This window comes from Acidobacteriota bacterium (assembly GCA_012517875.1).
Taxonomy (GTDB): Bacteria; Acidobacteriota; JAAYUB01; order JAAYUB01; family JAAYUB01; genus JAAYUB01.
Genome location: JAAYUB010000092.1, coordinates 57,672 through 115,342, shown reverse-complemented (window position 1 = coordinate 115,342; position 57,671 = coordinate 57,672). Strand labels below are relative to the sequence as shown.

Here is a 57,671-nt window from a genome sequence, read left to right as displayed (position 1 = left end):
ACGGCGCTTTGCAGCAGAGTGCCCAGGGTCCGGTTGAACCGGGCGACTTCCACCAGACTGACCAGTCGGCCGAGGACCGGGGTCCGGAGCAGCCGCTCGTCCCAGACCCGCCGGCCCCGGGGAGTCTGACGCCAGCGGACAAAGCCGAAGACGGCGAGGACCAGGACGCCCACGATCGCCCACCACCAGCCGGTGAAGAAATCGCTGATCGTCATCAGCACCTGCATGGGCAGCGGGATCGGTGCCCGCGAGCTCTCGAAGATCTGCGCAAACTTGGGGATCACGAAGAGGAACATCACCAGCAGCGACACGATCATCATCGAGGAAACGATGACCGGGTAAATCAGCGAGGTCGCCAGGTAGGTCCTGAGCTCGACGCTCCGCTCGAGATAAGCACTGACTTCCTCCAGGACCTGCGGCACCACGCCGCCGGATTCGCCCGCACGGATCATGTTCACGTAGACCTTGGGAAACACGTCGGGATGATCGGCCATGGCGTCGGCCAGTGTTTTGCCGCCCTTGATCTTGCCGATGACGTCGTGAATGATCTCCTGGAACACACCCTTCTCCGTGAGCTGTTCGAGGATCATCAGGCTGCGGTCCAGCGGCAGTCCGGCACGAAGCAGAGTCTTGAGCTCCTGGGTGAACATCAGCAGGTCTTTGGCGCGGACCTTGCGTCGCCGCTGAGCCGAAAAATTGAACGCAAACACCGAGGCGCCGCTTTTTGATCCGGCGGTGATCCGCAGCGGCAGATAGCCCAGGTCCTGCAGTTTAATCAGGACCGCACGCTCGTTCTCGGCCTCGATCAGGCCATCGACGACCTTGCCGTCGCGGGTGGTGGCTTTGTAGGTGAATGCCGTCATGATCCCTCGTGCGGTTCGCCTACACGTCCTGCGTGACGCGCAGCACTTCGGCGAGGGTGGTCATACCCCGGCTGACTTTCAGAAAACCGTCCTCCTGCAGCGTGCGCATGCCCTGCTGAACGGCCATCTTGCGGATCTCGGAAGCTGGTGCGCGGCTGATGGTCAGATGTTTGACCTCCTCGGTCATGTTCATCAACTCGAAGATCCCGATGCGTCCATGGTAGCCGGTGCCGGCGCAGCTAGGACATCCCTTGCCCTCAAAGAACATGGTATCGTCCGGGAAATTGAACTGCTTAAGCAGCGCCGACTCGGGCCGGACCGGCTGTTTGCATTCGTCGCAGATGACCCGGACCAGGCGCTGGGCCAGGATGCCCAGGATCGAGGATGCCAGCAGGTAGTCTTCCGCGCCCATATCGATGAGGCGCGCAATGGCGCCCGGGGCGTCGTTCGTGTGGAGGGTGGAAAATACGAGATGGCCCGTGAGGGCCGCCCGGATGGCGATCTCCGCAGTCTCGAGGTCGCGGATTTCGCCCACCATGATCACATCCGGGTCCTGGCGTACGATGTGGCGCAATCCGCTGGCGAACGTGAGGCCGATCTGGGGATTCACGTGGATCTGGTTTACACCCTCGATCTGGTATTCTACCGGGTCCTCGATGGTAATGATCTTCTTGTCAGGCAGGTTGATCTTTTTGAGCGAGCCGTACAGGGTGGTGGATTTGCCGCTGCCGGTGGGGCCGGTCACCAGGAACATGCCGTAGGGGCGGCGGATGATTGTGTGGATCGTGTTCATGGTGTCGCTGAGAAAGCCGAGTTTAGCCAGGTCATAGTGGGCCGCCGAGCCTTTGTCCAGGATGCGGAGCACGACGCTCTCGCCGAACAGCGTGGGCAGGGTCGAGACGCGTAGGTCGATCTCTTTGCCCAGCACCCGGAGCTTGATGCGACCGTCCTGGGGGAGCCGCCGTTCGGCGATGTTCAGCTTGGCCATGAGCTTGATGCGGGAGATGATCGCCGCCTTGAGATGCTTCGGCGGCGACTCGATGTCGTGGAGGATGCCGTCGATGCGGAAGCGGACCTTGAACTCCTTCTCGAAGGGTTCCACGTGGATGTCGCTGGAGCGGCTCTCCACGGCTTTCTGGAGGAACAAGTTGACCAGGCGGATAACCGGCGCCTCCGAGGCCAGGTCTTTGAGGTGTTCGATATCTTCGACGTCCTCGAGACCGGCCATCTCGCCGTCGCCGATCCCCTCGATGATTCGTTCCATGTCGGATGCGGCGCCGCCGTACAGCCGGTCGATGAGGTCCATGATCTCCGACTCGACGGCCAGGTAGGTCTTGATTTCGTGCTGGGTGAGCTGGCGGATGGTGTTGACCAGAGCGTAGTCGTTGGGGTAAACGCAGGCGATGCTCAGCAGACCACCTTCAAAATGGACCGGGAGAAACCGGTTGAACTTCATAAAATTAATGCTGAAGGTGTTCTCGATGACCGGAACCGGCGGGATCATCTCGGGGGTCAGGACGGGGATTTCCAGCTGCAGGCTCAATTCCTGCAACAGGTCCTTCTCGGAGATGTAGCCGAGTTCGCAGAGGATCCGCCCGATTTTCTCCCGCGATTCCTTCTGCAGGTTGAGCGCGGTCTTGAGCTCGTCGGCGGTGACCAGCCCTTTTTCCACCAGGATATCGCCGATCTTTTTCTTCTGTTTGATTTCGGACAGCTTAATACTCAAGGTAGACGATCCTCTTTTTAAATTCATCGGCGGTGATCCGGGCCCGCAGGAGCTGGTCCAGATCGTTCCGGGTGGCCGTGACGACCAGGACGTGCCCGGACTGCACATTCGGATCCACCGAGCGGGATAAAACGTGGGCGATTATACTGATTTTATTCTGGGCGGGCAACTGCCGGAAGGCTGATCCATACTGGCTCAGCACCTCCGCGGCGCACCGCCGCAGGATCTGAACCGTCTTGCCGAGATCGGGCTCGTTGCCGGATTGGGCGGTGCCGGTTTGGGCGGATCTAGGGAACAGGATCAGCGATCGGTTCAAATTGATGGTGTATGTGAAGGTGATGCCGTAGCCTTCCAAATACGCACCGCGCACTTTCTCGGCGATGAACAGGGGATTCTGGATATTCTGGCGCAGGGAGGTGTTGAGGATGTTCTCAAACAGTTCGCACTCCCGCCGCAGCTGGTTCAAATCGACGGCCGGCGTGCCGGCGCCAAACAGGCTGGCGGTACCGGACAGCCCGACGATCAGGCAGAATACAACGGGCAGATAGCTTCTGCGCATCATGACGACCTCAACGGGGCTGAATTCGGGTGCGGTAGTCCGCCTGCTGGAGAGACAGCTCCAGCAGCTGGTTGTTGCGCTCGATCTGGTCCATGTAAATCTCCTTCACCAGATCGAAACCCTGCTGGATGGCCTGACGGTCGCGGTATCGCTCATCCTCGAGTCGGAAACTGACATTCTGCATGGCATCCATGAACCGGCCCATCTGTCGGGCTTCGCTCTCGGCGATCATCTGATCCACCGTGCGCAGCCATTCCGTGTCGGCGGCGGTGGGTGCTGTCGGCGTGTCGCCCAGACGGATCTCGACTGCGTTGTCGTGATAGCGAACCTGCACCGGGGTGATGGCCACCAGGACGCCGGCGGCGATCACGAGCAAGGCGGCGGCGGCCGTGAGCCAGGAGATGCGTGGAAAATGAAGCAACGGCCGGCCGACCATGGCCGCAGGGACGAGCGGGCGGTGGAGAACCGCGGGCGGGTCGTCATCCCAGGCGGCCAAGAATCGCCGGGTGATGCCCAGTTCGTCCATTTCGGCCCGGCAGCGGGGGCAGCCGCTCAGATGGGCGTCCAGGGCGTCGCGGTCGGCGCCCGGGGGCAACTCGTCGTACATCAGATCCAGTAAACGTTCTCTGGCTTGATCGCAATGCATGGCACACCTATGGTCGAATGATTTTGATGATTTCCCGCCGGAGGCTGTCCAGTCCCAGATACATCCGGGATTTGATTGTCGAGATCGGGGCGTCGAGCACCTCGGCGATCTCATGGAACCGCAATCCGGAATACTCCTTCAACACGATCACCTCGCGCTGCTTCGGCTCGATCCGGTCGAGTGCCTGGCGGACCACCCGGGCCATCTCCTGCTTGGACAGGCGCTCCTCCGGTGAGAGCGACGTGCTGAGCGTGAGCGATTGGTAGCTGTCCTTCGGCTCGTTGTTTTCAAAGGTCTGGGCATCCAGCGACTCCATCTGTCGGTTGCGCTGTCTGCGCATCCGCATCCGGCAGTGGTTCAAGGCGATCTTGTAGATCCACGAGGAGAACCGGGCGGGATCCTTCAAATCGCCGAGCCGCCGGGAGACAGTCTGAAACGTTTCCTGAGCCAGTTCGGCGGCGTCATCCTGGCTGCCGGTGCACCGGTACAGGAAGTTGACGATGGGGCGGTGCCAGCGATTCATGATCAACTGGAACGCGCCCTCGTCGCCTGCCAAAAACCGTCGGATCTCTTCTGCTTCGCCGCTGCTCATCCGAACAGCCCCGGGGCCAAGATGAAAGATGTCATTCTATCAAAAAAAGGCGAAAGGACTTCACTTTTCTGGCGATCCGGGCGAACCGCTCTGCCGACGGCAGGCCGCGGAGGAATTACGGCACCGAGACCGGGAAACAGCCGCACCGGAAATTCGGGGTTGAAATGCTCCGGCGATTCTGATACAAACTGGGTTTTCAAAATTCCACCCGAAAGGCGGACCCTCGTGAGCGAATATAAGGTCAAGATTTCCGGCATCAGCATGTACGTTCCGGAGCGCGTCCTGACGAACGCGGATCTGGAGAAAATGGTCGATACCACCAACGATTGGATCCTGGAGCGCACCGGCATCCACGAGCGGCACATCGTAGAGAAGGGCCAGGCCACCTCCGATCTGGCCGCCCAGGCCATCCTCCGCCTGTGCAGCTCCCGGGGCATCGAGCCCGCGGACATCGACCTGATCATCATCCCGTCGGTGACCCCCGATATGTTCTTTCCCTCCACCGCCTGCGTGGTCCAGGAGAAAATTGGCGCCAAGAACGCCTGGGGCTTCGACTTGTCGGGTGCATGCTCCGGATTCATCTTCGCCCTGGCCGTCGGCGAGAAGTTTGTCCGGACCGGCGTCCACCGGCGGGTGGTCGTCGTCGGCGCCGAAACAATGTCCTCGATCGTCGACTACACCGATCGAGCCACCTGCGTGTTGTTCGGCGACGGCGCCGGCGCCGCGCTCCTGGAGCCGGCGGACGAAAACGAGGTCGGATTGAAGGACTTCGTGCTCCGCACCGACGGGTCGGGCGGCAAGTTCCTCTACATGCCGGGCGGCGGCAGCCTCAACCCGCCCAGCCACGAGACTGTGGACAAGAAGATGCATGTCATCCACCAGGAGGGCCGCCAGGTTTACAAATTTGCCGTCACCGAGATGGCCAGCGCCTCTGAGGAAATCCTGCGGCGGAACAACCTGGCCCCGGAGCAGCTTAAACTGTTTGTGCCCCACCAGGCCAACCTGCGGATAATCTCAGCGTGCGCCGAACGCCTGGGTTTGCGCGACGACCAGGTGATCGTCAACATCGATCGCTACGGCAACACGACCTCCGCCACGATTCCCATCTGCCTGTACGAAGCCGCCCGGGACGGCCGCATCCGGAAAGGCGACTGGATCGTCCTGGCCAGTTTCGGCGCCGGGTTCACCTGGGGCAGTTCCCTGCTGCGCTGGGAAATCTGATCGTTTCTGATCCGGGCGACCGACGGACGCTGCCGTTGTCGCCGGCCCCGGGCTCCGCTATAATGCTCAAAAACAGCAGGCGGTGCCCCATGAGCGATCCCCGACTCCGGAACATTCTGTTCACCACCGATTTCTCCGAAGCGGCCGAGGCGGCCTTGCCCTACGCGTCGGCGCTGGCCGCGATGTCCGGCGCCATCCTCCACGTGTTCCATGCGGTGACACCCCACGCCTACGATCCGCAACGTATCGCCGACGAGTTCGCCTCACTGGCGCGGTTTTTTGAGGCCGAGGAGGATCAGGCCCGAAACAAGCTGGCCGGCTCCAGCGGCGCCGCCGCCGGCGGCCGCGTCCGGACCATCCAGGCAACGCGCCGGGGATTCAGCGTCCCGTCCATGATCATGGATTATGTTGCCGAACAGGCGATCGACCTGCTGGTGATGTCCACCCACGGCCGACGCAGCCTCGAGCAGGTGGTGTTCGGGAGTGTCGCCGAGGCGGTGCTGCGCCGCTGTCCCTGTCCGGCCTGGCTGGTGCGGCAAGGCATGCGGCCCTGCTTGACGTCCGACGGGCGGGACCTGCATCTGGACCATGTCCTCATCCCTACCGATTTCTCGTCCAATTCCGTCCGGCCCATGAGCTGGCTGCCACTCATCCGGGGGAACAGCGCCCCCCACATCCATCTCCTGCATGCGGTGGAGGCGCGGTTCCACCCCGCCTACTACGCCGGCGGCGTCGATTCCGTCTTTGAGCTGGATCCCGAGGCGAGGGGCCGAATGGAGGCGAAGATCCGCCGGTTGTTTGCGCTGCCGGATGCGGGCGCATCCGGAGTCACCATTGCATTGCGGGAAGGCGCGCCGCCGGCGACCATCGTGGATTACATCACGGAGGCGAGCATCGACCTGGTCGTCCTGTCCAACAACGGCTACGACGAAGTCGAGGATTACGTGGTGGGGAGCACTACGGAGCGGGTCATCCGGCGGTCGACCGTCCCGGTCCTCGTGGTCTGAGCTCCCGCTCCAGCGCGGCCTGCAGCGCCAGCATCTGGCCGGCGTCGGTCTCGTGGTCATATCCGAGCAGGTGCAGCAGACCGTGGAGATGGAGGACGGCCAGCTCGTCAGCCAGCTCAATCCCGCCTTGACACGCATACTCGGCCGCCACTTCCGGGGCGATGAAAATATCCCCCAAGTAGGTCCGTCCGTCTTCGCCGGCATCGGCGGAGGGGAACGATAGGACATCGGTCGGCTCGTCCAGGTCGCGGTACAGCCGGTTCAGCTCCCGGATCCGCGCCGAGCGGCAGAATACCACCGTCAGCAGGGATCCGGAGACGTCCAGCCGGCGCATGGCGCTCAGCAGCAGCCGGCGGAACGTCTTGGTGTCGATCCGGTGCTGACGCTGAAGATTCTTGAAATAGATTGTGTTCATCGTTTTGTTCTGCGGGATATTTGGTTGGGATCCGACCGTCCGCCCGGCTTCAGCGGGTAGGCAGAGCAGCTGGTGCACCGCCGGGCGGAAAGCTGAAAAAGCCCTCAAACAGCCAGTCGGGGGGCAGCGGACGGACGCGGCGGATGTCCAGCCGGGGGCAGCCGTCCAGTTCCAGCGCCCCCAGGTCGCCCGCCAGCGGGAGCGACCGCTCGCCCAGGATCATCGGTGCGAAATAGAAGCAGAACTCGTCAGCCAGCTCCGCTCGGATGAAGCCGGCCAGGGTGCGGCTGCCGCCCTCCACCAGCACCGAGGACACGCCGGCATCCGCCAGCTGACGAAGCGCCGCCGCCAAATCCAGTCCGCCGTCATTCGCCACCGTGACTGGGATCACCGTCACGCCGCGAGCGGCCAGGGCCTCGCGAGCCGCCGGCGGCGCCGCCGGTCCGCAGTACACCCAGACCGGCGCTTCGGCGGCGGTGGATGCCAGCCGCGACTCCGGGGACAGCCGCAGGGTCGGGTCGATCACGAGCCGCAACGGCGGCTGCTCCCGCGGCCGCTTGTGCCGGCAGGTCAGCAGCGGATCGTCGGCCAGCACGGTACCGATGCCGGTGAGGATGGCGTCGTGGCGGAAGCGCAGCCAGTGAGCATGGCGGCGGGACCGTTCGCCGCTGATCCAGCGGGAGCGTCCCGACAGGGGCGCGACGCGGCCGTCGAGGGTGGCGGCGGCCTTGAGCGTCACCCAGGGCCGGCCGCGGGTGACGCGGCTGATGAAGCCGCGGTTGAGGGACCGGAACGGCTCCGGGTCGCCGGCCACGATCACGTCGATTCCGGCACGCCTCAAGCACTCGATGCCGCCGCCCGCTACGAGGGGATTGGGATCCACCATGCCGCAGAACACCCGACGGATCCCGGCCGCCAGGATCGCGTCGGTGCACGGCGGCGTGCGGCCGTGGTGACAGCATGGTTCCAGCGTGACGTACAGGTCGGCATCGCGCGCCGCAGGGCCGGCCGCATCAAGGGCCACCCGCTCGGCATGCCAACGACGGGAATAGATGTGGAAGCCCGACCCGACGACCGCGCCGTCACGGACCACCACGGCCCCCACCATGGGATTGGGACCGGTGCGCCCGGTGCCTAGCCGGGCGAGGCGCAGGGCGCGCCGCATATGGTGGCTAGCGGTCGGCATCGAGCGTGTGGACACGGACGCGGTGGATTTTGCGGCTGTCGACTTCGAGCACCTGGATCTCCAGGCCGTCGACCCGCAGTATCTCGTCGGGCTTCGGCAGACGGCCGAGTTCCTTGATGATGAGGCCGGCGATGGTATTGTACCCCTCCTCCTCCAGGTCCACACCCAAGGTTTCCTGGACGTCCCACAGGTCGGTGTCGCCGTACATGGTATAGGCTCCGTCCCCGTCGGGATGGATGTCCACCTCCACCGGTTGGTCCTCGTCCCGGATCTCGCCGACGATCTCCTCCAGGATGTCCTCGAGGGTGACCAGCCCCGCCACGCCTCCGTATTCGTCCACCACGATGCACATCTGTTCGCCTTTGGCCTGCATCTCACGGAGCAGCTCGGCCACCCGCTTTGTTTCCGGCACGAAGAGGGCGGGGCGAATCAGGCCCTTGAACGAGGCGCCCGGTTCGCCGGCTGAGTAACTGGCCAGCAGGTGTCGGACATAGATCACGCCGACAATGGCGTCGATGGTGCCCTCATAGACCGGAATCCGGCTGTGACGCGACTTGACGATCAGCGCCCGCAGCTCCTCCTGCGTGGCGCCGACGGGGATGGCGACGATCTCGGTGCGTGGAACCATGATCTCGCGGGCGATCGTGTCGCCCAGTTCGACGACCTGCTGGATGATCCGGCTTTCCTCCTGCTCAAAGATGCCCTCCTCTTCGCCGACGTCCAGGAAGGCCTGGACCTCCTCGTCGGTGATCTCGTCCTCGCCCGCCTCGTTGTCGGCCGAGGCGGCGTGCCGCCGGGCCGCCAGGAGGATGATGGGATAGGTGAGCGGGATGCCGATGAAAAGCACCGGTCGCAGGAAGGGCAGCAGGATCAGCAGGGCACGCTCCGGCTCCGTGCCGGTGATAGCCCACGGCAGCCAGTGGGAGAGGAAGAACAGCACGATGACCGTCGCCAGCAGTGCCAGCGGCGCGGCGTACGGCACTCGGTGCAGGTTCAACAGGATCAGAATGAACAGTCCGGTGGCGACGCGGATGGACTGGACGAAAAGCTGCAGGGGAATCTGGACGCGGTACTTTCCCCGGTGCAGCTGGGTGACGAATCGATCCTCGCCCAGCCCCTTGCGTCGGTCCATGAGCAGCTTGATGTCCACGCGGGTGAGGCGCGACAGCACGTTCTCGATGACGGAATACAGCGCCAGCGCAGCCAGCGTGGCGGCCAGCAATGCCCAAGTAACCAGTGCAATTACGTCCGTGCTCATGCGTGAGAGGGTGGATCCCGCCGGATTGTCAGCCCCGTTATATCATGGATCCACGCCGGCTGACAAGGCGGATGCCCTCAGGAGTTGCCGTCGGACGGCGCGTCTGACCCGTTGGCCTCGCCCGGGAGCCGGTGCCGGCACTCGGGCTTGGGGCATTCCAGGAAGGAGCCGTCCTTCTTCGTCTGCTTCTGCACCATGTAGGCGTTGCCGCAGGCGGGACAACTCCGGGGGACCGGCCGCTGCCAGCTGGTGAAGGTGCAGGCGGGGTACTTGGAGCAGCCGTAGAAGATGCGTCCCCGCTTGTTCTTGAGCATGACGATCTCGCCGCTGCAACCGGGCTGGGGACACGGCATGTTGATGCCGGGCTTCTTCTTGAAGTGGCATTTCGGGTAGCCGCTGCAGGCAATGAACTTGCCGAACCGGCCGGATCGCTCCACCAGGTGTTTGCCGCAGTCGGGGCACTGCTCGTCCAGCACCCGGGCCGGCGCCTTGGCGGTCGGGGCGGTGGCCGCGTCGCCGTTGCCGTTGTCGTTGGTGACCGGTTTGCTGGTGCGGCATTCCGGGTAGCGTTCGCAAGCCATGAACTTGCCGAACCGACCCCAGCGGATCACCATGCCGGCGCCGCAGTTGGGACAGCGCTCGTCGGTGGGGATCTTCTCCCGCTTCAGATCGGACATCTCGGCCTCGGCCTTCTGCAGGGTGCCGTCGAAGGCGCGGTAGAACCGCTGCAGCTCCACGAGCCAGTTCTGCTTCCCCTCCTCGATGAGGTCAAGGCTCTGCTCCATGGTGGCCGTGTAGTTGTAGTCGAACAGGTCGGGGAAGCTGCGAGTCAGCAGGTCGATGACGATCTCGCCCGTCTCGGTGGACCGGAATCGTCCTTCCTCCTTGATCACGTATTGGCGGTTTTGAATCACCGTCACAATCTGGGCGTAGGTGCTGGGCCGTCCGATGCCCTTCTCCTCCAAAGCCTTGATGAGTGTGGCTTCGGAATAGCGGGGAGGCGGCTGGGTGAACTGCTGCTCGGTCTGGAGCTGCTGCAGGCGCAGCTCCTGGCCCGCTTCCACCGGCGGCAGGTTGGGGTTGGCCGGGTCGGACTCCGCGACGTCCTCGTCGGCCGACTCCTGGTAGACCTTCAGGAAACCGGCGAACTGCGGCACGTCGCCGGTGGCCTGGAAGAGGCAGCGGCCGGCGGCGATCTTGATGTCGGTGTGGCGGAAGAGAGCCGGTTCCATCTGCGAGGCCACGCAGCGCTGCCAGATCAGGGTGTAGATCTTGTATTCGTCCGCCTTTAGGTGGGCGCGCACGGAGGCCGGGGTGCGGGCAATGTCGGTGGGCCGGATCGCCTCGTGGGCATCCTGCGCCAGGTCGGCCTTGGAAAAGCTCCGGGGCTTCTCAGGAAGGTACTCGTTGCCGTAGGTGTCCTGGATGTAGGACCGGATCATTTCCAGCGCCGACGGAGCGACGCGGGTGGAATCCGTGCGCATGTAAGTGATGAGGCCCACGCTGCCGTCGCCGAGGTCGATCCCCTCGTAGAGCCGCTGAGCGATCTGCATGGTCTTGGCCGCCGGAAGCTTGAAACGGCGGTTGGCCTCCTGCTGCAGCTTGCTGGTGGTGAACGGCGGCTGCGGGTGTTGCTTGCGGGTGGTGGCACGGACCGACTCGACAACGAAGGTGCCCGCCTCCAGTTCGCCGCGGAGCGTGCGGGCCTCGTCGGCGGTGCGCACGACAAACTTCTGTCCGTCCAGCTTGATGGCCTTGGCGCGGAACGGCGGCGGCAGGGCGGCTTCCAGCTGGGCGGTGAACACCCAGTATTCTTCTTTCTGGAATGCGCCGATCTCGCGCTCGCGATCCACGATGAGGCGCAGGGCGACTGTCTGGACGCGGCCTGCCGACAGCCCCCGCCGCACCTTCCGCCACAGGAGCGGGCTGATCTTGTAGCCGACCAGCCGGTCGAGGATGCGCCGAGTGTTCTGCGACTTGACCAGGTTTTCGTCAATCCGGCCCGGCGACTGGAACGCCTGGCGGATGGCGTCGCGGGTGATTTCGTTGAACATGACCCGAAAGACCTTGTCGTTGGCCGCCTTGATCTCCTCGAAAATGTGCTGGCAGATCGCCTCCCCCTCGCGGTCAGGGTCCGCGGCAAGGTAGATCACGTCGGCTTTGTCCGCGGCCTTGCGAAGGTTTTTAACGATCATTTCCTTGCCCGGGATGATCTCATAGTCGGTTTTAAAACCGTGGGCGGGGTCGACGCCGAGCCGCTTCTTGGGCAGGTCCTTGATGTGGCCCACGGAGGCGAGGACGGTGTACTCGCCACCGAGGTACCGTTCGATGGTCCGGGCCTTGGCGGGGGATTCGACTATGACAAGGGACTTGGGTTTCAAGCGCTACCTCACATTCCGGAGATAATACTGCCCGGGAAGTTCCTGGATCAGGTTGTTGAACTGGAGTTGCAGCAGGGCGGCTCCCAGTTTCCCCATGGATAGACCCGTGCGGTGCAACAGGTCATCCAGGTGGACCTTCCGGTCAAAAAGCACGTGTTTATATACCGCCTCTTCGTCGTTTGTCAAACGGAGATTTTCCGTGCCGCCGCCAAGGGGGCGCTCCGCCGCCGTCGGGTCGCCGGCGGCCGGACGGATACGCTCCCGCACCGGCCGGGGCAATTCGTCGAGGACGTCCGGCCATAGCTGCACCAGCTTGGCTCCTTGTTTGATCAGGTAGTTGGGGCCCACGCTCAGGGGGCTATGCACGGGACCCGGTACGGCAAACAACTCCCGGCCGTGCTCCAGCGCCAGGCGGGCGGTGATGAGCGAACCGCTGCGCTGCGTTGCCTCGACAATCAGGGTGCCCAGAGCCAGGCCGCTGATGATGCGGTTGCGGATGGGGAAATTCTGCGGCGCGGGGTACAGCCCGGGCGGGAACTCGCTGACGAGGCACCCGTGCTCCAGGATCCGCCGGTGCAGTGCGGCGGACTGCTTGGGATAGATGATGTCAATCCCGCAGCCGAGCACGGCGACGGTGCCGCCCGCCGCCCGCAGTGCACCCAGGTGGGCGGCGGAATCGATGCCCAGGGCCAGGCCGCTGACGATCACCAGACAGGTGCCGGCAAGCCGGCAAGCAAATTCCTGCGCCACCGCCACGCCGTAGTCCGACGCGTGTCGGGCGCCCACCACGGCCAGACAGTCGCCATTCAGAAGCGCGGGGTCGCCCCGCACGAACAGCGCCAGCGGGGGATCGTAGATGTGGCGGAGCAATTCCGGGTAGCCCGCCGCGAACCAATGAAGCAGGTCGAACTCGCCGCGGGCGACGCGGTCCAGAATGCCATCCGTGCGGTGCTCCAGCGCGTGTTGCTCGGCGCGGGTGACGGCGATGCCCGATTCCCGCTGGACGAACAGCCAGAAGTTCTTATCCACCGGTTCCGCCAGCAGAAAGGGCGCCCGCTGGACCAGCTCGATCAGCTTGCGCGGCCCGGCACCGGGCAGGGCATGCAGGAGCAGGAGATTGCGCGGTGCCACCGCAGGGGCCGCAGGCGACGGGTTGGGGGGCATCGTGACTCCAGGTCGAATCGGCATTCATTAATTAATAACGGATGAGTCGGCCGGTGTTCGAAAATAGTTGGCGTTTGCCTTTGGGGTGGAGGCGGGGCTACAATGCGGACTGGATTCCGCGCGGACGGTCATCCGATGCCCAATTCCCCCCAGACCCGCCTGTCAGCCGTGTCGTTCCTCAATGCGGCGCCGCTCGTCTACGGATTGCGCCACGGGGCGCTTCCGCCCTGGCTGAGTGTCAGCTTCCAGGAGCCGGCTCGCTGCGCTGACGCCGTGCGGCGGGGCGAATCGGACGGCGGTCTGCTGCCGGTGGTGGAGTGCGTGCGTATCCCGGACCTCGTCGTCCTGCCGGGCATCGCCATCGCCTCGCCGGGACCGGTGCGCAGCGTCGTGCTGGCCAGCCGATCGCCGCTGCAGGAGATCGAGCGGATCTGGCTGAGCCCCCACTCCCGCACGTCGGTGGCGCTGCTGCAAGTCCTGCTGAAGCGGCAGCTGGCGACGATGCCCGTCATGGAGGTCCGTGAAATGCGCCCTGCGGCGCTCGGCCGGCGCGAGGCGGCGCTGATCATTGGCGACCAGGCCCTGACGGACGCTACGGCCGGAGTCGAAGTATACGACTTGGCCACCCTGTGGCGCGGCTTCACCGGTCGCTCCTTCGTTTTCGCCGTCTGGGCGGTGCGTCGGGAGATCTGCCACCCGGAGTTGGCCCGCTTCCTGACAACAAGCAAAACCGAGGGGTTGCGCCGGCTCGACGAGATCGCCGCCGAGTTCAGCACACGGCTCGACCGGCCGGTGGAAGAACTGCGCCGCTATCTGGGCGAAAACCTGTCCTATCACCTGGGTGAGCCCGAGCTGGATTCGGTCCGGCAGTTCCTGCAACTCTGCCGGGAGGACGGCCTGGTGGCGACCGATCCCGACCTGGAGATGGCCCATGCTGGCTGAAGTGTTCGCCGGCATCGAGCGCGGCGAGCGGCTTGGACGCGCCGCCGCCATTCGGCTGGCGGAAGGCGCATCCCTTCACGAGCTGGGTTACCTGGCCGACCAAACACGCCGGCGGCTGCAGGGCGACCGGCCCGTCACCTACGTGGTGGACCGGAACATCAACTACACCAACGTCTGCTCCTCGAAATGCCGGTTTTGCGCGTTTTACCGCGACCCCGACGCAGCCGATGCCTACGTCCTGGAGCCGGCGGCCGTCTACCGAAAAATCGAGGAGACGCTCGCCGTGGGCGGGACGGGCATCCTCATGCAAGGCGGTCTGCATCCCGGTCTCGACATCCGTTTCTTTGAACGGCTGCTGCGCGGCATCCGCGAGCGCTACGCCATCGACCTGCACTGCTTTTCCCCGCCGGAGATCGTCCACATCGCGGCCGTCTCGGGCATCACCCTGAAGGAGTGTCTGCGCCGGCTCATGGCCGCCGGTTTGGGCTCCCTGCCGGGAGGCGGCGCCGAAATTCTCGACGACACCATGCGCGGCCGCATCAGTCCGCGCAAGTGCACCGCCGCCGAGTGGCTGCTCGTCATGGAGACCGCCCACGGGCTGGGGCTCCGCACCACTGCCACCATGATGTTCGGCTGCGGAGAGAATCTGGCCAGTCGCATGAACCATCTGGAATCGTTGCGGCAGTTACAGGATCGGACCGGCGGGTTCGTCGCGTTCATTCCGTGGACATTCCAGAGCGCCCGGACGGATCTGGGGGACGAAGGCGGGCCGGAGGCGACTGCCGTCGAGTATCTGCGCTTTCTCGCCCTGAGCCGGATCTACCTGGACAACTTCCTGTCGGTGCAGTCGTCGTGGGTGACGCAGGGACTGAAGATCGCCCAGGTGGCGCTGGCGTTCGGAGCCAACGACATCGGTTCGGTGATGCTGGAGGAGAACGTCGTGGCCGCCACCGGCACCGTCAACCGCACCAACGAAGCGGAGCTCCGCCGCCTCGTCCGCGACGCGGGCTTCACCCCCGCCCGCCGGAACAACCGCCACGAGATCATCGAGCCGCCGGCCGGCTTCGCCGCAGAGCCGTGACGAGTGTGTCGCAACGGCAGCCGTGTCCGGCCGTGTTTTCGGTTGAAGCGCCCCGGGGGTTGTGCTATAAGGGGGAGCCCGAGAGCGATCTTTCGAGGAGAGGTGCTGGAGTGGCTGAACAGGGCTGCCTGCTAAGCAGTTGTACTCCGTCAAGGGGTACCGGGGGTTCGAATCCCCCCCTCTCCGCCAGATAAACGGCCTGCATCACGCAGGCCTTTTTTATCCGACCTGCCGGCCAAGGAGGTTGTGTGAAGCTGGCTGTCGCGGAAATCTTCTTCAGCATCCAGGGGGAATCCACATTCGCCGGGTGTCCCTGCTCCTTCGTCCGTCTCGCCGGCTGCAACCTGGACTGCCGCTACTGCGATACGCTCGCTGCGCGGGCGGGCGGCCGGGCGATGTCCGTGGATGACGTGGTCGCAGCGGTTGCCGCCTTCGGCTGCCCGCTGGTGGAGATCACTGGCGGCGAGCCGCTGCTTCAAGCCGGCGTGCCCGAGCTGTGCCGCCGACTGCTGGCCGATGGCCGCCGGGTATTGCTGGAGACCAACGGGTCGTTGCCGCTGGATGTCGTGGACGGCCGCGTTGTCCGGATCATGGACGTCAAGACGCCCGGGTCCGGCATGGCCCACAGGATGCGGGTGGAGAACCTGGACCAGCTGCGGCCGCCGGACCAACTGAAGTTTGTGCTGACCGACCGCGCGGATTACGAGTGGGCGCGGACATATCTCACAGCCCATCCGTTGCCGGCCGGTGTGGACGTGCTGTTTGCGCCCGTCACCCCCGGGCTTCCGCCGGCGGACCTGGCCCGCTGGATCCTGGACGACCGCCTGCCGGTTCGACTCCAGATCCAGCTCCACAAGCACCTGGGGCTGCCATAAAGGGGTCTGTCAGCGTGAACGGTGTACCGGGGAATTGCGGAACGGTGCCTGTGGGTAACGGAGATGTTGGAACGGCGGGTGCTCAACGGGTGGATTCAGGAGCAGGGGGCTTCTGGGGTGCGTCGGGTGACGGAGCCGAGCTGCCGCATATACCGCACCGCGCGCACCCGGGGAGGCTGGGGCAAGGGGGGGTAGGGTCGCCCGACCGGAACCGGCGCCATTCTTCGACGAGATGGTCTTCCGACAAACCCCATGTGGTCACCGCCCACGGCGGGCGGCGGCCCGGCGTGGCGACGTATGGGCGCGCCGCGACGGCGCTGTGTTCAGCGATCAGATCGGCGGGATCGGCCGTGCCTTCCGCCACCGCCAGCAGCTGTTGCCCCGTCACCCGGCTGCCGGTGGCGAGGCGCCACTGCAGATGCGCATCGCGGGCGGAACCGATCTGTGCGTTGATCCCGCGACGGCGCAACGCGGCGGCATATCGGCGCAGTGTCGCCCGCAGCTCGGAGAGGGGAGGCATCGCCGCATATTGAAAGGGGGTGTTGGGCTTGGGCACAAACGGGGAGAGCGACACCGTCACCGGCAACCGTCCATCCCCGGTGCGGCCGGTCAGGGCCCGGCCGGCCGCTTCGGCAAGCGTGGCGGCCGCATCGGCGTCGGCCGGCTCCTCACCGGGTAGTCCGGTCATGAAATAGAGGCGGACGCGGCGGATCCCCGCAGCCCGGGCCGTGCGACAGCCATCCAGGAGCTGTTCGTTGGTGAACGGCTTGTTGAGTCGGGCGCGCATGGAATCGGTGCCCGTTTCGGGCGCCAGGGTGACCGTGTCCTCCCCGCCCTCGGCGAGGATGCGCAGCAGCTCCGGAGTGAGATCCCTCAGTCGCATCGAGGAGAGGCCGATGTGAAATCCCCGGCTGCGCAGGTCGCCCATCAGGCGGGCCAGAGCGGGATACTGGCCGACGGCCGTCGAGACAAGGCCGATTTTGTCCGTGTGGCCGCGGGCGGCATCGGCGAGCGCGAGGATCCGGCTTTCGGCGAAGGGCCGCACCGGCCGATACCGGTAACCGGCCCAGCAGTACCGGCAGCCGGTGGGGCAGCCGCGGGCGACCTCCACCAGCAGGGTCCGGGCGAACTCGCTGCCGGTGCTCAGCAGGTTGGTGAACGGCGGTTCCAGGACAGCCAGATCATCGGCGGTGAGCACCGGCAGGCGGACCACGGGCTCGGCGCCGGCCGGTGCTCCGGCGGTTCGCTCTTGCTGCACGATCGCCCCGTCGTCGCCATAGCGGATCTCCCACCACGAGGGGACATAAAATCCCGGTCGCCCGGCGAGCCGGGACAGCATCTCGTGACGATCGGCGCTGTCACGATACACCGCCAGCAGCTCAGTCCAGGCGGTCTCCGCCTCGCCCACCACGACGAGGTCCACGAACGGCGCCAACGGCTCCGGATTCACCTGCAGCGCGGCGCCGCCCGCCACCACGAGCGGGTGCCGCCGGTCCCGCCGGGCGGACTGGAGCGGCAACCCGGCAGCCGCTAGGAATTGCAGCACGGCGAGATAATCAGTTTCGAACGACACGGAAAACGCCAGCATGTGACAGTCGCCCGGGCGTCGTCGACTTTCCAGCGACCGGGGAGCCGCGGTGCCGGGCGCGTAGAAAAACCGTTCGCCGAAGAATCCCGGAGTGGCGTCCAGCTGCCGAAGCACCCATTGGAAGCCGAGGTTGCTCATCCCCACCGCGTAGGCGGCCGGGTAGACCACGCCCACCAGGCAGTCGTCTGCCTGCTTGCGTCGGAAGATCGCCCGCTCCCGATTGGATTGCATGTCGCCTGCCGGATAATACGAACCCCCTGGGCGAACCCAGGGGGTTTGGGGGTTTTCAGTGCGTCACGCGAACGGTTTACCGAACCGGCACCGCCGCAAGAAAGTTCAGGCTGACATCGCCGAAGAGCATGAAGGAGAACACCTCGACATCCGAAGTCAGCCGGACGAAGCCGCCGAACTGGTTGCCGCTGAATCCCGGGAAGAAGCTAGGGAGCATGCGCGACGTGCGCTGACCGGGAGCCAGCTCGACCGGCGTGGCCGTTTGAGCCGTCAGGTTGCCGTTCTGATCGTAAAGCTGGAGGTTGATGGAGGCGGTGCGAGTCCGGCTGGGATTGACCAGCGCGATGCCCGTCCAGTAGTTGACCGTACCGATCAGACCGATCGCCACGTGGTCCAGATAGATTTCGCGCTTGGCGGCCGAAGTGGACAGCAGCGGCAGGCTGGCCAGGAAAAGGCCGTTCTGAGCATCACCGAAGGTGATGGATCCAACCACACCCTGATCACTCTCGATCATGACCGATCCGCTCACGCCATCCGCGGCGGTCAGCGGATCGGGCAACCCGAACAGGGTGTGCCCCATCACACGGAGCTGGGCGCCGGGATTGAGGGTGCGGGCGACGGGAGTGACGATCTCGCTGCCCGCGTCATTGATCAGGTGGAGGGTGAGGTTGGCCACCTGGGCGGAGGCGTTGATCACATTGATTTCCGTGAAATAGCGGATCCCGTAGTTGCCGGAGGCGAAGTGGGCGTCGTACAGGATGTTAGCCGTCGTGTCCGCCGCTGCCTGGGCGTTGAGTCCGGCCAGGGCGTTGGCGTTGCCGAACAGCTGGAAACCGAACACCTCGCCGGAGGTCAGGGTGAGGTCGAAGTAGCGGTCCAGGGTGTTCGCGGTAAAAGTGCCCTCGTACACACCGTGCGCCGGGATGTTGACGGGAATGGTTTGGACGGTATTGCCGAGGTTGTCTTTCATCAGCAGGTTGCCGGCGGCGGCGGTCGTGCCGGGATTAATCGCGTACAGGTCGGTGTCGCGGGCGGCGTCCTTGCCCAGGACCGGGAAGATCACTCGGGAGGCGACCTGGTGACCCACTTCGGCGCCATCCATCTGGGTGATGTCAGCGCCCTCAATGTGGCCGATCAGGAAGAAGCCGCTCAGGTTGTGTTCGTTGGCGGTCACCTCGATCCAGCCATGTTCAATGTCCAGCGCGCCGGAGCTGCCGAAAAGGTTGTGACTCATGCGGACATACTGCTGAAGCGGAGCCAGGGGGTTGTCGCTCACGTTGGGGTTGGTCATGCCGGCTTGGGTGATGAGCTGGCCGGCGGGATTGTAAGCCCGGAAGTTCAGGTTTTCCGTGGCGACGCCCTCGTTGACCACGGTGACGCCCATGAAGTCGGCGTCGCCGGAGATGAAAACTGGATAGTAGATGCTGTAGGAGACGCCCCCGGTCGCGATGGTGGCCAGGGCGGTTTCATCGTCGTAAGGAATCTCATCCGGCCCGCCGTTGGCGGCGGTGTAGGTCGAGGCCAGCGATCCCTCGTGGATGGTGCGGGCGGAGTTGACGTTGAAATGAACCCGGCCCCCCTGGGGACCCGTCTGGAAGGTCAGCGTGGCCACGTGGACAATGCCGGTGGGCGTGCCCGAAGCCGTCTGCGTGTTTACCACAGTGACGAATCCGCGGGCGTTGGCGCGGGGCAGGTCGGTGAAAACCAGGTCGCCGGCCGTGAAGGCACCGCTGGTGCCTGCCTCGACAGATATCAAAGTCAGCCGGGAGTTGTCAAAGGCGACCGGGATGGCGAATCCGCCCAGCGCCGCCGGCGTGGATCCCGAGCCGGTGATCCCGGTCAAGTCCACATACAGGTCCACCTCGAACGTGCTGTTGATGGCGGGCGTCGCCGGGGTGAGCTGGAGGTAGACCTCGGCGTTGCCGGAAAATGGTCCACCCTGGGCTGCCACGGCGGCACCGAGCGCAGCTAAAAGTGTGAAACCCAGCGCAAACTTCTTCATGGAGATACCCTCAACCTTTTTTCTCAAAAATTACAAAAGCATGTTAGCACAAAAGCGATTGCGTCGAAGCTTATATTGATACCGTATGGGACGATCGGGTTGCAACCCTTTTCGCTGGTGTCGCCCTATTTTTTCAGTTTGGCTGCAAACTTCACCTTGTTCTCGTTGCTGTCCACAGACACGGAGAACTCCACGTAACGGCACTTGTATTTTTTTCGGATCTCCTCGGTCCGGGTTTCGATCAGCTTTCGGAATTTGTCAAAGTCCATGTTCGGCGGATTGTCGCCGACCCGGCGATGAGCGTCGTTCAGAAAATCGAACATGGCCTGGAGTTGCTGGGGATCGGCGGCGGGGTTGTCGGTGACGAGCACGAATTTATCGGGCGGGGCGGTTTCCAGCGGTCGGGTGAGCCCATGCTCGATCATGGCCTGCAGTTCTTCCTCGCTGCGCAGGATGCCCTTCTCCTCGCGTTCCTGGCCCTTCTTCCGCCAAAGCTCACGGTAGCTGCTGTAACGGGCGACCAGGGTCTGGAACTTGAATTTCTGCGCGAACGCGAACCGCTTCTCGTCGAGCAGGCGCTGGATCATCGTGTCCACCGAGCTTTGGAGATTACGAGGCGGGGTCTTCTTCCCGCCGATGAGGAAGATGTCGTACTCGATTTTCAGCTGGCGGATCCGCTTTTCGAGTTCCGCCAATTCTTCGTCCAGGGTCGGCATAGCGTCGGATGGTCCCTCAGTGTCCAGCCAGAACCGTGTGGCCCGATTATAGCCGCTCACCATCCGGTGTGCACCTGTTTTTTCGATGAGCACTGACGAGAAGGCCTTGACTTGTCGTTGCCGTTCCACTTAAGATTCGAGGAAATCTCAACAAGGAAGGCGCGCGATGGCTAGAACCATTCGTCACGATCTACTGATCTTGGGTTCGGGCCTGGCCGGGCTGCGAGCGGCGCTGGAGGCGTCCATCGTCAGCCAGGGACGGTTGAACATCGGCCTGATCTCCAAGGTGCAGTTGATGCGTTCCCACTCCGTGGCCGCCGAAGGTGGTACCGCCGCCGTGCTCCGGCCGGAGGAGGGGGACTCCCTGGAGCTGCACGCGTGGGATACGGTCAAAGGCTCAGACTTTCTGGCCGACCAGGATGCGGTCTTTCGATTCGTGGAAATGATGCCGGCCGAAATCCAGCTGCTGGACAAGTGGGGCATTCCGTGGTCCCGGCGCCCCGATGGCCGGATCGCCCAGCGGCCGTTCGGTGGGCACTCCTTCAACCGGGCGGTTTACGCGGCGGACAAGACCGGTTTCTTCGAGATGCAGACCCTTTATGATACGCTGCTGAAGTACAACAATTTCAGCCGGTATGACGAGACGTTCGTCACCTCGATCCAGACTGCGGACGGACGATTCGCCGGTCTGACGGCAATTAGCATGACCACCGGCGAGCTGCTGGCCTTTCAAGGCAAAGCGCTCATCATCGCCACCGGCGGCACGGGGCGGATGTTTGGATTCACCACGTACGCCCACACCGTCACCGGAGACGGCATGGCGCTGGCGTTCAAGGCCGGCCTGCCCCTGAAGGACATGGAGTTTCTCCAGTTCCATCCAACCGGCCTGATTCCGTCAGGCATCCTGATGACCGAGGCCTGCCGGGGCGAGGGCGGCTATCTGGTGAACAGCGAGGGTGAGCGGTTCCTGAAACGGTACGCGCCCGAGAAAATGGAACTGGCGCCGCGCGACCTGGTATCACGCTCCATCATCAAGGAACTGGAGGCCGGCAAGGGCTACCAGGGCCCTCGCGGCCTGGACTTTATCCACCTGGACCTGCGCCATCTCGGGGCCGAACGGATCAAGGACCGCCTGCCGCTGATCCGCGAGATCTGCATGAAGTTCATCGGCGTCGACCCGACCGACGCGCCCATCCCCATCCGGCCGGTGGCGCATTACTCCATGGGCGGCATTCACACCGACATCGACGGCGCCACACCGACGCCCGGCATCTGGTCGGCGGGCGAGGCCGCCTGCGTGAGCATGCATGGTGCCAACCGCCTGGGCTCCAACTCCACGGCCGAGTGCCTGGTTTGGGGCAAGATCACCGGGGCGCTAGCCGCGGCCTTCTGCGCCAAGGAAGCGTCCTTTGCGGAACTGAGCCAAGCCAGGGTGGCCGAAGAAGAAAAGCGAGTGTTCGTCGACCTGCTCGGCCGCGGCGGCGAGGAGAACCTGTACGCCATCCGGGACGACCTGCGAAACCTCATGGATCTCAACATGGGGGTGTTCCGGACCGGCGAGTCGATCCAGAAAGCCAAGGAGGGCATCGCCGAACTCAAGGCCCGCTTCGCCCGGTCAGGCATCGCCGACAAGCAGCGTGTCTACAACACCGACCTTCTGACAGCCCTGGAGATGGAGTACCTGCTGATCTGCGCCGAAGCCGCCGTGCTCGGCGCGCTGGCGCGCCAGGAGTCGCGGGGCGGTCACGCCCGGCGCGACTTCGCGACGCGGGATGATGAGAACTTCCTGAAGCACACCATGGTTTACCAGGACGGCGATGGCATGCGCCTGGATTACATCCCGGTCACCATCACCCATTGGAAACCGGTGGAGCGGAAATACTAGGAGGCCACCATGGCAGCAAAGGACAACGATCTGGGGATCAGGGGCTGGGTCTATGCCGGGCGGTATAGCCTCCAGCGATACGCGTACACCCTGCAGCGGATCACCGGGCTGGGAATCATCCTGTACCTGCTGATCCACCTCTATGTGACGGCCCAGAAAAACGCCGGCGAGGCGGCCTGGGCCGGCGCCATGGATGCGGTGCGACCCCTGCACATCGGCGAATACTTCCTCTTTCTTGCGATCATCATCCACGCCTGCAATGGCTTCCGCCTGGTCTGGGCGGAATTCGGCCTCGGCCTCGGGCACCCGATCAAAAACGTCTATCCCTATCAGACCTGCCTGGACCGCAACCGGGTATTCTTCTACGCGATCCTGGCCGTGGTGTTCGTGCTGGCGGTCGTGGGGACGGCCGACTTCTTCAACCTGATCCGGGTGTTGTAGGAGGGCGCCATGAAAGAATCACGACTCTGGTTCTGGCATCTGATCTCGGGCTTGGCCCTCATCCTGCTGCTGGGCATTCACACGGTCATCCAGCATTTTGATTCCATCCTGACCTGGCTGGGTTTCATTCCCCAGGCCGCTTGGCAATCGGACGGCCACCTGGTGGGGTCGCTGAATTTTCAGCACGCCGTGCTGCCCCGGATGCAGTCCGTGTCCATGACCGCCGTCTATCTCCTGCTGGTGGTGTTCGGCCTGTTCCACGGGCTGTACGGGCTCCGGTCCATGATCTGCGAGCTCAAGTTTTCCGCCAAAGCCAAACAGGTGGTGGGCGTGGTCATCCTCATCATCGGCATCGCCGCCGCCGTGTACGGGGTGTACACGGTCCTGGCCGGTCACCTGAATCCGCCCCTGGGAGGTTGAGCATGTGCAGCGATCCCAACAAGGTCATCGACGTCACCAAGGCCGTGCAGGATGTGATCCTCCGGATCTACCGCTGGGACAGCTCCGGCACCTGGGGCGAAGACGGCCGGCTGGTCGATTACAAGGTACCGGTCCCGTCCGGGATGACCATCCTCGACGCGCTGATCTGGATCAAGGCCAACCTGGATCATACCCTGTCATGGCGCGCGGCTTGCCGGATGGGCGTGTGCGGCTCCTGTGGCATGTTCATTCACGGTAAGCCGCTGCTGGCCTGCCAGACTCAGGTTCTGAAGCTGCATGCCGATGTGATCGAGATCCGGCCGCTGCCCAACTATCCCATCGTCAAGGACCTGGTCACCGACCAGAGCCGGATGATCGACGCGCACACCCGGCTCAGGCCGTACATCATTCGCACCGGGACGCCGCCGGAGGCCATCGCCGGCGAATTCCACCAGACCGAGGAGGAACTGGTCCGGTACCTTCAGTTCTCCTATTGCCTGAAGTGCGGGTTGTGCATGTCGGCGTGTCCGACGGTGGCGTCGCTGCAGGAATTCCCGGGGCCGCAGCCGCTGGGCCAGGCGCTGCGATACGTCTACGACACCCGCGACGAGGGCTTTGCCGAGCGGTTGAAGGAGATCGACAACAAGTTCGGCATCTTCCGCTGCCACTTTGCCGGTGCCTGCTCCGAGGCCTGCCCCAAGGGGATCGATCCGGCGTTCGCCATCCAGCTCCTGAAGAAGGAAATCGTGAAGCGCGCCATCATGGGTTGCCGGGTGCCGGCAAGCGCCGGCCTGATGCCGCTGCAGCAGGACAACGCGGTGAAGGCCCCGAATGTTCCGGCCACGCCCGCGTTCACCGTGGAGCAGAAAAAGTAAACCCGGCGCCGGCCGGGGCCGCCGGCTGCCGGGGCGAACGTTCCGGCAGCCGGTCGTTCCTCACCCGGATGTTCCCTCGCAATTATTTGTTTCGGCGCTTCTCGACCTGCTGGCGGATGCGCGTCAGCTCGTCGCGGAACAGGTGGTTGCCGGGAAACTCCCGACTCAGTCCCTCCAGCAGCCGGATGGATTCGTCCGGTCGATTCTCCCTCAGATAGACCACCGCAAGCAGGATCCGGGCGTAGGGACCATAGTAACGACCCTGGCTGGCGGTCAGCTTCAGCTGCTCGATTCCCCGCTGTTTGCTCCCCTTGACCCCGTCGTAGCGGATGAACCAGCGGATGAAGAAGGGGAGGTCGCCCACCACATATTCCAGCGAGCCGAAGTTGAGGTAGGCGTCGTAGAAAGGAGGTGTCCGCGCCAGCAGCTGTTTTGCGTGCACCAGCATGGTGGGCGCCAGCCGCAGGCTCCGCCAGGTGCGCCGTTCCACCAACGCCGCGTAATCGGTTTCGACGCCGGCGGCCATGCACATGGCGAAGAGAGCGTCCACGTCGTCCGGGTCCGCCTGCAGCCGTTGGCCGGCGACCTGGCGGCATCGTTCCAGGGTGGCGAACAGTTTGTTCCGGACGGCCGGGTCGGGTTCCAGTTTGCCGGTCCCGTCCACCAGGTTGTCGTCGTTCAGGAAAAAGCGGGTTTCCAGGATCTTGAGCCGGTCCATCTCCATGAACAGGTAGGTTCCGGCCCGCACCGAGTGCACCAGGGGATTGTCGGGCTGGGTTCGCTCGGCATCGTGGAGAACGGCCAGGCTGCCGGCGAAGTCGAAGTTGTATAAATGCCGGAACGCCCGGTCAATGGGTGTATCAGGTGGCAGGGCAGGATCCGGATTCGCGGCCCGACCGGTCACGGCGCCCAGCCAGAGCAGCAGTATTGTGGCCGCAAAGCGGCGGAGCGGTCGCCGGATCATGCGTCGATCCTGCGGACCGTCAAACGGCCGGAACGCCATTTGGCGTAGATGAGGCTGGCCTGGCTCTTCTCGTACCACAGCAGAGACCAGTCACGGTACGTCAGCCCCTGCAGCACCGCTCCGATGAGGAACCCACAGGTGGGAGGGTTGGAAAGACCCACGAGGTGGAGCAGGACCAGCAACACCGAGCAATAGAGCCAGTGATGGACGTGCAGATAGCGGGATCCGATCGGCAGCCGCAGTGACCGCTCCAGCCGGTCCCCTTCGTAGCGTCCGGAGACGGTGGTCCAGAACAGGATCCCGGCGGCAAGAGCCGCCAGAAAGACGGTGAGAGGGGATGAGCTGTGCAGTGGAGCTAAACCAAAGAAGATGTATGGCGTGAGAGTAATGGTCCTTCTCCTGCGGTGACAGTTGCAGAATAGACGAACAGTCGAGCCAAATCAAGAGATTCCTGCTAGCGCGTACAACAGATCTGGAGGCGGAGGCAAGTGGTGTCGCCGGCATGCAGCGCCGCGCGTCCGTCTCGCTGCCTGTGCTACAATTGGGGCGTCATCCATTCCGGCACGCCGAGGGTATCTGATGAGCGAAAACGCCTTGCTGTCGCTGCTTCCGGCGGTCGGCCGTCTCGTGCAGCTCCCGGAAATCGGTCGCCTGCTCGCGGAATATCGCCGGGAAACGGTCACCGGCTGGCTCACGGCGGCGCTGGCGGAGTTGCGGCGGGCCATCGTTACCGGGCAGCTGCCGGAACAGACTTCCCGGGAGGAGTTGGTGGAGCTGGTTCTGCGCCAGGTTGAAGGGAAGCGCCGGCACCTGGCGGGGCTGGGGATCCGTCGCGTGATCAACGCCACCGGCGTCATCATTCACACCAACCTGGGGCGCGCGCCCCTGTCGGCGGGCGTGCTGGCGGGCTTGCCGGACGCGCTGGGCGGCTATGCGGACTTGGAGTACGACCTGGTCGTCGGCGCGCGCGGCCACCGCGACACGGCGGTGGCCCGTCTGTGCCGCGAACTGCTGCCGTGCGAAGACGCCACCGCAGTCAACAACAACGCCGGCGCGTTGCTGCTGATCCTCGCCGCGCTGGCCGAGGGGGGTGACGTGCTGGTCTCCCGGGGCGAGTTAGTCGAGATCGGCGGGTCGTTCCGCATCCCCGAGATCATGGCCCTGAGCGGCGCCCGCCTGCGGGAAGTGGGCACCACCAACCGGACGCGCGCCGCAGACTATGCGGCTGCGCTCGGCGGAGAGACGCGGCTCATCCTGCAGGTGCACCGGAGCAACTTCGAGATCGTCGGATTTGCCGAGACACCGGCGACCACCGAGCTGCTCGAACTGTCGAACCGCAGCGGCGTGCCCCTGGTGATGGATGCCGGCAGCGGCTATCTGTTCCCCCAGCCGGGGATGCCCGCGACGGGCGAACCGGTGGTCGCGCCGCTGCTGGCCCTGGGGGTGCCGCTGGTGTGCTTCAGCGGCGACAAGTTGATGGGGGGGCCGCAGGCCGGGCTGATTTGCGGCCGCGCGGATCTGGTGGGCCGCATCCGACGCCACCCCCTCATGCGCGCGCTGCGTCTGGACAAGGTCACCCTCTACCTCCTGGCCGAGACGCTGAAGCTCTATTTCCGGAACGATCCGGGAGCCGGATTGCCGCACTGGGCCATGATCACCGCCGACACCGCGACGCTGCGCCGGCGCTGCCTCAGCCTGCGGCGTCGGCTGGTGCGGGCGGCACCGGCCCTGGCCGGGGCGGTGACGGTCGCCGACGGTGAGTCCCTCATCGGCGGCGGCTCCACGCCAGGGCAGGCGATCCACGGGCCGTGCCTCTGTGTGCACCTGCCGGCTGATCGGGTCAGCGGCTGCGAGCGGCGTTTGCGAAGCTGGGATCCGCCGATCCTCGTCCGGACAAGTGCGGACCGCATCTGGGTGGATCCGCGTACGGTGCTGCGGGGGGAGGAACCCGTGCTCGTAGCCGCCCTGGCGGCGGCCGCTGTGAACGACGGCGACAATCCCCCCCAACGGAGTGAATGAACGGTGCCTGCCAGGGATCCCGACCGTCAACCCGGCCGGGCCGATGCCGAGGGCGCGGATTCGCCCGCAAAGAACGATTCGCCGGTGGAGGCGGCCCGGCGGATCGCCGACCGGATGCGCACGCTGGATCCGGCCGACGAGGCCTCGGCGCGACGCTTTGCCGTGGACATCCTGGCGCGACTGGCGGAGTTGGCCGATGCCGTTCCCCGGCTCCTGGACGCTGCGGGCCGTGATCCCGTGGGCGCCAGTCTGGACCGGCTGACCGGGCTCATGGAGGCGCTCCGCCGGACTGAAATCCCCGCGGAGGGGTGGGATCCGTTGCTGGGTCTGCCCCGCGAGGGACGTCCCGTGCATACCGCGGGACGGGCTCTGCTGGAGTTTCGCCGGTTGGGCGCTGCACTCATTCACGCGCACGAAGCATTGACGACGGATCGGGATCGGCTGAGGGAGGAGAGGCACCAGCTCGAAGCCCATTGCCGGGCGTGCGACGGATGTCAGGAGGAGCTCGATGGTGCGCTGGCAGCGGGCGAGGCGGTGCGCACCACCGCCGCCGGAGAGTTCGGGGCCGCGTTGGACCGGCGGTTGTTCGAGCTCCGCCATCAGCACGCGCTGCTTGTCCACCGCCGCGCCCTGCTGATGGCGGCCGCCAACAACCTGGATGAGCTGATCCGTCGGGTGGACGAGACGCAGGCCGCCACCATGCCACTGCTGCAAACTCAGCTGGTGGCGGCCGTGGGGTTGCTCCGGTCCTTGGCAGCCACAACCCCGGGACGGCCGGCGGGGCGGGTTCGTCTGGATAAACAGCTGGACCGCCTGTCGGCCGATGCGGCATTGTGCGACGGGATCCGTGCGATCCAGCGGCTGTTCGCCGGGGTGTGCGGCCTGATCGACCGGACCGTCCGGTCCGAATGAGCGTTGACAGATGCTATAAACGGACCTAGAGTGAAAACAAATCCTCAGAGAACAGGCGACTCGATCCTCGGCACGGAGTGCGGATAGACGATGGAAGCCTACATGCACGGCCTATCCAGCTTTGAGATCATCTTCCTGACCTGCGCGGCGGTGGGCGGAGTGATGCTCCTGTGCCGCCTGGTCCTCCTGGTGCTGGGGATCGGCGGGCATGACGGGGCCGACTCCGGCCCGGACCTGGCGGCGGACCACGGCGGTGATCTTCATGGCGGCGACGCCCACGCCGACGGTCACCATCACGAGAGCGCCGACGCCGGATTCAAGCTGTTCACCATCCACGGTCTGACGGCATTCCTGCTCATGTTCGGGCTGGTGGGCCTGGCATTGTCCCGGCAAACCAGCTGGGGGTTGCTCGTCGCCCTGGCCGGGGCCTCGGTCGCGGGCATGATTACCATGTGGCTCATCGCCCGGGTGTTCGGCGCCCTGGGCCGCCTGCAGTCCAGCGGCACGTTGCGCATGGACAATGCCGTGGGTTGCGAGGGCACGGTGTACCTCACCATCCCCGCCGGGGGCACGGGGCAGGTCCAGGTGAAGGTGCAGGATCACCTGCGGGAATTCGATGCGACCGCGCAGGACGGCCAGGAGATCCGGACGGGCGAGCGAATCCGCGTGGTCTGGACCCAGGGCGACGGCCTGGTGGTGGAGCGCATTCAAGAATGATTGACATAGAGGAGAAGGCATCATGGAATGGTTTTTAACCATCGTCGGTTTTGCGTTCGTCTTCCTGTTCACGGTGCTGCTGATCGCGTCGCGCTACAAGCGGTGCCCGTCGGACAAGATCCTCGTGGTGTACGGCAAGGTGGGCGAGGGGCAGACGGCGCGCTGCATCCACGGCGGCGGTGTCTTCGTCTGGCCGCTCATCCAGGACTACGCCTACATGAGCCTGACGCCCATGACCATCGGGATCCCGCTGCAGCGGGCCCTGTCGCTGCAGAACATCCGCATCAACGTGCCCAGCACCTTCACCGTGGGCATCAGCACGGAGCCCGGGGTGATGCAAAACGCCGCCGAGCGCCTGCTGAACCTGGACCGGGGCGATATCGAGGAAATGGCCAAAGAGATCATCTTCGGCCAGCTCCGCCTCACCGTGGCCTCTCTGACCATCGAGCAGATCAATCAAGACCGGGAGAGCTTCCTGGAGGCGATCCGAAAGAACGTGTCGCCCGAGCTGAACAAGATCGGCCTCTACCTGATCAACGTCAACATCACCGACATCACCGACGAGAGCGACTACATCGAAAGTATCGGTAAAAAGGCCGCCGCCGAAGCCATCAACCAGGCCCGCATCGACGTGGCGGAACAGGACCGGCACGGCTCCATCGGCCACGCCCAGGCCACCATGGAAAAGGAGATCAAGGTCGCCGAAAATGTGGCCGCCTCCGACAAGGGCAAGAAGCAGGCCGAGGCCGGTCGCCGCATCTTCGTCCAGCAGCAGGAAACGCTGGCCGCCGTCGGCGAGGCGGAGGCCGAGCGGGAGAAGGAGATCAAACTGGCGGAGAACAAGGCCTCCGCCGACAAGGGCAAGAAGCAGGCCGAAGCCGATCGGCGCATTTACGTCCGTGAGCGCGAAGCCGAGGCTATCGCCGGTGAGAACAAGGCCCAGGCCGATATCGCCGCCGCCGAAGCCGAACTGGCGGTGCGCCAGGCCGAAGCCCGACAGCGCGGAGAGCTGGCCCGGCTGGCCGCCCAGGTGCAGATCAACAAGGCGCAATACCTGGCCGAGCAGGAACGCCTGGTGGCCGAGGAAGTGGTCCGGCAGGAGATCGAGAAGCGGAAGATTGAGATCGCCGCGGAAGCCGCCGCCGAGCGGGCCCGCCGCCTGGCCAAGGGCGAGGCCGACGCGATCCTGCTCAAGTACGAGGCCGAGGCGAAGGGTCTCCGGCAGGTGCTGGAAAGCAAGGCCGCCGGCTACCTCAAACTGTTGGAAGGCTGCCGAGGCGACGCCAAGTCCGTCGCCACCCTGCTGCTCATCGAAAAGCTGCACGACATCGTCGGCAAGCAGGTGGAGGCGATCAAGAACCTCAAGATCGACAAGGTCACCGTCTGGGACTCCGGCACGTCGGCCGACGGTTCCACCACGACCGCGAACTTCCTGTCCGGCCTGATCAAGAGCCTGCCCCCTCTGCACGAGATTGCCGAGATGGCCGGCGTGGAGCTGCCCAAGTATCTGGGTGAGATGATCGCGGCGAAGCAGGACAAGCCGGCGGCGGAATGACCTCCGGCCACCGTTTCGTCCAGCGCCCCGCCGGAGCGTGCGTGACGATGATCGTTATTATGAAAGCCCGCGGCGACCGCCACGGGCTTTTTATTGCGTCGACGGCGACTCACTCGAGATACGTGTAGCCTTCGATGCCTTCCTCGAGGAAGCGCTGGATCCGGGCGGACTCCTTGATGGAGAGTCGCCGCTTTTCGATGCTCTCCTCTACCGCCTGCCGGATCATCACCAGGAGGTCGCGCTTCTGGTACTGCATGTAGGCCAGCACGTCGCGGACCGTGTCCCCCTCCACGATCTTGTCGATCCGGTACTTGTTCTTGCCGGTGACCGAGACGTGCACGGTGTGCGTGTCGCCGAACAGGTTGTGGAGGTCGCCGAGGATCTCCTGGTAGGCGCCGACCAGGAACGCGCCGAGATAGTACGGCTGGTTGGGGTGCAGCTCATGCAGGTCGATGGTGCTCTTGACGTCGCGCAGGTCGATGAACTGGTCCACCTTGCCGTCGGAGTCGCAGGTGATGTCTGCCAGCGTGGCCTTGCGGACGGGACGCTCGGTGTGGCGGTGGATGGGCATCATGGGGAACAGCTGCTTGACGGCCCAGTGGTCGGGCAGGCTCTGGAACACCGATAGGTTGCCGTAGTAGGTGTCGGAGATGAAAGCCTGGAGGTTCTCCAGTTCGTCGGGGACATAGTCCAGACCGTCGATGATCTTGGCGATCTTGTGGCAGATGAGCCAGAAGAGTTTCTCGACGACGGCGCGATGCTCCAGGGACAGGATGCCCACGTTGAACAGGGTGAGCGTCTCATCGCGGATCTGAATGGCGTCGTGATAAGACTCCTGAAAATTCTTCACCGACAACTGGTCCAGAATCTGTTTCATGCTGGTGAGCGACTCGGGAGCATCTTTCGGCAGGATCGGCACATCCATGTCGGTGCTGAATTCGCTGATGCCAAGGATGTTGAAGACCAGGATGGAGTGGTAGGCAACCAGGGCCCGGCCGCTTTCCGAGATGATGGTGGGGTGCGCAATGCCGTTCTCCTGGCAAATCTCGGCCAGGGCGGACACGATGTCGGCCGCGTACTCCTGCAGCGTGTAGTTGGCGCTCGACGAAAAGTTGGTCATGCTGCCGTCGTAGTCCACGGCCAGCCCGCCTCCCACGTCAAAATAGCGGATGTTGACTCCCAGGCGGGACAGTTCCACGAACAGGCGAGTGCTCTCCCGCAACGCCTCCTTGATGCTCTGGATCGAGGTGATCTGGGAGCCGAGGTGGAAGTGGAGCAGTTGGAGCGAATCCAGCATGCCGTGCTTCTTCAGTTTCTGGACTGCGTCCAGCATCTCTTCCGGCAGGAGGCCGAACTTGGATCGGTCGCCGCCGGATCCCTCCCATTTGCCCCGTCCGCGGGCGGCCAGCTTGGCCCGGATGCCGATGAGCGGCTTCACCTTGAGTCGGGCGGAGACCTTGATGATGGTGTCCAGCTCCGACGGCTTCTCAACGACGATGAACACCTTGCGTCCCAGTTTCAAGGCCCAGAGCGCGATCTCGATGAACTCTGTGTCCTTGTACCCGTTGCAAATGATGGGTGCGCCTTTGGTGTCCAGGCTGGCGACCACGATCAGCAGTTCGGGCTTGCTTCCGGCCTCCAGCCCGAACCGGTACGGCCGGCCGAACTCAATGATGTCTTCGACCACTTGTTTGCTCTGGTTGACCTTGATGGGATAGACACCGATGTACTCGCCCTGGTAACCGTATTCCTTGATGGCGGCCTGGAAGGATCTTTGAATCTCCTCGATCCGTTTCTTCAGGATGTCGGTGAACCGGATCAACACCGGCGGGCTGATCTCCCGCAGGCGCAACTCGTCGACGAGCTCCTTGATGTCGAGAAATTTATCCGATGTTTTCTCCGGACGGACGATGACGTCGCCGCGGGTGTTGATGTCAAAGAATCCCTTGCCCCAATTCAGGATATTGTAAAGTTCCCGGGCTTCATCAATGGACCACTGCTTGAGTGCGGTCTGTTCCTTGAGCTTGATCTTTTGTCTCATGCGATTCCCCGCAATGGAATGTGGACTACTAAATACCCCAGGAACCCCGCCAATGCAAGCTTCAATCCAACCGCCATCCGAGGCGTCGGATGACGGCGGCCGGTGGCGCCACCAGACGGAATTGTGCTGAGTTTTGCCCCCGGTTGGGCTAAGATGGAACCACTCACACCGTCATGGGGGTTGTCGTGCGGCGCGTCTTTTGCCTGCTCCTGATGATTTCCACCTGCCTGTCGATCAGGGCCGAGATGTGGCCGTTCCGGCAGTATTCGTCGCTCGAAGGTCTGCCCAGCCCCCGGGTCTGGTCGGTGATCCAGGACAGCCGGGGGTTCATCTGGCTGGGGACCTCCGGCGGCCTCGTGCGGTATGACGGCCGCGAATTCACCACGTTCACCACTGCCGACGGCCTTTCCTTCGGCACGGTCATCAGCCTGGCGGAGGACGGCCGGGGGAATCTCTGGATCGGTACCGGGCTGGGCCTGACCATCCGCCGGGATGGCCGGTTTCAAGCTGTCGATCCCGACGGCTTGCGGAGCCGGACGATTCGCGCCATCGTCATCGACAGCGACGGCTGCCCGTGGGTGGGAACGGACGAAGGTGTCGCGCGCCTGAAGGAGGGGAAGTTCACGCTCTGGACGGTGGCCGACGGCCTGGTGGACAACGCGGTCCGCAGCCTGTTTTTTGACCGGATGGGGCGGCTGTGGGTGGGCACCATGCGAGGGATCAGCGTCCGGGAGGGCGAGGCGTTCCGCACCTTGGCCCAGGAAACCGCCACGCCGCGGCAGACGGTGTACGGCTTCATGGAGGACGCTCGCGGCGTTGTCTGGGCGGGCACCTCCGCCGGTCTGCTCCGGATCGACGGCGACAAAATCCGTGTCTACACCGGCGCCGACGGCCTGCCGTGTCCCGAGGTGAACAAGATTGTCCGGGACGACCGTCGGGACTGCCTCTGGATCGGTACCTGGGGCGGAGGCGTCATCCGGTACGACGGACGGGCGTTCACTCCGTTCGGCACCCGTGAAGGGCTCGGATGCCCATTCGTCACCAGTCTCTGCCTGGATCGGGAGCACAACCTTTGGATCGCCACCCGCGAGGGGGGACTGTCGCGGTTCATGGGCGAACAGTTTGTGCTTTACGACCGCCGGGACGGTCTCTGCGAAGGATCCATCAACGAGATTCGACCGGACGGACGAGGTGGGCTCTGGCTGACATCCCTTGATGGTGGTCTCAGTCATTGGGACGGGCGAAGTTTCGCCCGGTTGGATCCAGGACCCGGTCTGCCGACCAACCGGCTGCAGCTCGCCCTTGTGGATTCGCGCGGACGGGCGTGGCTGGGTGCGGATCAGGAAGTGCTCTGTGTTGACGGCCGACGGATCACCCGACTGGGCCGCGACCGCCGACTGCCGGCCGGCCCCATGACCAGCATGATGGAGGATCGGGATGGCCGGATCTGGGTGGCCATGGCGGGCGGACTGATCATGATCGAGGGACTCGCCATCCGCCGCGTGTACGACGCGGAGGAGGGTCTGCCGGACACCGAGGTCCAGGCGCTCTTGCAGGACCGCCGCGGCACCATCTGGTGCGGCACCCGAAAGGGTCTGGCGGCCATCGATCGGAACGGCGCCGTCCGGGTGTACACCGAAGCCGACGGGCTGCTCCATAACCAGGTGCGGCAGATCTTTCAAGATTCCCGCAACCAGTTATGGTTCGGCTCCCGGGCCGGACTGATGGTGTACCGCTACGATTACTTCCGCAACATCACCCGGGCGACGGGCCTGGTCAGCGACTCGATTCGGTTCTTTCGCGAAGACTCCATGGGCCGGATCTGGATCGCCACCGACGAAGGGCTCAGCGTCTTCTGGCATGGCCGGATCGTCAATTACACCGAAGCCAATGGGTTGCTGGGCAAGGCGGTGTTGAGCTGGTACGAGGACACGGAAAAGAACGTCTGGATCGGCACCGACCTGGGGCTGAACTGCTTCAGCGGGGAGGAGCTCCGTCGCTATTCGCCGCAGGACGGGCTGGCGGGCGAAGCCGTGTACGAGATCCTGCAGGATCGCCAGGGTGGGATCTGGTTGCTGACCAATCGGGGGCTGGGGCGTTTCAACGGGCAGGCGGTGGAATCATATGGTGTGTTCGCCGGCTTTTTCGGGCAGATCGTCCTGCGGGGAGCGTGGACGCTGGATGCCGACGGGCGGCTGTGGTTCGGCACCAACCGCGGCGCCTGCCGACACAATCCCGAGGGCGACATTCCCAACCTGTCTCCGCCCATGATCCATCTGACGGAGCTGAAAGCGGACGGGCAGCCGGTTCCAGTGGTGAACGGACGGTGCGAGCTGCCGGATTCGGTCCGCACCGTCACAGTTGATTGGGTGGGATTGAGCTACCGGGATGAGCAGGGGATCCGGTACCGCTACCTGCTGGACGGTCTCTACCCGGATTGGACCGAGCCCACCCGAGAACACGGTATCCGGCTGACGTTTCCTCCGCCCGGCACATACACCCTGAAGGTCCTGGCCCGCAATCATGCCGGAATCTGGAGCCCCAGGCCGCTGACAGTCAGCGTGGAAATCCGAGCGCCCTTTTGGCGGACCGCACCGTTCCTATGGACCACGGGCCTGGTGCTGCTCGCCGTCGCCGGTGTGGCGATCGTCACGGCGCGCCGCCGGTGGTCCGTGCGGGAGGCGGCTTGGCGGGAGGAGCGACAGCAGATGGCGGACCGGATCCGGCGTCTGGAACAGATGGTGGCGCCGCCCGCCACCGCCGGCGCGGATGGCGCCGAAGCCGCCCCGGCGGATGATCCGGCCGGCGGGGGGCTGTCGGCGCCGGATTGCTGATCCGGCGGTCGTTCATAGCTCGATGGTTTCCAGCACTTTCTCATTGGAGTTGCCGCCCAGGCAGACGACAGTGCGTTCCGCCATGGTGACGCGCACCCCGACGTGCGAATGGCCGCAGAAGACGTGGGCCACCTGCGGATGCCGGCGGATGACTGCACCAAGCCGGGGGCTGCCCATGAAGGCGTTGCCGAACCGCCAGACCGGATCGGGTTTGCGGACCAGCATTTCGTGAAACGGGATGTGGTGGGTGACAACGACCACCGTGTCCACAGAGTCGGGCAGTCCGGCCAGTTGGCCATCCAGGCGCCGGCAGCAGCAGTCGACGAATTCCGGGTCTGTCAGCGGCCAGCGGATGTAATGCCGGTCCATCCATTGAAACCGTCCGGGTATCCAGCGTTGCCGATACCAGTCTTCGGGGTAGCCCAGCGATTCATCCCGGAACGAATAATCGTACCAGCCCACGTTGCCGACAACGGCCACCGCGCCCTCGATGTACGGGGCGGCGTCCAGGTAGTGCACGCCGTAGCGGGCGCAGACTGCCGGTATGTATTCCTCGTAGAGCTGCAGGGAATCGCCGGAACGTGTCCACAGGTCGTGGTTGCCGGGTGTGTACAGGATCTGCCCGGTGAAAGGAGCGAGCGCCCGGAACGCCTTGTCCAGGTTGTGCTCGGCGAACGAGATCATGTCGCCGGCCAGGACCAGCCGCTGGACGCCCTCCCGGGCCAGACGAGCAAGGAAATCAGACCAGGGGTGGTTCCACCGGTGGATCTGATCCAGGTGCAGGTCGTTCGTCAGGGTGAGTCGGCAGCGCGTCATGGCCGAACGTTTCCGCTTGGGGGCATGCGGCATCTATACCATGCCCGGAATCCGCGCCCAAGCAAAATCGATTGCGGGCCTTTGCGCCTGTGCTACAATGAGATCAAAACGCCGGCAGGCATGCATTCCGGACCGTTTAAGGAGGCCATATGTCTCAGCGCGGGTGCGTTCTCGCCCTTCTGTTGGTGCTGGCTCTCGGGGCGCCGCTGATTGCCGCCGAAGAGCGGGCGCGCGAGAAGAACATACTGACCGTCAAACCGGCCGTGGTCATGGTCTACTCGCGGATTCAGGTCAAGGTGGCGATCCGGACGAATGAAGGCCTGCAGGAGTTCGACCCCATGGACATGAGCGGATCCGGCTCCGGATTCATTGTCAATCCGGACGGCTACATCGTGACCAACGGCCATGTGGTGAAAGAGTACCACAGCAAGGAGAACAACTCGCTCAAGTCGCAAGCACTGGTGCAGATCCTCGCGCAGCACATCTTTCCCGCGCTGGAGCAGCGGAAGGGTGCGCCCCTGACCCAGGAAGAGAAGGTATCGGTCTTCCAGCAGCTTGCGGCCGCGGCGGTGTTTCAGGTGTCCAAGCAACTGTTTGTGTTCCTGTCGAACTGGCAGTACTTCCCCGCCGAGATCAAGCAGTACAGCCCGCCGATCACACCTGTCGCCGGCAAGACCGAGGGAATCTTCAGCTACGAGGAGGAGGAGTCGGGCAAGGATATCGCGGTGCTCAAGATCGAACAGGGCAATCTGCCCACGGTGCCGCTGGGCGACTCCGCTGCAGTTTCGCTCCAGGCAGCGGTGTTCCCCGCCGGCTACCCCGGCGTGGTGAGCCAGCACGATTACCTGAGCCAGTCCTCGATGCTCGAAGCCTCCATCACCTCGGGCCACGTGTCCAGCCTGAAGCTGGACGTGAAGGGCACGCCGGTCATCCAGTTTGACGCGCCGGTCACCTGGGGCAATTCGGGCGGCCCGGTCTTCAACGATACAGGCGAGGTGATCGGTATCGCTACGTTCATCAGCCTGGCCCCCACGGGCGCCCAAAGCGCCATCCCGATCCAAGGCTTCAATTTCGCCGTTCCCATCAACACAGCCAAGGAATTCATCAGTGCCGCCGGCATCCAGTCAAAACGCGGATTGATCGATAGCCTGTGGCAGCAGGCGCTGGATCTCTACTTCGACGAGGATTATGAGGAAGCGATCGTCAAGTGCGATGAGATCCTGCGCCTGATGCCCAACCAGCCGGACGCCAAACGGATCCAGGTCAAATGCCAGGAATGGCTCACCGCCCATCCGCCCACCTTCTTCAGTCGATACGGCACGATACTGGCGATCGTGGGGGGCGGGCTGCTGTTACTGGTGATCGTGGGCGTGGTGGTGATCCTGGCGTCGCGCGGGAAGAAAGCCGCCCCGTCGCCCCCGCGGCCGGCGGCCGGCACCCCGGAGATGCGGGCCACGGTTGTGGATGTCCAATCGCAACGCCAGCAGGTGGGCAGCTTCGGCCGGCTGGTTTGCGAGAAGGGCCCTGGTGCCGGCAAAGTAACGGAGATACCGTCCAAGGGCTTGATCTTCGGCCGCGACCCATCCCAATGCACGGTGGTCATTCCGGACGACCACGTGTCCAAGGTGCATGCGCTGCTCACTCCGAGCCCCAAAGGTCTCCTGCTGGAGGACCGGGGATCGACGAACGGGACTTTCATCAACGACATCAACTCGCCGCGGGTTCAGCAGAATTTCGTCAAAAGCGGCGACCGGATCATTCTGGGAAGCAAACAGGCGGCGATCTTCCGGGTGGAGTGATCCGCGGTTCGGGGGCGGAGCCGGAGTGGAACGATGCTGAAGTTCTGTGCGCACGGACACCCGATGGAGGAGTGGATGACCGAGTGCCCCTACTGCGCCCGAAGCGAGGACGGGGTGCAGAAGCCACTGGGCAGTTCCACTCCCCCTCCGGTGCCGGTCGCCTCACCCACCGAACTGGCTCCCGCTTCACCGTTGCGGGCGACGGTGGTGGACGGTTATACCGCACACTACCGAACGCCTCCGGGTGCGACGGTGGCGGACATCGCGTCCGCTGACGCAATGCCCACGCTGCCGCTCACGCCTCCCCCGGCGCGCCCGTCCGGCGGTCTGCCCCTGCTGGGATGGCTGGTGGTCATGAGCGGAGCCGCCAAGTTTGTGGATGTCCGCCTCGACCGCGAGCAGCTGGTGGTCGGCTCGGGCCATGGCGCCGGCCTGCGGCTTGAGGAGGCAGGGGTGGCTCCGTGCCATGCGCGGGTGGTGAAGGAGCGGGACGGCCTGTACCTGGAAGGGCTGGAGGGGCCCGTGTTTGTCAACAGCGGTACCCAACCGTCCCCTCGCCATCTGCTGGCGGACGAGGATCTGATCCGGATCGGCGGCGTATATCTGAAATTCCGGAGATTGTGATCGGGGGCATCTCATGATCGGTCAAGTCATCGACCACTATAAAATTCTGGAAAAAATTGGCCAGGGCGGCATGGGCACGGTGTACAAGGCGGTGGACATCAACCTGGACCGCATTGTCGCCATCAAGGTGTTGTCAAAAGAGCTGTCGCAGGAAGCCAGCCTGATCCAGCGGTTTCTTGCCGAAGCCAAAACCCAGGCCCAGCTCAACCACCCCAACGTGTGCACCCTCTACAATTTTTTCCGCCACCAGGACCAGTTGTTCATGGTGATGGAGTACGTCGAGGGGATGAACCTGGAGCAGATGATCCGGCAGCGCGGCGCCGTCCCTTTTCACGAGGCCGTGCCGCTGTTCCAGCAGGCCCTGTTCGGCCTGAGCCAGGCCCACCGGATGGGCATCCTGCACCGGGACATCAAACCGTCGAACATGATCGTGAACCGGCAAGGCATCGTCAAGGTCATGGACTTCGGCATCGCCCGGGTGATGGGCCAGTCGCGCCTGACCCAGACCGGCCTGCAGGTGGGCACCCTGTACTACATGTCGCCCGAGCAGATCCAGGGCAAGGAGACTGATTTTCGGTGCGACATCTACGCGCTGGGCATCACGCTCTTCGAGCTGCTCACCGGCACGGTGCCGTTCCGGGGAAGCACCGATTTCGAGATCATGCAGGCCCACGTGCGCACACCGCCGCCCTCGCCCTCCAAGGTCCTACCGCAGCTGCCCAAGGTGTTCGACCGGACGGTCCTGCACGCCCTGGAGAAGGATCCGCGCACCCGATATCAGACCGTCGAAGAATTTTCGCAGGCGCTCGGCGCGGCGCTGCAGGAGGCCCTCCGCACGGCGCCGCCGCCCCGCGCCACCGCCGCCTATGCCGCCACGGGCGCCGCCCCGGCCCGACCGGCGGGCACGCCCCCGCCGCCGCCGGGCACCCAGGCGTACGCCGCCGGAACACAGGCTTACCCGCCGGGCACCCAGGCGTACCCTGCCGGGACGCAGGCATATCCGGGTGGCACCCAGGCGTATCCGCCGGGCACCCAGGGTGTTCAGATTCCCGGCGCCACCGTGTTTGACTCGCGGCTGGGCACCGGTTTCCCCGCCGCCCGGCCCGATACCAGCAAGAAGAAGGTGCTGATAATCGGAGGTGTTGCCGCTGCCGGATTGATCATCGTGGCTCTGGCGGTCGTGGTGCTGGCGGTGTTACTCAAACCGTCACCCAAGACGCCGACCGCCTCCACCACGGTGGCCGGCGGCAGCTCCGGCGGCACCCAGACTCCGCCCGTGACAACCCCCGCGTCCCTGCCGGCCGCCAGTCCGCCATCGAGCCAGCCGACCGGCACGCTCACGCTGCCCGTGCTTCCCGGCGGCGCGGCGCAGTCGGACAAGGGGCGGAAAGACGCCAAGCCGCAACCGACACCGGTCCCGCCGCCACCGCCGGCGGAGGAGCCGCCCGACTCCGGCAAATGGGCGAACAAAGGCGACCAGCCCGGCTCGGGTGGAGAAACACCCGTGGACGATCCGCTGCAGGCCTTGTCCACCCAGGCCTACCAGGCGTATTCCGCGGGACGGTTCATCGAACCACCCGGGAACAACGTGCTGCAGCTCACCGGGGAGATTCTCCGGCGCGATCCCGGCCACGCGTACGCCCTGCAGTTGCAGCAGGACGCGGTCTCCATGGTCCACAGCCAGATGCAGTCGCAGATCAACTCGGGCGACCTGGCGTCCGCGAAGCGCCTGTGCCGGCTGCTGATGCAGTTTTTCCCCGCCAACAGCGACTACCGCCAACTGATGAGCAACCTGGAGCACGCGGAGCAGCAAGCCGCCGTCGAAAGCCAGGCGCAGACGTTCCTCGTGGGGCACGACCACAGCGGCGACTTCACGCTGTTCTGCATCGGCCATTTATCCATCTATCCTGACCGGGTGGTCTACCGGACCATCCGCTCCATCGACGGCCGCACGGACGACTTCGAAGTGCCGCGCTCGGCCATCAAGGAATTCAAAACCAACCGGCTGCCCATCGGCATGTACCGGGCGTTTCACATCAAGCTCACGAACGGGAACAACTACAACTTTGCCCACATCGATCAGAACGGCAATGACATCGGCCCCGAGGCGGTGGTGGCGGCCTACGGTTACTGATCCGGACACGATCCCGCGGCGGGCGGCTCCGGATGACGCGCCGGCGTCGCGCGGCCGTCGCCGCCAGCCAATACAACCTGAGGCGGAACCATGAAGCGTAGCACCGTATGGACCATTGTCGGCTGGCTCCTCCTGGCGGCGGCCCTGCTGGCGGCCCAGGTCCAGGCCGCCGACTGCACCATGGTGGGCGCCACCGGGCGCGCCACCCGCGACGGCGTGACCATCCTGGGCAAAAACCGTGATTACCCCGTCGACTCCGGCCAGATCCTCCACTTTCAGCCGGACGGTGAACACCCCGCTGGTGCCACGCTGGCGACGCAGTTCATCACCATCGACGCCGCCCGCCAGACCTGGCAGCTGCTCGGCTTCAAATCCATGGATGAACGGAGTCGGAACGACCGGCTGTGGCGCTGGGGCGTGGGGATGGGCATGAACCGGCACCAGGTGAGCGTGGCCAACAACGACGGCAACACCTGGGACACCTTCGACGGGCCGGCCCTCCACGACAACGACATCACCCGCCTGATCCTGGAGCGCTGCCGCACCGCCCGGGAAGCGGTGGACCTGGTGGATGCGCTCATCGCCAGCCATCACAGCCGGGTGCCCGAGATCTACACCGTCGCCGACCCCACTGAGATCTGGATCATCGAGACCACCGGCAACCGCTGGGCGGCCGTCCGGGTGACCGACGGTGTCTGTGTGCGGGCCAACCGGTTCGAAATCACCGACCCCGACCTGCCCGACGATTCAGACCGGTTCCATTTGCGCCGCCGCGAGCTCATGGAACATGCCCGAGCCCAGGGACAGTACCGCGAGGAGAACGGGCGATTCAGTTTCCGGTTGTCATACAGCAAGGATTATCACGGCCCGGACAACACCCACTACAACGAGATGCGCTATCGCCGGGGCATGGAGCGGATGCGGCGGATCGAAGGCCGGATCACGGTGGAGGGGATTGCCGCCGTGCTCCGGGACCATTTCGAGGCCTGGACCTTCCGGACCGACGACGGTCGCTCCATCCGGCCGCACACGCCAGGCGTCGATCCGCACTGTTCTCTGCCCGGCTCCCTGCTGGAGGGGGTTCCGGTGCGCACCATCTGCTACGGCGGTACCGTGGGCTCGATGATCGCCGTTTCCGAGCCCGGCGTGGCCGACAGCCTGGGCGGCACCCTGTGGGCGTGCCTGCACGTGCCATGTCTCAACGCGTATGTTCCGTTCTTCCCGGCGCTGGACCTCCGGCTCCCGGCGGAACTGACCCGCGCGGGGAGCGCCTATGAAAAGGAGTCGCTGTGGTGGCGGCTGGCGGCGGTGTCGCGGAACCTGGAAGCCCGCTGGGGCGAGTCGGACGAGGTGATCCGGCGGATCCGCGCCCACTGGGCCGGGCTGGAGCGGAAGGAGTTGAAGGAGTGGCGGGAGGTCCGCCGCCGCGCCGCCGAGCTGGTGCGGCGAGGGCGGGCAGACAAAGCCCGCCGGCTGCTGGACGAGTTCAGCGCCCGGTGTGTGCAGCGCCTCAGCCAGGGGGCGGATCAGGTGGCGCGCTGGGTGCCCGGCTATGATCCCGCGGCGCAGCCGCCGGCGTTTTTCCAACGGCGGTACTAATCGGCTGACCCGGTACCGGCGGTCGCCGCGTGCGCCGGGAAGGCGAGCACCAGCATCCGGCCGTCGGTGACCAGATCGTCCCCGGTGGCGTTCTTGGCGGTGCGCGGGAAGTCCGGCCGGTCCAGCCAGCAGACGCCCCGGGGCAGCCCCGTGAACATGAGGTCGGCGGCGATCTTGTCCCGTTCCCGGTCGATATGGGAATCGATCCGGTGGTACCAGGACAGTCCGGCTTTCTCCGCGCCGATGCCCACATCGTGTGTGGCGGCGGCCAGCCAGGCGGTCTCGCCGCCGACGGGCTCAGACAGCCGCCAGATCCGGACATGATGTCGCTTGGCGAAGGTGTTGAGTTGCTTCTGGAACACCAGGTCCGGCGGCCGATCCCCCATCAGGAAAGTGGACACCGGCGCCGTCGCGTAGCCCTTCTGCTGCAGGACGGCCAGGAACGTTTTGGCGCCGTAGACCATGCCCGTCTTCTCCGCCGGGGTCCAACCCGCGGCTTCAAATCCCTGCCGCAGTTGCGCGGCGGTTCCGAGCAGCACGATGTTGACACAGTCGCCGGGCCGGCCGTCGGCGGACTCGGTGCGGCCAGGGCCGCTGCGAAGGTGTGCGGCAGTCGCCTCGTCGAGGGTCAGTTCCGGCCACGGCGTTACGCCGGCGGGCGGTGCGAACCGGCAGGGGAGCTGCACCTGGACGGTGAGCTCGGTGCCGGCCGGGTAGTCGATCTCGCGGTGGTAGGTCAGGCCGAAGGCGTACATGGCGCTGTCGAATGCGTAACCCACCGCCGGGTACAGCTTGCCGAGCATGTGGAACCCCATGGAGATCCGGCTGGCGGTGTTGTGCGGGTAGGCGATGCCGATGATCAGCCCGTCGCGGACCGTCTCGCGCGCGTTGTCCACCGACTGCAGCCGGGTTGTCAGGCACAGGTGGGAACCGTTCGGCAGGATCACGTCGCACAGGTCCAGCATGAGGTTGGCCCGGTCATAGGCATTGCGGCATTTTTGGGTGCGCAGCACGGTTCCGCGGATGCGGGTCCCGGCGCCGAACACGGCCCGGCCGTTCACCGTCACCGGCGCGCAGATGACGCCCTCGACGAGCTCGCCGGCGCGGGACCGGGCGCTGCCGACGGCGGAGGTCAGCCGGATGTCCAGGCTGGTCCCGATGGGGATACCGGCCTCCAGCAAGGCGCGCAGCCGGTCCATGTCGCCGGCGGTGCTGGCGGTCTCAAGTTGCGCCACCTGTTCCGCCAGTCGGTGGGCGACCGTGTTGACTTCACGGCCTTCCGCCCCGTTTTCCAGCAGCAGGTCCTGGATGGTCTCGTACGGCGCGAATCCCTCGTAATCCAGCGGCACGTTTCCGAACACGTCCCGGCAGTTGGGGTCCGCGCCATGGCGCAGCAGATGTTCCAGGACCTCGATGCCGCGCTCCTGCTCGGCCCGGCGGGTGGCGGTGCTTGCGGTGATCACCGCCCAGTGCAGGATGTTGCGGCCCAGGTCGTCCCGCTCGTCGACCGCGGCGCCATGGTCCAGGAGGGAATCCGCGCGGTTCAGACGGTGCTTCACATCCGCCGGCTTGGTCGAACGGGCGGCGGCGGTCAGCTCAGCGAGCACCGACGTGGGCGGAGGCAGGGCGTCCCTGCCGGCGGCGGCGGGCGCCAGAGCCAGTCCCAGCCAGAGACCGGTGACCAGCGTCCCGCGGCGCGACAGGTAACAGGCCGACCAGGTGATGCGTCGCATGATGCAGCCTCCGTGCTGATTGCAGAATCGGTGACAGACCGTCACCGTATTGTAGAAACTGGCACCGTCGAAGGCAAGGGCCGGTCGATCCCCCGGTGGAGTTGCCGCAATCGGCATCGGCAGCCGGCTGGGTTGACCCTTGCCAGCATGGACCGGTGGTGTTATGCTGCGCGCATTCCGCACAGCGAGGTGCATATGGACGGACACCCGGCAAACGTGATGGGTTCATGGTCCCGGTGGGCTGTCGTCGCGCTGATCGTCGCCGCCGGCGCGACCGGCGCCGTGTGCGCCGCCGAGGTCACGGGTGAGGCCGCGGTGGGCTTCTGTTCCCGCTACTTCTGGCGGGGTCAGCTGCTGAGCGAGGGCGTCGTACTGCAGCCGGAGGTGACGGTCGATGTGTCCGGGTGGTATGCCGGCATCTGGTCCAATCTGGAACCCGGGAGCGGCGACTCCAACGAGATCGATTTCAATGTCGGACGTGCGTGGGAGTGGCGGGGCCTCCAGCTGGAAGCCGGGTACATCATGTATTGGATCGCGAATTATCCGTCCACCCAGGAGGTGTTTGTCAGCGTCGGCCACGAGGGGTGGGTGTCGCCCAAGGTGGCGGTCTACTACGATTTCGACGAAGGGGACGGCGCCTTTGTGCAGGGCACCCTGGAACGTGTCTGGACCCTGCCCCGGGACGTAGAGCTGGCGACGGGCGCCAACATGGGCTTCAACATCCGGCACAAGGTCATGGGGTCCGGATCGGATGGCGAGCCATTCACCCAGTTCTACAATTTGGAGCTTTACACTGCCCTGTCGGTCCCCCTGGGCGAGCGGTTCAGCCTGGACGGCCAGATCGCGTATTCGTTCCCGCTGACCACGCAGAGCAAGGAGGCGCTGCGTGGCATCAACTGGGACGGCGAGGCGGATGCCCTGTGGGGAGGGGTGACGCTGAGCTGCAGCTTCTGATCCGCGGCGCATCACGCGGCCGCAACGGGTGGCGGCCTGGCGCCCCGTCGGGACCGTCGCCAGCCAGGCACAGGTGGAGAGAGATATCGTGCACATCGAGGAGATTCTGGGGCGCAAACCCGTCGCGCTGGCCTTGGCGGCCCTGCTGGCGGCCCTCTACCTGATCCACGCAGGCACCTCGAGCATCTGGGATTCCAATGAGGCGTTCTACGTTGAGACGCCCCGCGAGATGATGGAGCACGGCACCCACCTCGTGCCCACCTTCAACTACCAGCCCCGCCTCAACAAGCCGCCGCTGGCTTACTGGCTGGTGATCGTTGCGTACCGCCTGGGCGGCGTGAGCGTGTGGTCGCAGCGGCTGGTCATCGCCGCGTTTGCACTGGCGACGCTGCTGGTGGTTTGGCAGCTGGCATTCCGGCTGACCATGAGTCGGTCCGTCGCCTGGGCCGCCGCCGCCATCACGGCGCTGACCCCCCGGATTTTCGTGATGGGCCGGCGGAGCGTCATCGACATGGTGTTGCTGTTCTGCGTAACGGCCGCGGTGTTCTACCTGCACGCCTATCTGGAGGCGCGGCGTCCCGGCGATCTGATCTGGATGGGTGTCTGCCTCGGCCTGGGGTTCATGGACAAGGGGCCGGTGGCGGTGGCCCTGCCCCTGATCATCGCCGCGGCCTACCTGGTGTGGCGCCGGGAATGGCCGCATGTCCCCTGGGGCGCCGTCGCCTTGGCTGTCGTCGCCTTTGCTCTGATCGTGCTCCCCTGGTACGTCGGCCTGGCCCGCACACTGAGCGTTGACACGATCTACCGCCTGCTGGTGGTGGAAAATTTCGGCCGCTTCACCGTCGAGGATTTCGGGCCGCAGCGGGGACCATTTTATTACCTGCCCATTTTCCTGGCTGATTTCGCGCCATGGAGCCTGCTGTTCGTGGCGGGAGTGGTGGTGTGGCGCCGCCACTGGCCGGAGCTGGACGAACGGGACAAGTCCCGGCTTGTGCTGCTGCTGATCTGGTTCGCCGTGCCGATCCTGTTCTTCAGCCTGTCCAAGAACAAGCAGGAGTACTACATCCTACCCTCCTATCCGGCGGCGGCGATCGCGCTGGCGTGGCTGGGGCATCGCTTGGCCGGAGCCGCCAAACCGCCGGCATGGGTCCCGTGGGTGCTCCGGGGGGTGTTCCTGCTCGGCCTGGGCGTCGTGCTGCTGTCGTACGTGGTGGGCCGGCAGATTCTCGACCGTCACCTGCTGCTCACCATCACTCTGCCGGTCATGGCGGGCCTCATGGTGCTCGGCTGGATCTGGTCGGGCGACCGCCGGTGGCGGGTGGCCCTGGCGCTGCCGCTCGCCGGGGTGTACGTATCCTGTCTGTTCCTGGTGTATGAGGTGGTTCCGGCTCTGGAAAAATTCCGGCAGGTGCCCCAACTGGCCGCGATGATCAACGAACGCGCCCGGCCCGATGATTACGTGGCGTATTTTGACACGGCGCTGCCCTCCCTGTGTTATTACACCCGCCGGCCCATCCTCGAGTTGTTTTATGACGGCGAGATCCACAATTTCTTCCAGCGCCGGCAAACCATTTACTGCCTCATGCGCAAAGACAAGCTGGCGGTGCTTGAGCAGGCGGGCATCCCCCACCGGGTTCTGGCGGAGCGGCCGTTCCTGTCGATCCGGGCCCGTTCGCTGGGAGACATGATCCCCGGCATGTACGCCAACCCGCTGTGCCTGGTGACCAACCAACCGCCGGAAGCCGCCTCCGCCATCCCCGTTCTTCCTTAGACAAGCCGCCTGCACCGCGCTCGGTTGGCGGCCGACGGTCAATCGCCGGTTGCACTCTCCGCGCGGATGCGCAGGGCGCGGCGGTAATCGGCGGGCGTGTTGACGTTGAACAGCACCCGGGCCCAGAACGGGTTGTCGCCCACGTCGATCACGCGGACCGGGAGCGCATCCCAGAAGCTGGTCATCCGGTGCTGCCCCTGTTCAATGGCCCGCTGAATGGCGGGCAGGCAGCTGCGCCGATACACGCCGAACAGGGGATGGGCGCCGTCGGCGGCTCGCAGCACCGTGACCTCCGCGCCGGCGGCCAGCCGCCAGAGGCGCCGGATGGCCTCCGGTCCGACGAACGGCATGTCCGCTGCGACCACCAGGCCGACCGGCTCGGCCATCGCGGCCAAGCCGGCCTGCAATCCGCCCAATGGACCGATTGAGTGTTCCTCGCTGATGAACCGCACCCCGGGAAGCACCGGCCACGGGGTGGCGTCAGGCGGGCCCACGATCCAGGTCGATTTCACGGTGTGGTTCAGGACGGTGATGATGCGCGTCAGCAATGTGCCCCCGTCCCAGGCCAGGGACAGTTTGCTCCGACCCATGCGCCGGCTGCCCCCGCCGGCCAGCACCAGTCCCGCGGCGGGCAACCGCTCGCCGCTCATGACAGGCGGACCCGGTCCGGGTGGGTGTATACGTTGCACCGCTCCGCTCGGGCGAATCCCACCAGGGTGATTCCGTGCGCGGCGGCAATTTGGACCGCGCCGCTGGTTGGCGCCGATCGGGACACCAGCAGCGGAATCCCGGCCCGGATGGATTTGAGAACGATGTCGCTGCTCAGGCGACCGGTGCTCACCAGCATGGCGTCGTCACCGACGGGCCAGTGCGTCCGAAGGGCATGACCAACGACCTTGTCCACCGCATTGTGCCGGCCGATGTCGTCGCAGATCCAGCGGAGATCTCCCGCCTGCCAGAGTCCGGCGGTGTGCACGCAGCCCGTGTCGCGGAACAGGCGCGAACTCCCGATCAGACGGCGCATCGCAGCCAGGATCTCCTGAACCGGATGGGTGGCCGCTGAGCGGAGCACCTGGAAGCAGGCTGACCAGACGGGTGACAGGCGCGAGACGCTCCGGCCACAGCCGGTGGTGAACGTGCGGACGGCTTCCGATGCCTCCAGTCGGGCCGGCTCAGTCAGGGTGACCGAGACGGCGTGCAGGCCCGGATTGATCGTGACCTCCCGGACGACGGCCGGATCGTCGAAGTAGCACTCGCTGAATAGAAACCCGAGCGCCAATTCCTCGAGTTCCGCCGGCAGGGCCATCAGGCTGGCCGCTTCCTTGCCGTTGAGCCAGATGCTCACTCGCGCTTCCGCGACCAGCGCGTCGCGCAGCACCTCGGCGCCCTGGGCGTGATATCGGACGATCTCGTGCTCTTCCAATTGTGCGGACCTCCGCATGACATGAATGGTAGCATCGCCGGCGGGCTGCTGCCAAAAGTGCTTTACATAGACAGTATAATATTACACGAATCCGCTTGTATCTCGGGCGGGAATCTCATAAAATAGCGCGCCTCGAACAACAATGATCTGGCGGAATACCGGAATAATCTCTGCTGTGAGGGAAATAGCTTGAATACAACCGCATCCACACCCAACCGCTGGCTGGTGGCCATCATGGGCACCCTGCTGATGGTCCTTCTTGGCACCGTCTATGCCTGGAGCTTTTTTCAAAAGCCGCTTGTCGCCACCTATAGCTGGAGCAATTCCCAGGTGATGTGGGCGTTCAATCTCGCCATCTGCTTCCTGGGTCTGGCCGCTGCCTGGGGCGGCATCAACCTGGCCAGGTTCGGCCCCACCAAACTGGCTGTCACCGGCGGCATCCTGTTCGGCCTGGGGTACCTGATCGGTGGATTCGCCCTGAGCCAGCACTCTCTGCCGCTGCTGCTGCTGGGCTACGGCGTCATCGGCGGGAGCGGGCTCGGCCTCGGCTACGTGACGCCGGTGGCTACCGCGGCCAAGTGGTTTCCCGACAAGAAAGGGCTGGTGACCGGCATGGTGGTCATGGGCTTCGGCTTCGGCGCCCTGATCATGTCCAAGGTGTTCGCGCCCTTCCTGATGGAGTTAACCGGCGGCAATCTGGTCCAGGTCTTCCTGTACCTGGGCGTGGCGTTCCTGGTGCTGTGCGTGATCTTTGCGGCGTTCCTGAAGAATCCGCCGGCCGGTTTTGTGCCGGCGGGCTACAATCCGCCGGGCGGCGCGGCCAAGGCCGCCGCTGACGCCGCGGCACCCACCGCGCCCCTGTCCCGCTACCTGCTGTCGGCCAAGTTCATCATGATGTGGATTGTCTTCTTCTGCAATATCTGCGCCGGCATCGCCGTGATCTCCCTCCAGTCGCCGCTGATGCAGGACATCGTGGCGAAGGCGGACAGCGCCCTTAACGTCAAGGCACTGGAAGCCGCCGGCGCATCGGCCGAAACCATCGCCGCAGCGGTTGCCTCCCTGGCCGCCGTCGGTGCGACCCTGATCGCCATCAGCTCGCTGTTCAACGGGTTCGGCCGGTTCCTCTGGGGCGGCCTGTCCGACAAGCTGGGCCGAACCAACGTATTCCGTCTGCTGCTGGCCACCCAGATCGTCGCGTTCATCTTCATGGTGTTCACAGGCAATCCGTGGATCTTCGGCATCCTGGTCTGCTACGTCCTGCTGTGCTACGGTGGCGGCTTCGGCACCATGCCCGCCTTCGTCGGGGATGTGTACGGCGCCAAGCTGATGCCCAAAGTCTACGGGGTTATCCTGACCGCCTGGTCCGCCGCCGGCATTGTCGGTCCGCAGATTTTCGCACTCATCAAGGACAAGTTTGCGGAGAATGCGGCCACCTACTCGTTCTACACCGGTGCCGCGTTCCTTGCGGTGGGTCTGGTGTTCTCGTTATTGCTCAACGACAGCAAACTGACGCCCGCTGAAACCCCGAAATCCGTCTGATCATCGCGCGGTGCCGGGCCCCGCGTCCGGCGCTGTTTTTTATCAAGGAGCATGTTGTGTCATGGCGCAAGAAATTCTGATTGTCGACGACGATCCCGATCTGGTTGCTGTGGTCTCGATCGTCCTCAAGGCCGAAGGGTACGAAGTGAGTTCCGCCGGCAACCGCCAGGCGGCCAAGGAGCGAATCCTGCAAAAGCATCCCGATCTGATCTTGCTCGATGTGATGATGGACACCCAGACCGACGGGTTCGACCTCGCCTATGAGCTGCGGGACGATCCGGCCACGCGAGACATTCCCATCGTCATGCTGACGGCGATGGCCCAGTCGCCCGATTACGTGGAAACCTTCCAGCACATCACCGATCGGCCGTGGCCCGTGAACATCTTTCTGGAAAAGCCGATCCCGCCGAAGAAGCTGATCGAAACCGTCCGCAAAATCCTGCAGTAACACCCGCGAAAGGATAAGACCATGCCAACCATCAAGATCACGCTCAACGGTCGGGAGGTGGAGTGCCGGCGCGGGCAGACCATCCTCGACGTGGCGCGGGCGGAGGGGGTGCGCATCCCCACGCTCTGCTACCACCCGCAGATCAGCCGCACGGGCGCCTGCCGGATCTGCCTGGTTCGGGTCAACCAGACGATGTTCAAGACCGCCTGCACCGAACCGGTGGCCGATGGGATGAAAATCGTGACGGCGGATCCGGAGATCACCGCCATGCGCCGGGGGATTCTTGAATTCCTCCTGGCCGAGGGGGATCATAACTGCCTCTACTGCGAGGCGAACGGAGGTTGTGAACTCCAGGCGCTGTGCCACGAGCACGGGCTGGACACGCCGCCGCCGGCGGGGTTGCCCCGCAACGTGCGGTCCCGCGACGTGTCCTCCAGCGAGGGGCTGCGGCGAGAGGAGAACCGCTGCGTGCTCTGCGGCCGCTGCGTCAAGGCCTGTGGTGAAATCCAGATGAACCGGGTGTGGGATTTTGCCGGGCGCGGCAGCCACGCCCACCTGACCACCGGCATCACCGACGTGCTGGGCGAATCCGACTGCGTCCAGTGCGGTCAATGCGTGCAGCTTTGCCCCACCGGCGCGCTGTCGTTCCAGACGGTGCTCGGCCGCGGCCAGGCGTGGGAGTTGACCAGGAGATCCAGCATCTGCATCTATTGCGGCGTCGGCTGCAAGATTGATTTCTTCACCAACAGGGACGGCCAGCTGGTCAAGGCCGAGGGCGCGTTGGACGGCCCCAACGAAGGGCACCTGTGCGTCAAGGGTCGGTTCGGGTTCGACTTCGTCCAGAGCCCCAAGCGCCTGACCCAGCCGCTGGTCCGCAAAGACGGCGAACTGGTCCCCGCCACGTGGGACGAGGCGCTGGACCGCGCCGCCGGAGCATTTGGCCGGATCAAGGCCGAACACGGGCCTGACGCCGTCATGGCCTTCACCTCGGCCAAGTGCACCAACGAGGAAAACTACCTGCTGCAGAAATTCATGCGCGCGGTGATCGGCACCAACAATGTCGATCACTGCGCCCGGCTTTGACACAGCTCCACGGTCGCCGGTCTGGCGGCCACACTGGGCTCGGGAGCCATGACCAACTCCATCCGGGAGATTCCGATCTCGGAGGCGTTCTTCGTCATCGGTTCCAACACCACGGAAAACCACCCCGTCATCGGGGCCATGATCAAGAAGGCGGTCATCCGCGGCAACAAGAAGCTCGTTGTCGCCGATCCCCGCCGGATCGAACTGGCCCGCTATGCCGATGTGTTTCTGCAGATCCGGCCGGGCACCAACATCGCCCTGCTCAATGGCCTGATGCACGTCATCCTGCGCGAGGGGCTGCATGACGCCGAATATGTGAAGGCCCGCTGCGAGGGGTTCGCCGAGCTCGAGGGTGTCCTGCAGAAGTACACCCCCGAGCACGTCGCCGGCATCTGCGGACTGGCGGATCCGGAGCAGATCGTCACCGCCGCCCGCCTGCTGGCGGCGGCCAAGCCAATGGCGGTGTACTACTGCATGGGCATCACCCAGTTCAAGTCCGGCGTCAACGGAGTGAAATCCGTCTCCAACCTCCAGATGCTGCTGGGCAACATTGGCGTGCCGGGCGGCGGCGTCAACCCGCTGCGCGGCCAGAGCAACGTCCAGGGAGCCTGCGACATGGGCGGCCTGCCCAACGTCTTCACCGCCTATCAGCCGGTGACCAATCCCGAAGCGCGGCAGAAGGTGGAACAGGCCTGGGGCGTGAGCGGCCTGCCGGATAAGCCCGGGCTGACGATCGTCGAGTCGATGAATGCGGCCATCGCGGGTCAGGTGCGGGCGCTCTATGTGATGGGTGAAAACCCGGTCCTGTCCGATCCCAACCAGCACCACGTCATCGAAGCGCTGGAGAAGCTCGATTGCCTCGTCGTCCAGGACATCACCCTGACCGAGACGGCTCAGTATGCCGACGTGGTCCTGCCCGGCTATGCCTTCCTCGAAAAGGAGGGCACCGTATCCAACACCGAACGGCGCGTGCAGCTCATGCGCCGGGTTGTCGAACCCGCCGGTGACGCCCGCGAGGACTGGTGGATCATTCAGCAGCTGGCCAACCGACTGGGTGCCGGTTGGAACTATGCGAGCGCCGAGGAGATCTTTGAGGAAATCCGCCGGTTAACCCCGTCGTATGCCGGCATGACGTACGAACGGATTGAAAAGGAATTGCTCCAGTGGCCCTGCCCGACGCCGGGCCATCCGGGCACCCAGTACCTGCACAAGGACCGCTTTACGCGCGGCCTCGGCCTGCTCACGGCCATCGAGTATACGCCACCCGCCGAGGAGGTGGATCCCGAGTACCCGCTGGCGCTGACCACCGGCCGGCTGTTGGAACATTTCCACACCGGCACGATGAGCCGCAATTCCAAAATCCTGAACGAAATTGTGGCTGAGCCATACGTGGAGATCAACCCGCATGACGCCCAGAACCTGGAGCTCGCTGACGGGGAGATCGCTGCTGTCTCCACGCGCCGGGGCAGTATCCGGCTGAAGATCCGGATCAAACCGGAGATCAAACCCGGCGTGGTCTTCATCCCGTTCCACTTTGCCGAGGCGTGCGCCAACGCACTGACCATCGACGCGCTGGATCCCGGCTGCAAGATTCCGGAGTTCAAGGTGTGCGCCTGCAAGGTGGAAAAGGTGTATCCGCTGGGGGGTGGCCAATGAGCATGACGCCTGACATCCGCGAGGTGGTGGCGAAATTCGGTCGCCGGCAGGAGCATCTGATGCTGATCCTGCGGGAGCTGGAGACTCGGTCCGGATGCAACTGTCTCGATCCCGCCACGCTGCGCAAGGTGGCCGAGGAAATGAACCTCCCCGCCAGCGCCATCGCCGGTTTTGTGGATTTTTACACCATGTTCCGGACCGCCCCGCGCGCCCGCTACGTGATCCGGGTCTGCAAGTCGACGCCGTGCCACACGGCCGGCGCCATTGATGTGTTCGAATCGCTGCACAAGCTGCTGGGTATCGGCGATGGCGAAGCCACGCCGGACGGCCTCTTCTACCTGGAGCGGTGCGAGTGTCTGGGGATCTGTTCGGTGGCCCCGGCCATGATGGTCAATTATGACCTGCACGGGAATCTGACTCGGCGGCGGCTGGCCCGGATCATCCGGTCGTACCGGGAGTCGGCGGCGGCCGACGGCCAGGGGTCCGGGCGTGAAACGGCCGCGGCGGCCACGATCATCGATGATCCGCGGCAGACCCGCCGGTTGCTGGCCGATATCGGGCGCGTCAATCCCGCGCGGATCAACAGCTACATCAGACTCGGCGGCTACGCGGCCCTGCGCAAAGCCGTCGCCATGACGCCGGCGGACGTCATCGCCGTGGTCAAGGAGTCAGGGTTGCGCGGCCGTGGCGGCGCCGGCTTCCCCGCCGGCCTGAAATGGTCGTTCGTGGTGAAGGGTTCGATGCAGAAGTTCGTGATCTGCAATGCCGACGAGGGCGAACCCGGCACCTTCAAGGACCGGGTACTGATGGAGGGCAATCCCCACCTGCTGCTGGAGGGCATGGCCATCTGCGGCTTCGCCACCGGCGCCACGATCGGATACATCTATGTCCGCGGCGAATACCGGCGCTCCATCGACACGTTGCAGCACGCGATCGACGAGGCCCGGGCCAAAGGCTGTCTCGGGACGAATCTCTTTGGCACGGCGTTCAGCTTTGATGTCTTCATCAAAGAAGGCGGCGGTGCCTACGTCTGCGGCGAAGAGACCTCGCTGATCAACTCGATGGAAGGGCTGCGCGGCTATCCGCGCTTCAAGCCGCCCTTCCCCGGCCAGGCCGGCTTCCGGAACCTGCCGTCCACGGTCAACAACGTCGAGACGTTGATGTCGGTTCCCCTGATCCTCGACCGGGGCGCCGATTGGTTCAAGGAAGTGGGTCCGGTCTCATGTCCCGGCACGAAGCTGTTCTGCCTGTCCGGCCGGTTGAATCGGACCGGTCTGGTGGAACTGCCCATGGGCGCCACACTGCGCGAGATCATCGACGTGTACGGACAGGGGATCCGCGACGGCCGCCCGTTCAAGTTCGCCCAGGTCGGCGGCAGCTCCGGCGGGATCCTGACCGGCGAGCTGCTGGACCTGCCTCTGGATATCGACACGCCGATGAAGCACGGGGTCACCCTGGGCTCGGGCGTGGTGCTGGTGTGCGACGACACCACCTGTCCGGTGGATTTCCTGCTGCAGACCATGGCCTTCTTTGAGCATGAATCCTGCGGCCAGTGCATCCCCTGCCGGGTGGGCACCGCGCAACTCCACCACCACGCGCGCCGACTGGCGGAGCGGCGGGCGGCGCCGGCGGAACTGGACCAGATGCTGGAAAAGGCCCAACTGATGAAAAAGGCCTCATTCTGTGCGCTGGGCCAGTCGCCGATCGTTCCGCTGACCACCCTGTTGAAGGCGTTTCGCGGCGAGTTTGAAGACCACTGCCGGCCCGGGCATACCTGCCCGGCCTGCGACCGGTCGCTGCACCAGTATTATCGGCCCGGCCGGACTCACTGAGCCGGCTGTCGGCGGGTGATCAACCGCCGGCGGTCTGGGGGAAGGCGGTGTTGCTGTACAGGTACTCCACCTTCTCCTTGTGCCGGAGCTCCTGCGCGGCGAACTCGGTGAGCAGTTGTTTGACTTCGCCCTCCGGCTGGAGAGCCGCGAGCCCCTGGTAGAATTTGTGCGCGTTCCACTCGCGGTGGGCCGCCACCAGGAAGACCTCGGCGGTGCCCAGGTCTTTCTGGATGTCCGGCTTGTCGTTGTACTGGGCGACGCCGTAATCGATCACCTGGTCGGTGGACAGGCTGTTTGCCGCCACCCGGCCCTCGAGGTAGTTGACGAGGAACTCCTTGTGGCGCAGTTCCTCGGCCGCCAGGAACCGCAGGGCCTCCCGGGCGGTGGTGTCCTGGACGATATCGTGCAGGTGGGTGTAGAAGGTGTGAGCATCCTCCTCGTTTTTGATGGCACGCTCGAGCACGGTCTTGAGTTGCTGGTCGGCCATGGTGTCTGCCTCCTGGGTGACGAATGACGGGTCCGTTGGCGGCTCTTTGAAGTCGCCGCTTGATTGTAACCGATCGCATTGTGTCGCCGCCATGTTTTTCGGGCGGGCCGAAGACAGGACATGAAGAGATCCAATTATCGATAAGGAGTATCCGCCATGCGTAACCCTCTCATCATCGCCGGACTGTGGCTGTGCCTCGCGGCCGGCTGTGTGCCGGGCCAGGGAGCCTCCGTGCAGGACGAGCTCCAGGCGCTCAAGAAGGAAAATTTGGAGCTGCGGGAGAAGATCCGCCAGCTCGAGGTGGCGATCGCGGAGGTGCGGCAGCTGGCGCTCCGCGAGCCGGCGGCCGTCCCGGCTCCCGCGCCCGCCCCGACCCCCGCTGCGGCGCCGGCACCGGCCGCCGTCGCGAAAGCGGACGAAGCGGCAGCCAAAAAGAAACCGGCCGTGGAACTGTACGGCTTCGTCAAACTGGACGCCGCCTACGACACCGCCCGGACCGACGTGGGTGACTTCGCCCGGTGGGTGCTCCCCGAGGGGCCCGGTGGCAAGGACGATGAATTCAACATGACCGCCAACCAGACCCGGGTGGGGCTCAATATCAACGGGCCGGCCACCGGCGCGATCAAGACCACCGGCAACGTCGAGATCGACTTCTACAGCCTGGAGGGCGGCGAGAACAAGCCCCAGCCGATGCTGCGTCACGCGTTCGTGAAGCTGGAGTGGCCGGAGCATGACTTCAGCCTGCTGGCCGGCCAGACCTCGGACGTGATCGCGCCGCTGCTGCCCGACACCATCAACTACACCGTGATGTGGTGGACCGGCAATCCGGGCTACCGCCGGCCGCAGTTCCGGCTGACCAAGGGATTCGATCTGGGCGGCGACACCAAGCTGCAGCTCCAGGGCGCGTTCGTCCGGACCATCGGCCACACCTCCGGTTACGATCCGGGCGACGGCGGCGAGGACGCCGGCTTCCCCACCGTCCAGAGCCGACTGGCGCTGACGCTGCCCTTCGGCGAGAAGCGCAAGGCGACGGTGGGCGTGTACGGCCACTGGGGCCAGGAGGAGTACGACCTGGACGCCGCCGGCAACAGCGTGGACCTCGACACGTATTCGTGGGGTCTGGACGCCCAGCTGCCGCTGGCCAAGGGCGTGACGCTGCAGGGCGAGTTCTGGCGCGGCGCCAATGTCGACACCTACCTGGCGGCGGTGGGCCAGGGCTTCAACAAAGCCCGGCTCAATGAGATCCGCAGCATCGGTGGCTGGGCCGCCGTGGGCTTCGGTCCGTGGAAGGGGTGGAAGTTCAACCTGGGCGGCGCCGTGGACGACCCGGTCAACCGCGACCTGGCCTCCGGCAACCGCTCGCGCAACATGGCGCTGTTCGGCAATTTCTTCTACAGCATCACCAGCGCGGTCCAGGTGGGCCTGGAAGTTTCGCCCTGGTGGACCCGCTACGTCGACTTGAACGAGGGCCAGAGCGTCCGCGCCCAGGGCACGTTCATCTACCGGTTCTGACGGCCGGCCGCGACCGACGGCAGCACGTGGGGATGGCGCGGCGAGCGGTCGTCCGCCGCCCCACAGTTTTTTCTGGCATGAATTGTTGTGCGCCCCGCCGACGCTTAGCATACAATGAAGCCATGTCGCCGTCAGGATGGTGCTCATGAGACGGATGGCTGGTGTGCTGGTCCTGCTGTATCTCTTCGCGGCCTGGATGGCCGCGGAGGAACTCGTGCTGGAATACCGCTTCGAGCGGCCGCGGCTGGAGCGGCACCCGGACGGCCGGGTGGACGTCCGGATCGCCGGTTGCCCGGACTCGCTGGAGCCCGGCCAGCCCATGCTGCCGGTGTTCACCGGTCGGGTACTCCTCCCTGCCGGATTCCGCCTGGCGGGGTTCGACCTCAAGGCCGAGGCACCGGTATTGTTGGGTCGACCGGTCCGGGTTTCCCATTGCCCCGGCCTGTTCCCCACAGCGGGGGCCGGCATCGAAGCGGTGGCGCCCGACCCGAGGATTTACGACACACCCGGACCGTTTCCCGCCGCCCGCGCCTCAGCGGCCGGCGTGCAGTGGCTGAAGGGGTATCCGGTCGCCCTCTTCACGCTGCATCCGGTGGTGTACTACCCGGCCGCCGGTGAGCTGCAGTTTATCCCCCGGATGCGGCTTGTGCTCACGCTGGCGCCGGAGCCGCGGGCCAAGGCCGCGCCCATGCGGCGCCCACTGGCGGATGACCGGGCGGATGTGGCCGCGCTCGTGGACAATCCTGCGACTTTGGACGGTTACGCTCCGCCGGAGAAGAAATCGCTGGACACGGCATGGGAGTACCTGATCGTGACGAACGCGGCGCTGGAAACCAGTTTTCAGGAGCTGGCCGACCACAAGACAAGCCGGGGTCTGAATGTCCATCTCGTCCGGATCGAGGACATCCTCGCCGCCACGCCGGGCACCGACAGCGCGCACAAGCTCCGCACGTTCATCACTTCCGGATACCAAAGCCACGGCACCCGCTGGGTGGTGCTCGGCGGCGACAGCGAGATCATCCCGTGGCGGGGCACCTATGGCAAGGTCGGCGACACCGTGGATACCGCCATCCCCACCGATCTCTATTTCGCCGCCCTCGACGGCGACTGGAACGCGAACGGCAACAGTCTGTTCGGCGAGCCCG

Annotated in this window: 47 protein-coding genes and 1 tRNA gene (2 of these 48 cut by a window edge); 27 read left to right on the top strand and 21 right to left on the bottom strand. The window is 65.0% G+C overall.

The genetic code is table 11. The features are described 5' to 3' along the window. The 5 genes in view from GX414_09630 to GX414_09610 are tightly spaced (at most 19 nt apart) and all read right to left on the bottom strand, a layout consistent with a single transcriptional unit that may run on beyond the window. A protein-coding gene (locus tag GX414_09630; protein ID NLI47354.1) for a type II secretion system protein GspF crosses the window boundary here: on the bottom strand, positions 1 to 863 show its 5' portion. It extends 361 nt beyond the left edge of the window; only the first 863 of its 1,224 coding nucleotides appear in the window; it begins with the start codon at positions 861 to 863; its stop codon lies beyond the left edge, outside the window. A gap of 19 nt (positions 864 to 882) precedes the next feature. After that, positions 883 to 2,616 (bottom strand): type II secretion system ATPase GspE, encoded by a 1,734-nt coding sequence (gene gspE, locus GX414_09625; protein ID NLI47353.1) that lies wholly within the window; start codon positions 2,614 to 2,616, stop codon positions 883 to 885. Further along, positions 2,579 to 3,151 (bottom strand): hypothetical protein, encoded by a 573-nt coding sequence (locus GX414_09620; GenBank protein ID NLI47352.1) that lies wholly within the window; start codon positions 3,149 to 3,151, stop codon positions 2,579 to 2,581. Before GX414_09620 ends, gspE begins: the two co-directional genes overlap by 38 nt. A 7-nt stretch (positions 3,152 to 3,158) precedes the next feature. Further along, on the bottom strand, positions 3,159 to 3,794 hold the full coding sequence (locus GX414_09615) for a hypothetical protein (GenBank protein ID NLI47351.1): 636 nt from the start codon (positions 3,792 to 3,794) through the stop codon (positions 3,159 to 3,161). A gap of 7 nt (positions 3,795 to 3,801) precedes the next feature. After that, a complete protein-coding gene (locus GX414_09610) occupies positions 3,802 to 4,386 on the bottom strand; it encodes a sigma-70 family RNA polymerase sigma factor (GenBank protein ID NLI47350.1) in 585 nt (194 codons plus the stop codon). A gap of 21 nt (positions 4,387 to 4,407) precedes the next feature. Between GX414_09610 and GX414_09605 the strand changes: the two genes are divergently transcribed. Both GX414_09605 and GX414_09600 read left to right on the top strand, forming a co-directional pair. Then, complete coding sequence (locus GX414_09605) at positions 4,408 to 5,607, top strand: ketoacyl-ACP synthase III (GenBank protein ID NLI47349.1); 1,200 nt, start codon at positions 4,408 to 4,410, stop codon at positions 5,605 to 5,607. Between the two features lie 89 nt (positions 5,608 to 5,696). Next, complete coding sequence (locus GX414_09600; GenBank protein ID NLI47348.1) at positions 5,697 to 6,614, top strand: universal stress protein; 918 nt, start codon at positions 5,697 to 5,699, stop codon at positions 6,612 to 6,614. Here the strand turns inward: GX414_09600 and ybeY are convergent. The 5 genes from ybeY to dprA all read right to left on the bottom strand — a co-directional run bounded on the left by ybeY (position 6,577) and on the right by dprA (position 13,018). Then, the gene (gene ybeY, locus GX414_09595; protein NLI47347.1) at positions 6,577 to 7,029 is read right to left on the bottom strand and encodes an rRNA maturation RNase YbeY; all 453 of its coding nucleotides are present in this window, start codon (positions 7,027 to 7,029) and stop codon (positions 6,577 to 6,579) included. The two genes, GX414_09600 and ybeY, sit on opposite strands and share 38 nt — an antisense overlap. Positions 7,030 to 7,078: 49 nt before the next feature. Continuing rightward, complete coding sequence (gene ribD, locus GX414_09590) at positions 7,079 to 8,194, bottom strand: bifunctional diaminohydroxyphosphoribosylaminopyrimidine deaminase/5-amino-6-(5-phosphoribosylamino)uracil reductase RibD (protein ID NLI47346.1); 1,116 nt, start codon at positions 8,192 to 8,194, stop codon at positions 7,079 to 7,081. Between the two features lie 7 nt (positions 8,195 to 8,201). Continuing rightward, positions 8,202 to 9,473, bottom strand: coding sequence for an HlyC/CorC family transporter (locus GX414_09585; protein NLI47345.1), 1,272 nt, complete (start codon positions 9,471 to 9,473; stop codon positions 8,202 to 8,204). 77 nt (positions 9,474 to 9,550) lie between these two features. After that, positions 9,551 to 11,854 (bottom strand): type I DNA topoisomerase, encoded by a 2,304-nt coding sequence (topA, locus tag GX414_09580; protein ID NLI47344.1) that lies wholly within the window; start codon positions 11,852 to 11,854, stop codon positions 9,551 to 9,553. A gap of 3 nt (positions 11,855 to 11,857) precedes the next feature. Then, a complete protein-coding gene (gene dprA / locus GX414_09575) occupies positions 11,858 to 13,018 on the bottom strand; it encodes a DNA-protecting protein DprA (protein NLI47343.1) in 1,161 nt (386 codons plus the stop codon). Between the two features lie 135 nt (positions 13,019 to 13,153). Between dprA and GX414_09570 the strand changes: the two genes are divergently transcribed. The 4 genes from GX414_09570 (at position 13,154) to GX414_09555 (ending at position 15,916) form a co-directional block, all read left to right on the top strand. After that, positions 13,154 to 13,960, top strand: a complete 807-nt coding sequence (locus GX414_09570; GenBank protein NLI47342.1) for a menaquinone biosynthesis protein — start codon at positions 13,154 to 13,156, stop codon at positions 13,958 to 13,960. Beyond that, positions 13,950 to 15,041 (top strand): dehypoxanthine futalosine cyclase, encoded by a 1,092-nt coding sequence (gene mqnC / locus GX414_09565; GenBank protein NLI47341.1) that lies wholly within the window; start codon positions 13,950 to 13,952, stop codon positions 15,039 to 15,041. Before GX414_09570 ends, mqnC begins: the two co-directional genes overlap by 11 nt. A gap of 96 nt (positions 15,042 to 15,137) precedes the next feature. Continuing rightward, positions 15,138 to 15,230: transfer RNA gene (locus tag GX414_09560), tRNA-Ser, on the top strand. A 59-nt stretch (positions 15,231 to 15,289) separates the two neighbouring features. Next, entirely contained in the window at positions 15,290 to 15,916 is a 627-nt protein-coding gene (locus tag GX414_09555) for a radical SAM protein (protein ID NLI47340.1), read from the top strand. Positions 15,917 to 15,998: 82 nt separating this feature from the next. Here the strand turns inward: GX414_09555 and GX414_09550 are convergent, their stop codons facing one another. From GX414_09550 to GX414_09540, 3 genes are all read right to left on the bottom strand, one after another. Then, the gene (locus GX414_09550; GenBank protein ID NLI47339.1) at positions 15,999 to 17,735 is read right to left on the bottom strand and encodes a radical SAM protein; all 1,737 of its coding nucleotides are present in this window, start codon (positions 17,733 to 17,735) and stop codon (positions 15,999 to 16,001) included. A gap of 76 nt (positions 17,736 to 17,811) precedes the next feature. Then, positions 17,812 to 19,737: a hypothetical protein gene (locus tag GX414_09545; GenBank protein ID NLI47338.1), complete on the bottom strand. Its 1,926-nt coding sequence runs from the start codon at positions 19,735 to 19,737 to the stop codon at positions 17,812 to 17,814. A 125-nt stretch (positions 19,738 to 19,862) separates the two neighbouring features. After that, a complete protein-coding gene (locus GX414_09540) occupies positions 19,863 to 20,516 on the bottom strand; it encodes a hypothetical protein (protein NLI47337.1) in 654 nt (217 codons plus the stop codon). A gap of 103 nt (positions 20,517 to 20,619) precedes the next feature. Between GX414_09540 and GX414_09535 the strand changes: the two genes are divergently transcribed. Genes GX414_09535 through sdhB form a run of 4 tightly spaced genes read left to right on the top strand, consistent with a single transcriptional unit; the run spans position 20,620 to position 24,074 of the window. Further along, on the top strand, positions 20,620 to 22,338 hold the full coding sequence (locus GX414_09535) for a succinate dehydrogenase/fumarate reductase flavoprotein subunit (protein NLI47336.1): 1,719 nt from the start codon (positions 20,620 to 20,622) through the stop codon (positions 22,336 to 22,338). A 9-nt stretch (positions 22,339 to 22,347) separates the two neighbouring features. Further along, positions 22,348 to 22,779: a hypothetical protein gene (locus GX414_09530; protein NLI47335.1), complete on the top strand. Its 432-nt coding sequence runs from the start codon at positions 22,348 to 22,350 to the stop codon at positions 22,777 to 22,779. A 9-nt stretch (positions 22,780 to 22,788) separates the two neighbouring features. Continuing rightward, on the top strand, positions 22,789 to 23,199 hold the full coding sequence (locus GX414_09525; GenBank protein ID NLI47334.1) for a hypothetical protein: 411 nt from the start codon (positions 22,789 to 22,791) through the stop codon (positions 23,197 to 23,199). A 2-nt stretch (positions 23,200 to 23,201) separates the two neighbouring features. Next, positions 23,202 to 24,074, top strand: a complete 873-nt coding sequence (gene sdhB / locus GX414_09520) for a succinate dehydrogenase iron-sulfur subunit (GenBank protein NLI47333.1) — start codon at positions 23,202 to 23,204, stop codon at positions 24,072 to 24,074. 82 nt (positions 24,075 to 24,156) lie between these two features. On the opposite strand, the gene GX414_09515 is transcribed toward sdhB, so the two are convergent. Together GX414_09515 and GX414_09510 are read right to left on the bottom strand one after the other, a co-directional pair. Further along, on the bottom strand, positions 24,157 to 25,038 hold the full coding sequence (locus GX414_09515) for a hypothetical protein (GenBank protein NLI47332.1): 882 nt from the start codon (positions 25,036 to 25,038) through the stop codon (positions 24,157 to 24,159). Then, positions 25,035 to 25,223, bottom strand: coding sequence for a hypothetical protein (locus tag GX414_09510; GenBank protein NLI47331.1), 189 nt, complete (start codon positions 25,221 to 25,223; stop codon positions 25,035 to 25,037). Before GX414_09510 ends, GX414_09515 begins: the two co-directional genes overlap by 4 nt. Positions 25,224 to 25,617: 394 nt before the next feature. Between GX414_09510 and GX414_09505 the strand changes: the two genes are divergently transcribed. The 4 genes from GX414_09505 to GX414_09490 all read left to right on the top strand — a co-directional run bounded on the left by GX414_09505 (position 25,618) and on the right by GX414_09490 (position 30,241). Next, on the top strand, positions 25,618 to 27,057 hold the full coding sequence (locus tag GX414_09505; GenBank protein ID NLI47330.1) for an L-seryl-tRNA(Sec) selenium transferase: 1,440 nt from the start codon (positions 25,618 to 25,620) through the stop codon (positions 27,055 to 27,057). A 3-nt stretch (positions 27,058 to 27,060) separates the two neighbouring features. Continuing rightward, positions 27,061 to 27,969 (top strand): hypothetical protein, encoded by a 909-nt coding sequence (locus GX414_09500; GenBank protein NLI47329.1) that lies wholly within the window; start codon positions 27,061 to 27,063, stop codon positions 27,967 to 27,969. A 90-nt stretch (positions 27,970 to 28,059) separates the two neighbouring features. Next, on the top strand, positions 28,060 to 28,686 hold the full coding sequence (locus GX414_09495) for a hypothetical protein (protein ID NLI47328.1): 627 nt from the start codon (positions 28,060 to 28,062) through the stop codon (positions 28,684 to 28,686). A 22-nt stretch (positions 28,687 to 28,708) separates the two neighbouring features. Then, the gene (locus GX414_09490) at positions 28,709 to 30,241 is read left to right on the top strand and encodes a flotillin family protein (protein NLI47327.1); all 1,533 of its coding nucleotides are present in this window, start codon (positions 28,709 to 28,711) and stop codon (positions 30,239 to 30,241) included. 109 nt (positions 30,242 to 30,350) lie between these two features. Here GX414_09490 and speA read toward each other — a convergent pair whose 3' ends face one another. Further along, positions 30,351 to 32,282, bottom strand: coding sequence for a biosynthetic arginine decarboxylase (speA, locus tag GX414_09485; protein ID NLI47326.1), 1,932 nt, complete (start codon positions 32,280 to 32,282; stop codon positions 30,351 to 30,353). A 185-nt stretch (positions 32,283 to 32,467) separates the two neighbouring features. Here speA and GX414_09480 point away from each other — a divergent pair, with 185 nt between their 5' ends. Further along, complete coding sequence (locus GX414_09480; protein ID NLI47325.1) at positions 32,468 to 35,116, top strand: hypothetical protein; 2,649 nt, start codon at positions 32,468 to 32,470, stop codon at positions 35,114 to 35,116. Between the two features lie 12 nt (positions 35,117 to 35,128). Here GX414_09480 and GX414_09475 read toward each other — a convergent pair whose 3' ends face one another. After that, positions 35,129 to 35,932: a hypothetical protein gene (locus GX414_09475; protein NLI47324.1), complete on the bottom strand. Its 804-nt coding sequence runs from the start codon at positions 35,930 to 35,932 to the stop codon at positions 35,129 to 35,131. Between the two features lie 149 nt (positions 35,933 to 36,081). Here GX414_09475 and GX414_09470 point away from each other — a divergent pair, with 149 nt between their 5' ends. From GX414_09470 to GX414_09455, 4 genes are all read left to right on the top strand, one after another. Continuing rightward, complete coding sequence (locus tag GX414_09470; GenBank protein ID NLI47323.1) at positions 36,082 to 37,731, top strand: FHA domain-containing protein; 1,650 nt, start codon at positions 36,082 to 36,084, stop codon at positions 37,729 to 37,731. A 33-nt stretch (positions 37,732 to 37,764) separates the two neighbouring features. Continuing rightward, positions 37,765 to 38,355: an FHA domain-containing protein gene (locus GX414_09465; protein ID NLI47322.1), complete on the top strand. Its 591-nt coding sequence runs from the start codon at positions 37,765 to 37,767 to the stop codon at positions 38,353 to 38,355. Positions 38,356 to 38,368: 13 nt separating this feature from the next. Continuing rightward, positions 38,369 to 40,489 carry a protein kinase gene (locus tag GX414_09460; GenBank protein ID NLI47321.1) on the top strand — a complete coding sequence of 707 codons (2,121 nt, stop codon included), beginning with the start codon at positions 38,369 to 38,371 and terminating at the stop codon, positions 40,487 to 40,489. 90 nt (positions 40,490 to 40,579) lie between these two features. Continuing rightward, positions 40,580 to 42,088, top strand: coding sequence for a hypothetical protein (locus GX414_09455; GenBank protein ID NLI47320.1), 1,509 nt, complete (start codon positions 40,580 to 40,582; stop codon positions 42,086 to 42,088). Here the strand turns inward: GX414_09455 and GX414_09450 are convergent. Continuing rightward, entirely contained in the window at positions 42,085 to 43,821 is a 1,737-nt protein-coding gene (locus GX414_09450; GenBank protein ID NLI47319.1) for a hypothetical protein, read from the bottom strand. The two genes, GX414_09455 and GX414_09450, sit on opposite strands and share 4 nt — an antisense overlap. A 195-nt stretch (positions 43,822 to 44,016) precedes the next feature. Between GX414_09450 and GX414_09445 the strand changes: the two genes are divergently transcribed. Together GX414_09445 and GX414_09440 are read left to right on the top strand one after the other, a co-directional pair. After that, positions 44,017 to 44,775 (top strand): hypothetical protein, encoded by a 759-nt coding sequence (locus GX414_09445; protein NLI47318.1) that lies wholly within the window; start codon positions 44,017 to 44,019, stop codon positions 44,773 to 44,775. Positions 44,776 to 44,848: 73 nt separating this feature from the next. Continuing rightward, complete coding sequence (locus GX414_09440; protein NLI47317.1) at positions 44,849 to 46,546, top strand: glycosyltransferase family 39 protein; 1,698 nt, start codon at positions 44,849 to 44,851, stop codon at positions 46,544 to 46,546. A 38-nt stretch (positions 46,547 to 46,584) separates the two neighbouring features. Here the strand turns inward: GX414_09440 and GX414_09435 are convergent, their stop codons facing one another. Together GX414_09435 and fdhD are read right to left on the bottom strand one after the other, a co-directional pair. Next, positions 46,585 to 47,196, bottom strand: coding sequence for a molybdenum cofactor guanylyltransferase (locus GX414_09435; GenBank protein NLI47316.1), 612 nt, complete (start codon positions 47,194 to 47,196; stop codon positions 46,585 to 46,587). Further along, positions 47,193 to 47,969 carry a formate dehydrogenase accessory sulfurtransferase FdhD gene (gene fdhD / locus GX414_09430; protein ID NLI47315.1) on the bottom strand — a complete coding sequence of 259 codons (777 nt, stop codon included), beginning with the start codon at positions 47,967 to 47,969 and terminating at the stop codon, positions 47,193 to 47,195. The genes GX414_09435 and fdhD overlap by 4 nt, the downstream gene beginning before the upstream one ends. A 234-nt stretch (positions 47,970 to 48,203) precedes the next feature. Here fdhD and GX414_09425 point away from each other — a divergent pair, with 234 nt between their 5' ends. From GX414_09425 to GX414_09410, 4 genes are all read left to right on the top strand, one after another. Continuing rightward, positions 48,204 to 49,508: an OFA family MFS transporter gene (locus GX414_09425; protein ID NLI47314.1), complete on the top strand. Its 1,305-nt coding sequence runs from the start codon at positions 48,204 to 48,206 to the stop codon at positions 49,506 to 49,508. 61 nt (positions 49,509 to 49,569) lie between these two features. Beyond that, positions 49,570 to 49,956 carry a response regulator gene (locus tag GX414_09420; protein ID NLI47313.1) on the top strand — a complete coding sequence of 129 codons (387 nt, stop codon included), beginning with the start codon at positions 49,570 to 49,572 and terminating at the stop codon, positions 49,954 to 49,956. Positions 49,957 to 49,977: 21 nt separating this feature from the next. After that, positions 49,978 to 52,695, top strand: a complete 2,718-nt coding sequence (fdhF, locus tag GX414_09415; protein ID NLI47312.1) for a formate dehydrogenase subunit alpha — start codon at positions 49,978 to 49,980, stop codon at positions 52,693 to 52,695. Further along, positions 52,692 to 54,527 (top strand): NADH-quinone oxidoreductase subunit NuoF, encoded by a 1,836-nt coding sequence (locus GX414_09410; GenBank protein NLI47311.1) that lies wholly within the window; start codon positions 52,692 to 52,694, stop codon positions 54,525 to 54,527. Before fdhF ends, GX414_09410 begins: the two co-directional genes overlap by 4 nt. A 19-nt stretch (positions 54,528 to 54,546) precedes the next feature. On the opposite strand, the gene GX414_09405 is transcribed toward GX414_09410, so the two are convergent. Continuing rightward, a complete protein-coding gene (locus GX414_09405) occupies positions 54,547 to 55,014 on the bottom strand; it encodes a ferritin family protein (protein NLI47310.1) in 468 nt (155 codons plus the stop codon). 156 nt (positions 55,015 to 55,170) lie between these two features. Between GX414_09405 and GX414_09400 the strand changes: the two genes are divergently transcribed. After that, positions 55,171 to 56,526: a hypothetical protein gene (locus tag GX414_09400; protein ID NLI47309.1), complete on the top strand. Its 1,356-nt coding sequence runs from the start codon at positions 55,171 to 55,173 to the stop codon at positions 56,524 to 56,526. 145 nt (positions 56,527 to 56,671) lie between these two features. Beyond that, positions 56,672 to 57,671: the 5' end (the start) of a hypothetical protein gene (locus GX414_09395; protein ID NLI47308.1), read on the top strand. Its footprint extends 2,714 nt past the window's final position; 1,000 of the gene's 3,714 nt are visible here — the first part of the coding sequence; its start codon is at positions 56,672 to 56,674; its stop codon lies off the right edge, out of view.

Coding starts and splice junctions, on each gene's coding strand:
- gspE (NLI47353.1), bottom strand. CDS start 2,616: ATGAATTTAAAAAGAGGATCGTCTACCTTGAGTATTAAGCTGTCCGAA.
- GX414_09620 (NLI47352.1), bottom strand. CDS start 3,151: ATGATGCGCAGAAGCTATCTGCCCGTTGTATTCTGCCTGATCGTCGGG.
- GX414_09615 (NLI47351.1), bottom strand. CDS start 3,794: ATGCATTGCGATCAAGCCAGAGAACGTTTACTGGATCTGATGTACGAC.
- GX414_09610 (NLI47350.1), bottom strand. CDS start 4,386: ATGAGCAGCGGCGAAGCAGAAGAGATCCGACGGTTTTTGGCAGGCGAC.
- GX414_09605 (NLI47349.1), top strand. CDS start 4,408: ATGAAAGATGTCATTCTATCAAAAAAAGGCGAAAGGACTTCACTTTTC.
- GX414_09600 (NLI47348.1), top strand. CDS start 5,697: ATGAGCGATCCCCGACTCCGGAACATTCTGTTCACCACCGATTTCTCC.
- ybeY (NLI47347.1), bottom strand. CDS start 7,029: ATGAACACAATCTATTTCAAGAATCTTCAGCGTCAGCACCGGATCGAC.
- ribD (NLI47346.1), bottom strand. CDS start 8,194: ATGCGGCGCGCCCTGCGCCTCGCCCGGCTAGGCACCGGGCGCACCGGT.
- GX414_09585 (NLI47345.1), bottom strand. CDS start 9,473: ATGAGCACGGACGTAATTGCACTGGTTACTTGGGCATTGCTGGCCGCC.
- dprA (NLI47343.1), bottom strand. CDS start 13,018: ATGCCCCCCAACCCGTCGCCTGCGGCCCCTGCGGTGGCACCGCGCAAT.
- GX414_09570 (NLI47342.1), top strand. CDS start 13,154: ATGCCCAATTCCCCCCAGACCCGCCTGTCAGCCGTGTCGTTCCTCAAT.
- mqnC (NLI47341.1), top strand. CDS start 13,950: ATGCTGGCTGAAGTGTTCGCCGGCATCGAGCGCGGCGAGCGGCTTGGA.
- GX414_09550 (NLI47339.1), bottom strand. CDS start 17,735: ATGCAATCCAATCGGGAGCGGGCGATCTTCCGACGCAAGCAGGCAGAC.
- GX414_09545 (NLI47338.1), bottom strand. CDS start 19,737: ATGAAGAAGTTTGCGCTGGGTTTCACACTTTTAGCTGCGCTCGGTGCC.
- GX414_09540 (NLI47337.1), bottom strand. CDS start 20,516: ATGGTGAGCGGCTATAATCGGGCCACACGGTTCTGGCTGGACACTGAG.
- GX414_09535 (NLI47336.1), top strand. CDS start 20,620: ATGGCTAGAACCATTCGTCACGATCTACTGATCTTGGGTTCGGGCCTG.
- GX414_09530 (NLI47335.1), top strand. CDS start 22,348: ATGGCAGCAAAGGACAACGATCTGGGGATCAGGGGCTGGGTCTATGCC.
- GX414_09525 (NLI47334.1), top strand. CDS start 22,789: ATGAAAGAATCACGACTCTGGTTCTGGCATCTGATCTCGGGCTTGGCC.
- sdhB (NLI47333.1), top strand. CDS start 23,202: ATGTGCAGCGATCCCAACAAGGTCATCGACGTCACCAAGGCCGTGCAG.
- GX414_09515 (NLI47332.1), bottom strand. CDS start 25,038: ATGATCCGGCGACCGCTCCGCCGCTTTGCGGCCACAATACTGCTGCTC.
- GX414_09505 (NLI47330.1), top strand. CDS start 25,618: ATGAGCGAAAACGCCTTGCTGTCGCTGCTTCCGGCGGTCGGCCGTCTC.
- GX414_09495 (NLI47328.1), top strand. CDS start 28,060: ATGGAAGCCTACATGCACGGCCTATCCAGCTTTGAGATCATCTTCCTG.
- GX414_09490 (NLI47327.1), top strand. CDS start 28,709: ATGGAATGGTTTTTAACCATCGTCGGTTTTGCGTTCGTCTTCCTGTTC.
- speA (NLI47326.1), bottom strand. CDS start 32,282: ATGAGACAAAAGATCAAGCTCAAGGAACAGACCGCACTCAAGCAGTGG.
- GX414_09475 (NLI47324.1), bottom strand. CDS start 35,932: ATGACGCGCTGCCGACTCACCCTGACGAACGACCTGCACCTGGATCAG.
- GX414_09470 (NLI47323.1), top strand. CDS start 36,082: ATGTCTCAGCGCGGGTGCGTTCTCGCCCTTCTGTTGGTGCTGGCTCTC.
- GX414_09465 (NLI47322.1), top strand. CDS start 37,765: ATGCTGAAGTTCTGTGCGCACGGACACCCGATGGAGGAGTGGATGACC.
- GX414_09460 (NLI47321.1), top strand. CDS start 38,369: ATGATCGGTCAAGTCATCGACCACTATAAAATTCTGGAAAAAATTGGC.
- GX414_09455 (NLI47320.1), top strand. CDS start 40,580: ATGAAGCGTAGCACCGTATGGACCATTGTCGGCTGGCTCCTCCTGGCG.
- GX414_09450 (NLI47319.1), bottom strand. CDS start 43,821: ATGCGACGCATCACCTGGTCGGCCTGTTACCTGTCGCGCCGCGGGACG.
- GX414_09445 (NLI47318.1), top strand. CDS start 44,017: ATGGACGGACACCCGGCAAACGTGATGGGTTCATGGTCCCGGTGGGCT.
- GX414_09435 (NLI47316.1), bottom strand. CDS start 47,196: ATGAGCGGCGAGCGGTTGCCCGCCGCGGGACTGGTGCTGGCCGGCGGG.
- GX414_09425 (NLI47314.1), top strand. CDS start 48,204: ATGGGCACCCTGCTGATGGTCCTTCTTGGCACCGTCTATGCCTGGAGC.
- GX414_09420 (NLI47313.1), top strand. CDS start 49,570: ATGGCGCAAGAAATTCTGATTGTCGACGACGATCCCGATCTGGTTGCT.
- GX414_09410 (NLI47311.1), top strand. CDS start 52,692: ATGAGCATGACGCCTGACATCCGCGAGGTGGTGGCGAAATTCGGTCGC.
- GX414_09405 (NLI47310.1), bottom strand. CDS start 55,014: ATGGCCGACCAGCAACTCAAGACCGTGCTCGAGCGTGCCATCAAAAAC.
- GX414_09400 (NLI47309.1), top strand. CDS start 55,171: ATGCGTAACCCTCTCATCATCGCCGGACTGTGGCTGTGCCTCGCGGCC.